This window comes from Streptomyces sp. CB01580, assembly GCF_001905795.1.
Classification (GTDB): Bacteria; Actinomycetota; Actinomycetes; order Streptomycetales; family Streptomycetaceae; genus Streptomyces.
Genome location: NZ_LIXJ01000017.1, coordinates 57,672 through 115,342, shown reverse-complemented (window position 1 = coordinate 115,342; position 57,671 = coordinate 57,672). Strand labels below are relative to the sequence as shown.

Genomic DNA, 57,671 nt, shown 5'->3' with positions numbered 1-57,671 from the left:
AGGTCGGTCTCGCCTCACCCGCCGACATGATCAAATCCAACGGCCGCAAGTTCTACCCAAACCTCGCCCTGGCAGCCGAACAGTGAACGACATCCGTACCCACCACCATCCTGCCCATCGGGCGCGCAGCCGACCCCTGCACCCGCCCCGCGACCCCATCTACCATGGAGACGCGCCCCATCGGGCGCACGTCCCCCGACCGGGGGCGACATCCCGGACACCTCAGCGGAACAGCGGTACACAATTCAGGCACCACCCGGACCGGTGCACGCGGACGAAGGAGAGGTCGTGGCCATGAGCTCGCTACTGACCGACGGCGACCTCACCCACGAAGCCCACGTGGTGTGGCTGGAAGAAACCGAGCACCTCGACTACGTCCGCCAGGCCCTGGACAAAACCCCCCGCAGGCGCAGCAGACCCCGCTACGCCCGCGACGGGCGGATGATCGGCTACGTCGAACTCGACGCCACCGCCGAAGCCGACCCGGACAGCGGCCTCTACCGGCGTCGTGTGTTCTTCCTTCTGCCCCACGACCGCGACTCCGACCCCGACGGCGTCTACCGTCAGGGCGCCCCGGGCGAGGCCGTCGACCCGAGGACCATCCAGCCCAACAAGGCCGGTGAGAAGACCCCGCGTTCCCAGCGGGGCACCGTGACAGCGACGGCGACGCCCCAGCCGCAGCCGTAGCCGACGGACCGGGGGTGGTGAATCGGAACCCGCTTCACCACCCCCCGGTCCGCACCCGGTCTGGCGCGATCCCCCGGAGGCCGGGATCAGTCCAGCAGGTTCTCGATGAGATCGGCGGCCCGCATGGTGCCGCCCTCGGCCCGTGCGTCGGCGCGCAGCTGCGCCGAGCGGCGGGCGACCTCCGCGTCGGCGACGAGCCCGTCCAAGGCGTTCCGCAGGGTCTCGGCGGTGGCATCCTCGGTGTCGATCCGGCGGGCCACGCCCAGTTCCACGAGGCGGTCGGCGTTGGTGAACTGATCGGCGGCCTGGGGGACGGCGATCATCGGAACACCGGCCATCAGCCCTTCGCCGCAGCCGCCCATACCGGCGTGGGTGACGAAGGCGTCCGCCTGCTCCAGGATCGCCCGCTGCGGGACCCAGGAGTGCACCTCGACGTTGGACGGGATGGTGCCGAGTTCTCGTGGATCGGTGTACTTCCCGATCTGGAGGACGACGTGCCAGCCGGGCCGGCCACCGAAGGCCGCCAGGCACTGGCGGTAGAACTCCGGCCGACGGGTGAACGCCGATCCCAGGGAGACCAGCAGCACGTTCTCCGCCGCGGCCGGGCGGGTCCAGCTTCCCTCACTCTCACGGGCGTCGAAGCAGGGTCCGACGAAGGTCACCGTGCCGGTGTCGACCCGGTCGGCGTGCGGCTGCATCGCCCGGGTGATCAGCGCGAGGGTCCGTGCGGGGCGGCCGGAGAAGGCGTCCACGTCGGTGGTGGACGCCCCGCACTCGGCGAGCCACCGCGCGAACCTCGTCCGGTACGCGTCGGCGCCCGGCAGCCGCCACAGGTGTGCCGCGACGTCCTGGTCGTAGCCGTCCCAGGCCACGTAGGTCGGGGACAGCTGCATCAGGGGCCGGCCCTGAGCCTCGGCGAGGGCGCGTGCGGCGTAGGCGCCGATGTCGTACAGGTAGAGGTCAGCCGGGTCGTGGTCGTAGGCGGCCCGCAGCTGGGGGAGTGCCTGAACGGCGTTGCCGAGGAAGAGGTCCATCACGGCGACGGGGTCGTCGGGCCAGTTGTTGTCGGCGACCGGCAACGTGGAGGCGCACGGGACCAGTTCGGCGCCGGCGGCCGTGATCCGGTCGGCCACCGCTGAGCCGTTGGCGTAGGTCACCCGATGGCCCCGGGCCACCAACTCGCGGATGACCTCGAGACTGGGCAGGACGTGACTGACGACGGGAATGCCGACCATCGCGATGTGGGCACGGCGACGAGTCATGGAAGATCACTCATTTCAGGTCCATGGCGAAAAGGGGCAACACGAACCCGTGCGCTCACTGCCGCGAGAAGAAAACCCGTCGCGGGAGCGGCACATGGGGGTGCGATACGAGAGCGGGGTCTGCCCCGCCCGCGTCAGCCGTAGATCTGGAACAAGTGCATGCTCGGCACCCTAGCCCGCCGCCGGGACGTCGGTCACCACGTTTTTTCGGCGACTTCGGTGACGACCGCCCCATTCTGATGGGGCGTCAGCTCGCTGGGCGCCTCCCGGTGGGGCGAGCGGACGGCGGGATCACGCGCACGGCACCCCATTGAGTTGACGCAACGCCTCGTCTAATCTCCGAGCTAGACGCAACGGTGTGTCTATTCTTCCTGCTCTGCTGATCCAGTCACAACCGCACTCCCGAGAGGTCACTCCAGTGGAAAAATCGACCATCCCCGCTGATCGGACCGGCGCGACGACAAGGGCCCGCGGCAACGGCCCGGCCGTGTTCGGCGTGGCCTTCGCCTTCTGGATCACCATGGCGGGCACGACGGCGCCCACGCCTCTCTATCCGCTGTACGGAGAAGCTTTTGGCTTCACACCGTTCACCGTCACGGTGGTCTTCGCCGTCTACGCCATCGGCGTCGTGGTCGGACTGCTGGCCCTCGGGCGGCTCTCCGACCAGGTGGGGCGCCGCCCCGTCCTGATCGCCTCGACCTTGCTGTCCGTGTGCGCCGCCCTGGTGTTCGTACTCGCCCAGAACGTCACGGCGATGCTCGTCGCACGGGTCGTCTCCGGCTTCTCCGCAGCGCTCGTCACCGGTGCCGCCACCGCCTCGCTCACCGAACGGCTCGGACAGCACAGCCGCGTCAAGCCGGCCACGCTCGCACTGTTCGCGAACATGGGCGGCCTCGCGTGCGGCACGCTGCTGGCGGGCGTCCTGGCGGACGTCGCGCGGTCTCCGCTCCGTACGCCCTGGGTGGTCATGCTGGTCCTCGCCGCCATCGGCATGCTCGGGGTCGTGATGAGCGGCGAGAGCTCCGACCACCGGACCGGCTTCTCCCTCCGGTTCCAGCCCCTGCACATTCCGAGCGAGATCCGGTCGGACTTCCTGCGCTCGGCCATGGCGGCAGGCGCCGGTTTCGCCGTTCTCGGTGTCCTCACCGCCGTGACGGGCCTGTTCCTGGGGACCGTGCTGAACCAGTCCAGCCATACGCTGACCGGCCTCGTGGTCTTCATCGCCTTCGCGTGCACCGCCTTCGGTCAGCTTCTGGTCCGCCTCCTCCGGCCCGGCACGGCGTTGCCCGTGGCATGCGTCGGACTGATCGTCGCCGCCGCCCTGATCGCGGTGGCCATGGCAACCGGTACCCTCGCGCCTCTGCTCATCGGCGCCGCGGTGAACGGACTGGCGACGGGAATCGCCGTCGGTCACGGAATCGGCGGCATCACCACGCGCAGTGCCCCGCAGCACCGCGGCGCCGCGGTCTCCACCTTCTTCGCCGTCCTGTACTCCATGCTCGCCGTGCCCGCCATCGGCGTAGGGGTCCTGATCCGGAAGACCGGCCTGCGCCCGGCCGGAGAGACGTTCAGCGCGGTGGTGGCCGCACTCGCGCTCTGCGTACTGATCAGCCTGATCCGCGGTACCAGGAAGACCGCCTGACCCGTCCGCACCATCCACGCCCCGGCGGACTCGGCTGTGTCAGAATCACGGAAACGTACGACTCGAGAGGTTGAAGGAACCATCAGCGCCACGCGGAAAGCCCAGCCGGTCCGTCAGCAGAGTCCTGTCGTCAGCCGAACCGGCCCCCGACGCAGTGAGAGCGTCCGGCTCGCGGTGCTCCGGGCCGCGGACGACCTCCTGGTCGAGCGCGGGTTCGCCGCCTTGACCATGGAAGGCATCGCCCAGCGTGCGGGCGTGGCCAAGCAGACGATCTACCGCTGGTGGAAATCGAAGGTCGAGATCCTGCTGGACACGCTCAGCGACGACGCTCGCGAGGCACTGGAATGGCGTGCGGGGGAGGACGACCCGCAAGGCGATCTCAAGAACCATCTCCAGCGCGTGGCCGACTTCTTCGAGGAGCCGGCCGGCCAGGTGATGCAGGCCCTTCTCGGCCATGCCCAATTGGACGAGGACACCGCCGCCTCACTGCGCGACGGTTTCCTTCGCGAACAGCGCGAACGGGACGTCGCCGGGCTGCGCGCACTCCTCGCGCGCGGCCACGATCTGAACGTCGACGACCAAACCGTCGATCGTCTTGTGGATCTGCTGCTCGGCCCCCTCTACTACCGGGTTCTGGTGCTCGGCAAGCCGATCGACGAGGAACTCGTGGACACCACCGCCCGGCTCGTGGTGACGCTGGCGAGAGACTCGACGCGCTGAGGTCACGTGAGGCCGCGCCCGCATCAGCGGGGGCGCGCCTCCGACGGCTCCGGCAGCGTTTCGCGTCCCGCGAGGCAGAGCCTGACGCGGCACAGGTCTTCGGCTTCGACGAACACCTGTTGTCCCCAGTAGGCGGTGAGGCGCTGCGCGACAGTGACCGGCCGACGGCGGCCTTCGGGCGTGTACGCCGGGAAACGTACCCGGCCCCGGTCGGCGATCCTGTCTCCGAGTTCGCTGAACAACACGGCCCGGAAACGTGACGACAGGGCCGGGCGGGACGGGACGCCCCACCGGATTCGTGAGGTGGTCCCCTGCGGGCATGCGGAATTTACCGTGCTGATATGGATTTCGGTCATCCCGAATTATTGGGGATTTCCGTGAGCCGCTTTCCTTCCCGAGACATGGCGGAGTTTCATGGCGTGGCCCCGGAAAACAGGGCTTCTGATCCGTGAAGGGAAGACGATGAAACTCCGTACCTTTCCGTTCCTCGCCGTCGCGACCGCGGTCCTCGCGGTCGGTGGTACGTCGGCGGGTGCCGCCCAGGCCTCCGTGTCCGCGCCGGACGCGGCACGTTCCTCCCGGGCCGCCGAGGCGCGCCCCGCATCCGACACGCTGATCCATCCGAGGGCGACGCTGCGGAAGAACCAGGCCTGGACCTCGGGCAACGGCCGGGCCATCCTGCGTTTGCAGCAGGACGGGAACCTCGTTCTCTACAAGGACAATCGCCCGGCGTGGCAGGCGCCCGGTGCGTACCCCAATGGTGACCACGCCGTCATGCAGGAGGACGGCAACTTCGTCCTGTACGACCGCGGTGGGCGCCCGCTGTGGGCCTCCGACACCTGGCGCAAGGGCGCGTACCTCGCCGTCCAGGACGACGGCAACGTCGTCGTCTACAACAAGGACAGGCGTCCGGTCTGGGCCACCAACACCGGGGACTGAATCCTCTCGGTGATATCGGTCCGGGATTCCTTCCGGTAACTCCTGTATCCCCATCACGGCATCGGACCTGTCGTCTTCACGCCTCAGGTCCGATGTCTTTTTGCTGCCGTTCGATTTCGCCGCCGCTTGATTTCGCTGCGCGGTCCGGACTCCGGCGACGGCGAGGGCGAGGGCGGCCCGGACCGCTCAGTCGGTGTCCGGCCGGGGCGCCGGTCGGACGGCCACCGCGACGGGACGACCGGAACCTCGGTCCAGCTTGGTCGGAGCATGTCAAAAATCATGGCGATGTGCCTTGTTGTCTCAAGGGGGCCGTGCCTCAATAAGGGAGTCATCTCCCTGACGGGTTGTCAGGGGAGTGCGACGTTCCGGCGTGGTACCGCGAACTCGCGCCGGTGATCCCCCCACACGAAGGGCCAAACCATCATGAGGCATGGCATACGGCGGACAGCTGTCTGTTCCGCTCTCGCCGCGGGCATGCTCGCGCTGACTTCCACGGCCGGTGCGGTCACCCCCACCACCGCCACGATCTCCTTCAACTGCGGCATCTACGGTTCGGGCACCGCGACCCTGACCGCCACCCAGAGCGGCACGGCCGCGACCATCAACCTCTCGACCTCCGCCATCACCGCCCCCATCGACGTCGGGGCGAACTCGGTGAAATCGACTCTCACGCTCACCAACAAGGGTACGAGCACGGTGACGTTCACCGGAAACTCCAACCCTGCCATCCCGGCGGGCAGCCCCGTTTCCACGGGCCCGCTCAGTGGAACCGTCGCCTCGGGGGACAGCCTGGAGGCCAAGTCCCTCAAGGTCGTGGTCATGGGCATCACCGCGACCTGCAACGCGTCGTCCACCCAGTCGCCCGGACCGTTCGTGTTCTGACCCGCTCGGGGAGCGGCTGAACGGAGCGACGGGCAGGAGCACGTACGCGGCCGGGTGGCGTCGTTGGTCCGGAAACGGAACGGGCGGATGCCACCCGGCCGCTCACCCATGACGGGGCTGGGCCGGCCGCCCCCGGAGCGCCGCCTCCGCCTCCGTCAGGACGACGGCCCGGGGGCTCGGGGAGAGGGCACGGCGCGCAGCAGTTCCCACAGGGGGCGGTGTCCGTCGGCCCACGTGGCCAGCGTCGCCCGGTCCACCAGGTGCAGGCGCTGCGATCTGGCGAAGTCCAGGGCCGGTCCGGAGAAGCGGCCGTTGGTGACCAGGACGATGACATCGCCCTTGTGCACGGGCCGGCCCGTACCGTTGAGGACCTGCAGAGCAGGTGTTCCGACAGCGGCCCCGGCCAGTCCGGCGCGGCGGTGCTTGCACTGGATGACCCAGCGCCGCCCGTAGGGGTCGGTGGCCTTGACGTCGGCGCCGTTGTCCCCGGCGCCACCGACCTGTACCGCGTCGGTGCAGCCGTCGCGGTACATCAGATCGCGTATCGCGAACTCGAAGTCGCGGTGGTGCAGTTGGTCGATGTGCGCCATCGAGTAGCGCAGGGCGCGGGCGTCCGCCAGGCGTTGTCCGGCGCGTTGGTTCCGTCGGCGCCACCACAGGACGGCCCCTGCGGCGGCGAGTCCGAGCGCGACGGCGACGACCCAGAGGTGTCCGGCGAGCCAGCGCACCAGCTCACCGAGGACCCACAGTGCGACGACGGCCAGCACCAGGACCTCACCGGTGCGCGGACGCCGACGCCCACGGAACCGGGCCGGGCGGCGTCGTACGCGAGACCGGGGCGAGGGGCGGCGTACGCGAGGCCGGGCCGGTCGGCGGCTACCCATCGGCCACCCTTCCTGTGCGTCGGCGGCCCAGGGCACCGCCGTACCCGATGACCCACGACATCGCGTCCCCCTCTCCACCGGCCGAGCGGCCGGCGGCGCCGACAACCGGTCCATGAAACCAACCGCCGAGGGTGACACGTGGAGGGAAAGCCACTATCGGTCATGAATGGCCGAGTGTCGGTATCACGTGCATCAGGGGCATCGCGGGCGTTGTCAGGTGTGGCGGTTCCACATCGTTCTACGCCGATCAACGCCGATCAACGCCGTCCGATGCTGTTCGACGCTGTCCGGCCCGAGGGCGATCAGGCGTCGGCCGCGCCCTGCGGGTAGCCGATGGCCGCGGCGCTGTCCCGCAGATGGGCCGACGTCACGTCCGGATTCAGCGCGGACGCCACCTCGGGCGTCAGGGGCCGCAGGGCGTAGACGGCGACGACCGGGAGCCTTCGGGCGACATCAAGAGCGGTCATGTCGAGCATTGCACCAAACGCCTCGGACAACGTGACCCGTCAGACCGCGGTCGGCAGCCCGCCGCGCCCCCGGCAGCCCGCAGCCAGTGGTCGGTCGGGGCCGGGAAGCAGGGGGGTGGGGTGGGGACGGGGCGGGCCGGGTGGTGTCGGCGGGCCACCGCGACCTCGACCGTGACCGCACGACAGTGCGCGGTCGCGGTGGCCCGGGCAGGTGTCAGGCCAGTCGCGTGGCCCTCAGCCCGTCGAGCGGGTACTCGGACGGCAGCTCGGCAGGGTCGCCCGGCACGGTGATCTGTACGGCGATCGGCCGGGAATTCCCCGCTGACAGCAACTGGTCGGCCTGGGAGCTGAGGTAGGCCTTGCCGTCCTCATGCGTGACGTCGACGCCGGATGCCTCGACCTTCGCTCCGTGTGCCGACCGCAGGTCGAACGAGATCCGGAACCTGGACGTCTCCTTGCCCTTGCCGTCGTTCTTGTCGACGGCCGTGATGGTCAGCTCGAAGCTGTACACACGTCCCTGCGGGTCGTAGCTCGGCCAACCGCCGTTGGACTTCTTCGTCACGACGATCTCGTCGTAGCTGGGAGCGACCGGCATCGGTGTGATGCGCCCGGCTCCGTTCACGACCTCCAGGCCGTCGACGGGGATCTTCCCGTTCCCGATCCGCTCGGCGCGGCCGGGTATGGAACCACCGGTCAGGTCGAGATGGTTGACGTTGCCCGCCGAGTCGACGGCGTAGAAGTGACCCGCCGAGTCGAAGAACGTGGCCGAGTAGGACCTCCGGGAACCGCTGGAGCCGCTGGCCTCGGCGGGCGGGAAGACCTTCCGCTTGAGCACGGTCTTCATGGGGTCGTTCCGAGGATCCACGTGCAGGAGGTCGCCGTTGTCGCCCTCGACCGAGATGAGTCGGCCGTCCTTCGGGTGGTGGGCGAAGTCGTCCCAGCGCCCCGGACCCGGGCGGGGGCCGGGGACCGCCGTTCGGGCCGCCACGTCGATCGTGTAGCTGGGCATGTCGGGGCCGCTCGCGACGAGCAGCTTCTTCCCGTCGCCGTCCATGTCCCCGTCGTACCAGGTCAGTCCACTGGGTAAGCCCTCGACGACCGCGTCCGAGACCTTTCCGGTCTCCACGTCGATGACGACCAGTCGGTTGTCGCTGACGGCGAAGAGCAGGGGTTCCTTGCCGTCGCCCCGGTACTGCGCGCCCATGGCGCTGTAACCGGCCTCGTACGCCGGCACCTTCCCGACGACGCGGGTGTCCCCGTCGATCGGGTCGAAGCGGTAGATCCGTGTGTTCGTCCTGCCGACCGCCAGATAGACCTTACGGTGCGCCATGGCGCGGATCCTTTCGGTAGTGAGATGGATGCCGCACCAGAATTGGGGCGCTTCGCATTTCGCCGCAAGGCCGTGAAGTGGTCACCCGATGACAAAAGGTCAATCATGGTTGTTGCGTGCTTTTCCGGCGCGCCGGGTTGACGGAGGGGCGCTCCTCGGGAAGCGGCGGCCGGGTGATCAGGATTTCTTGCGCGGATCGCGGAACCTCCGGATTGCGGAATCTCTGGGGTGCCGCCCCCGGAGGTTCCGCAATCACCGGTGAATGCGCCTCACACCCAGTCGCTCTCCGGAGTGGCCGCCCGAAGTACCGCGCCGCCGTTCTCCAGCAACGGCAGGCCATGGGGTACGCACACCTTCTCCACGTCCAGCGCGGCCATCCGCCGGAACGAGGCGATGGCCTGTTGCCGGTCGAGGTTGAACGGACCGAGGATCGCCCGTCCGCCCTCGGTGGCGATGGTGTCACCCGAGAACAGCACGCTGCTTTCCGTGAAATGGAGCGCGATGCTTCCCGAAGTGTGGCCCGGCACGTGCAGAACGCGAACGGGCTCCGCCCAGCCGTCGAGTGTGTCGCCGTCCCGCAGTTCGACGTCCAGCGGCACATGCTTCAGAGGCGGCACTTCCGCGTCGGCGAATCCCGCCATGATCTGCTCGTGGAGCGCGTGTTCCGAGGCGGTGTGCACGGCCTCGGGCTCGGGGGCGGTGCCGCGGATGAACGGGGCGTCCAGCGCTCCGGCCAGCACACGGGCACCCGTGGCGGCGACGAGGTCCGCGGCCGAGCCCATGTGGTCCACGTGCGAGTGGGTCAGAACGATCTGCCGGACGTCCTGGGGGCATCCACCGAGCTGTTCGAGGGCGGCGAGTACCGCCGGGGCGGACCCCGGCACGCCGGTATCGATCAGGGCGTATCCGTCCAGCAGGCGCACGAAGTGAACATGCCCAACGGGAAGTGGCAATTGCCAAATAGCGGGAGTGATCTTGATCAGTTCCATGGCGTCACGCTAATCCGTGATAGAGGAACGTTCTGTCCTTTTGCGCTGCGGGTGAATTATGCGCAGCGTGAACGACCCGGACTTGAAAAACCCTGGAAAAGGGTGACCCATGGATGAACGGCATGGCCCGGCCATGAGTGGGGCGGACCAGTTCTGGCGGACCATTTTCAAACGGTGCGAACCGGACGCGATCAACCGGGACCGAGGGCCCTTAGTCGTGCAGAGGCCGTACGGGCACCCAGCCCTGCCCCATGGCCCTGAAGACGTCGAGGGCGACGGCGTGCGCGAGTTGATCCACGGCGTACCGGGTGAGCGGCGGCTCGGACTGCGGCCGCAGCTGGCCCAGCGCCTCGCCCACGACGGCCGCGCTCCGGGCCGCGGCGAGCGCAACGCACTTTTCCGTGACTGGGGAACCTCATGGTGACCGAGGAGTTCAGCTCGCCGGAGACGCCGGGCGCGAGGTCCAGGATGCCGGCCCGACACGCGCGGCTGGGCCCGCCGGTACCTCGGGCACACCGAGGCGTCCCGTCGCCGCTTCGACGACCGAGGGCGCGGAGCGGGCCCGCCGCGTCGGACGGACGGTGGACCATCGGCCTGCGCGACCGCTTCCGCGCCGCCTTCGGCTGAGCGCGAGCCCGGCCGGGCACCGTGCGGGACCGCGGGCGGGGGAGGCCGTGGGCAGGGGTAGGGGGCCGTAGGGGCTGAAGGCGCCGGGGCACGTCCGTAGGCTTCCCACCGCCTTCCTCCCCCCACTCGCACGGGGACAACCGGACCCTCTACACCTCGGAAAGCGGTCGGTACGGCCATGACATCCGTCCTCATCACTGGTTGCAGCAGCGGTATCGGCCTGGAGACCGCGCTGGCGTTCGCCCGCAGGCGAGACCGCGTCCACGCCTGCGTACGCGATCCGGCCACCGCCGACGAACTGTTCCGGCGCGCCCGGGCCGAGGACCTCGTCCTCGACGTGCCCCGGCTGGACGTCACCGACGACGCCTCCGTCATCGCCACGGTCACCGAGGTGCAGGAACGGCACGGTCCTGTCGACGTGCTCGTCAACAACGCGGGCGTCGACCGCACCGGCCCCGTCGAGAACATGCCGCTCGACGAGGCACGCATGCTGATGGAGACCAACCTCTGGGGCCCACTGCGCACCGTGCGCGCGGTGCTGCCCGCCATGCGTGCCCGCCGCAGCGGCGTCATCGTCAACGTCTCCTCCCTCGCGGGTCGGACGTTCGCCGTGCCGCACGGCGGGTTCTACGCCGCCGGCAAGGCCGCCCTCGGTGCCCTCAGCGAGGCCCTGTCGGCGGAGGTACGCCCCTTCGGCATTCGCGTGGTGTGCCTCGAACCCGGCAGCTTCGCCTCCCGCATCCATCGCGACACCGTGGGCCGGGCCGCCCTGCCGGAGCCGTCCGAGGCCGGCCCGTACACCGCGGACCAGGAATGGATCGCGCGGTTCCTCACCCGTGTTCAGGAGGGCGCCGGGGACTGCGGCGAGGTGGCCGAGGCGATCCTCGCGGCCGTCGACGACCCCGACACACCGCTGCACACCCCTGTCGGCAAGGACGCGGAGACGGCCCTGCGGTACGTGGCGAACACCACGTACGAACAGTGGCTTCCGCTCTTCCTCGAACAGGCCGAGTCCCTCGCCGGACCGCGCCCTGTCGAGCGAGACCAGCCAGGCGGGTGACCGGCCGTCGGCTTCGGTCAGGCGAATGACGGCGGGATCCGTCCGGGCCCGCCGTCCTCTCGCGGAAGCGTGCCGGCGGTCAGGAGGAAGGACACGGCGTAGGTGAAGCGCCCGGTACGTACGGCCTCGTCGTACCGGGCCACGAAACGGTCCGCATCCGAGGGACCGAGGAAGCCCTGGTCCGCCGCGGCGTGCGCCGGGAGGCGGTCCAGGGGCCCTGGCTGCGGCTCGGTCAGTCGTGGATCCGGATGGAGCGCGACGGGCACAGGTCCGCCGTGCGGCGGACGCTGTCGTGCAGCGCTGCCACCGGCTTCTCCTGGAGGACGAGGACGAGGCCGTCGTCGTCCTGGTCGAAGACCTCGGGGCTGAGCAACGCGCACTGGCCGGAGCCGACGCACCGGTCGTAGTCGGTGGTCACACGCATGGCAGGGAATCCGATCGGATCGGCCGTCACCAGGTGACGGGCAGCTCGTAGACGCCGTAGACCATGGCGTCGTCCTTGAAACGCAGTTCCTCCGGAGCCACGGCCAGCCGGAGACCGGGGACACGGCGCAGCAGGGTGCCGTACACGATCTCCAGCTCCGCGCGGGCCAGGTTCGCCCCCATGCACTGGTGGATCCCGTATCCGAAGGCCAGGTGGCTGCGCGCCTCCTGGCGGCGGAGGTCGAGGGTGCCGGGGTCGGGGAAGACGGTCTCGTCGTGGTCGGCGGCGTTGTTCAGCGCGAGGATGCCCTCACCGGCGCGGATGGTGACCCCGCCCACCTCGATGTCCTCGACGGCGACCCGAGCGGTGCCGGAGTCGGAGATGGAGAACACCCGCAGCAGCTCCTCGACCGCGTTGGGCAGCAGCGCGGGGTCCGACCGCAGCTCGGCCAGGAGGTCCGGGTGCTCCAGCAGCGCCAGCACACCAAGGGCGATCATGTTGGCCGTCGTCTCGTGACCGCCCACCAGCATCATGCGCGCCATGGTCACCACGTCGACGTGATCGGCGACCTGCTCGGTGCGGTTCTTGTCCAGGAACCTGCTGATCAGGTCGTCGCCGGGCTCGGTCTCCTTGAGGGTGACGAGCTTGTCGAGGTACGCGTCCAGGGCCTGCACCGAGGCCCCGTACTCCTCCGGGCTGAGATCGTGGTTCATCATCGCCGCGGACCACGCCTCGAACTGGGCATGGTCCGCGTAGGGGACGCCCAGCAATTCGCAGATGGTCAGGGACGGCACCGGCAGGGCCAGGGCCGTGACCAGGTCCACCGGCCCGTCGGAGGCCAGCATGGCGTCGATGCGTTCGTCGACGATCTCCTGGATGCGCGGGCGCATCTCCTTCACCCGGCGCGCGGTGAACTCCGGTATCAGCATACGTCGTTGGGCGGTGTGGTCCGGCGGGTCCATGGACAACAGCATCAGCCGGACGTGCGCCAGCATCTCCTCGGAGATGTGGAACTGGTGCGGGTAGCCGGGCCGTTTCAAGTTGGAACTCACCCGCGGGTCACCGAGTACCTGACGGACGTGTTCATGCCGAGTGACCAGCCAGGTCGGCTTGCCGTTCACCTTCAGCTCGGCGCGCGACACCGGCTCGTCCGCGCGCAGTCCGGCGTACTCGGGCGGCTCGCTGAACGGACAGGTGCGCCGCATCGGGAAACGGGGATACGGCGACGCGGTCTCGGGCGCCGGGTCGGCGGACTGGGTCATGGTTGCCTCTCGGACGGGCGGGCTGACGGACTGCTGGGCTGAGGGACGGCTGGGCGGTCGGACGGCTGGGCGGTCGGGCTACGGGTGCACGGGCCGACGGGCCCACGAGCCGAGGGGCTGACGGACGGCGGTTCGGTTGGTGGGGGAGAGGTGCGTGTGGCGGTGCGGTCCGCCGCCGTCACCAGGTGACGGGCAGCTCGTACAGGCCGTAGACCATGGCGTCGTCCTTGAACCGCAGCTCCTCGGCCGGCGCGGCCAGCCGCAGTGTCGGTATCCGTCGCAGCAGCGTGGAGTAGACGACGTCGAGTTCCATCCGGGCCAGGTTCTGGCCGACGCACTGGTGGACGCCGTAACCGAAGGCCACGTGGCTGCGCGCCTCGCGGCGGACGTCCAGCCGGTCCGGGGCGGGGAAGACCCGCTCGTCGTGGTTGGCGGCGTTGTTCAGCGGCAGGATGCCGTCGCCTGTGCGGATGGTGACTCCGCCCAGTTCGATGTCCTCCATGGCCACGCGCGCCGTGCCCGCGTCGGAGATGGAGAAGAAGCGCAGCAGCTCCTCCACGGCGCGCGGCATCAGCTCCGGCTCCTCGCGCACGGCGGCCAGCTGTTCCGGGTGCTCCAGGAGGGCCAGGACGCCCAGCGCGATCATGTTGGCGGTGGTCTCGTGACCGGTCACCAGCATCAGCTTGGACATGCTGACGATGTCGGAGTGCTCCACCGCCGGAGTCTGCCGGTTGAACGCGATCAGCCGGCTGATCATGTCGTCGCCGGGCTCGCTCTCCTTCGCGGTGACCAGACCGTCGACGTAGTGGTCCAGCTCGTAGTGGGCGAGGCCCCGGTCCTCGTCGCTGACCTCGTGGTTCATGATGGCCCAGGCCCACCTCTCGAACCGGGCGTGGTCCTCGTACGGCACGCCGAGCAGTTCGCATATCACCAGGGACGGAACCGGCAGCGCGAGGGCGGTGACGAGGTCCACCGGACCGCCAGTGCCCTTGGCGAGCATCTCGTCGATCTGCTGGTCCACGATCTGCTGCACCCGGGCGCGCAGCTCGCGCATCCGGCGGACGCTGAACTCCGGTGCCAGCATGCGGCGTTGGACCGTGTGATCCGGAGGGTCCATGGAGAGGAAGGTGAGCGGGACCGACTGGAGCGTCTCCTCCGGCACCGGCACCTGGAGCGGATAGCCCGGCAGTTTCAGGTTGGCGCTCACCCGCGAGTCGCCGAGCAGGCTCTTGTACAGGTCGTGCCGCGTGACCAGCCAGGTCCGCTTGCCGTTGACCTTCAGCCGTGCCCGGGAGACCGGCTCGGTCTCGCGCAGCTCGGCGTAGGCGGGGGGAGGGCTGAAGGGGCAGCCCCGCCGCATCGGAAACTCCGGGATGGCGTCCTCGTCGGCCGCTTCGGCAGGTGCAGTCATGATGTCCTCTTCACGCGGGAGGGAGCGGGGCACGCCGACACCGCGGGAAGGGCTCCGGGCTCGGCGCCGGTGCGGCGCGGTCGGCCGTCTCCCGCACGCTAGGCAGCGTGGCCGGGGGTGGCCCACCCCTAGGCGCCCCTAACGACCTCGCCCACGATGGTCAGCGGCGTCGCGGCGTCCGGGATCTGCGCCTCCGGCGTTGTCGTCGGTTGCCGACGCTCCTTCCCCGAGCTCTCAGCTGCTTTCGAGCAGGGGAGACCCCATCCGAATCCCTCCTCCGCCTTGGATTCGAAGGCCCCGGACGCCGCTCCTTCTCCCACTGCCCATCGTGGGCGAGGTCGTAAGGGCTGTCCCGCAATCCGTGGCGGATCGGCGCACGGCGTCGGATGCGATGCGTCGCAAGACGGAGGGGCGCCCGCATCGTCGGGCGCCTGTCAGGGATGACGGGACAGCCCGTAGGGGCGGTTAGGGGTCCGTCGGACGCCGGGGCGGCGGCTAGCGTCGGCAGCGGACCACGGCGGAAGCACGGTCGTCCGGCGCCCGCGCCCGGCGCTCCGCACTCCGCGCTCCATGGTCCGGCCCGACCCCCGTGAGCGGACGGCCGCCGCGCCCCGTAGCCGAGCAGAGGTGATCAGCGTGTCCCCGGAACCCAGCGCGAAGGGGCTCGTCCCCAGCGCCAAGGGCACCATTCCCTTCGGGGAGTACCGGACCTGGTACCGGGTGACCGGCGACATCGGCGCGGGCCGTCCGGCGGTCGTCGTCGTGCACGGCGGGCCCGGCAGCACGCACGACTACCTGCTGCCGCTGGCCCGCCTCGCCGAGGACGGCTGGCCGGTCGTCCACTACGACCAGCTGGGCAACGGCGGATCGACCCATCTGCCCGGCAAGGGGGCCGAGTTCTGGACCGTCGACCTGTTCCTCGACGAGCTCGCCAACCTCGTACGGGAGTTGGGCGTCGCCGATGACTATGTGTTGTTCGGGCAGTCCTGGGGCGGCCCGCTGTGCGCCCGGCACGCCATGGGACGGCCGCCCGGACTGCGGGGCCTGGTCGTCGCCGACGCGCCCGCCTCGTACCCCGTCTGGCTGAAGGAGATGGCGCGGCTGCGCGCCGATCTGCCGCCGGACGTGCAACAGGCGTTGCTGCGGCACGAGGCGGACGGCACGTACGACAGCGAGGAGTACCTGGCGGCCATGCGGGTCTTCTACGAGCGCCACGTGTGCCGCCTCACCCCGTGGCCCCGCGACTTCCTCTCCTCCTTCATGGAGATCTACAACGACCCGACCGTCTACTACGCGATGAACGGGCCCAACGAGTTCCACGTCATCGGCTCCCTGAAGGACTGGTCGATCGTCGAGGACCTGCACACCATCCGCACGCCCACACTGCTCATCAGCGGCCGTCACGACGAGGCCACCCCGGACGTCGTCCGGCCTTACCACGAGCGCGTGCCCGGCGCCCGCTGGGAGATCTTCGAGGAGTCCAGCCATCTGCCGCACCTGGAAGAACCGGAACGGTTCTTCGAGGTCGTGACCGGGTTCCTCGACGGCCTGTGACAGCTCGACCCGTGACAGCGGCTCGGGACAGACGGCCTGCGACAGACGGCCTGCGACAGACGGCCTGCGACAGACGGCCTGCGACAGACGGCCTGCGACAGAAGGTTTGTGACAGCACATCGGAACAACGGGTACTTCACGACACCGGCCGCCGCACGCTGCCGGCACCTGCGAAAGGGGGCGGGGACACCGCCATGGCGTACGACACCGCTCTGGTCTTCCCCGGCATGGGACCCGTCCCGTTCTCCGAGGTGGGCCGGTTCATGGTCGCCAGCCCCTATGCCCGGGAACTCGTCGCCGTCGCGGACGAGGCGCTCGGCTACTCGCTCGTGGACGCCTTCCGGTGCGCCGACGGCGACTACTCGGAGGCGGCCCAGGTCGCCTTCTTCGTGAACAGCCTGGCCTGTGCCCACTGGGCCCGCGACCACCTGGGCGTCGAACCGGACATCGTCGCCGGCCCCAGCTTCGGCGAGAAGGCCGCCCTCGCCTACACCGGGGCCCTGGAGCTGCCCGACGCCGTCCGGCTGACCGCCGGGATCGCGCGCTGCCTCGACGACTACTTCGCCGACCACCACCAGGACGTCGTCACCCTCTCCTTCGCCCGCGCCCCGCGCGAGGGACTGGACGCGATCCTCGCCGAACTCGACGACGCGGGGGAGTGGCACGAGATCTCCTGCCGCGTCGACGAGGACTTCTGGATGGTCTCCCTGGCCGAGCGGCGCGTGGAGTGGATGCGGGAACGGCTCCGCGCCATCGGCAGCCTCCCCCTGTACACCATGCGGCCCCCCATGCACGCCTCAGCGTTCGCCCCGCTGCGCGCCAGGGCGGAACGCGAGGTGGTCTCCCGCCACACCTTCACCGACCCGGCGCTGCCGGTCGTCGCCGACCAGGACGGCAGGCTGCTGCACACCGGTGCGGAGCTGCGCACCATGCTGCTCGACGGCTTCGACCACCCGATGGACTGGCCGAGTGTCGTCACGGCACTGCGGGACGCGGGCGTGCGACGGCTGTGCGTCGCCGGGCCCGACAGCCTCTTCGGCCGGGTTCCCCTCACCACCCGCACCTTCGACGTCGTCGCAGCACATCCCCGCCTCGCGATGACGCCCCGGCGCCGCTCGCGCGCCGCCTGAACCCGCCCGCGCGCTGCCTGAACCCGCCCGGGCCCGAACGAACTTGAACGCACCTGGACGAACCCGTCCGGGCACGGCCTGTACCCGACCGAACGATCAGCAGGAGGCACACCCGATGTGGGACGACCGGTTCGAAGAGATACTCCGCACCTTCCTGCCGTTCCTGCCCCCGCAGGAACCGCTGACCGCCGACACCGAGCTCAAGGACCTCGGCCTGGACTCCCTCGGCACGGTCCAGTTGCTGGGCACCCTGGAGGAGACGTACCAGGTGCGCTTCCTCGACAGCGCGCTGACCATGGACACCTTCCGTACCGCGGGCGTGCTGTGGGAGACCGTCGAAGGCATGCTCCAGCGCACCACGAGCTGACGGGGCGGCCACCGTGGATCCCACCGATCCCACCATGGACGGGACGCTGTCCGGACGGTTCCTGCGCGGCCTGGCCCTGGCGCCCGAGCGGCCCGCGCTGCGGATCGACGGCGCCGCTGTCGCCTACCGCGAACTGCACGAACGGGCCCTGCTGCTCGCCGGATCGCTGCTCGCCGGCTTCCCCGGCCGGCCGCCCGCCGTCGGCGTGCTGGCGGGCAAGGGGCCGACGGCGTACGCGGCTCTCCTGGCCGGTCTCCACAGCGGTGCCGTCGTCGTACCCCTGCAACCGGCCTTCCCGGTCGCCCGCACCCGGCAGATGATCGAGGCGGCCGGGGTGGGAGCCCTGATCGCCGACGACGACGCCCTGCCCGCGCTGACCGCGCTGCACGAGAACGGTGTCCGGCTGCCCACTCTGTTCGCCCCGGGCGGACAGCCGATGCCGGTGATTCCCGTCGACCCCGACAGCACGCTCAAGGCGCCGATGCCCGCCCGCCCGGCGGACGTCGCCCATGTGCTGTTCACCTCCGGATCCACCGGCCGGCCCAAGGGCGTACCGGTCACCCACGCCAACACCGCGCACTACTTCGCGCTGCTAGACGAGCGCTACGACTTCGGTCCGCGGGACGTCTTCTCGCAGACCTTCGACCTCAACTTCGACTGCGCGATCTTCGACCTGTTCTGCGCCTGGGGCGCCGGGGCCACCGTCGTCCCCGTCCCCGCGCGCGCCTACGCGCACCTGCCGGAGTTCGTGGCCGAGCAGGGGCTGACCGTGTGGTTTTCCACGCCCAGCGCGATCACGCTGGTGCGGCGCACCGGCGGGCTCGCGCCCGGTGCCCTGCCGTCGCTGCGCCGGAGCTTCTTCGCGGGGGAGGCGCTCAGCCGCCGCGACGCCGAGGACTGGATGGCCGCCGCCCCCGGCACCGTGCTGGAGAACCTCTACGGGCCGACCGAACTCACCATCACCGTCAGCGCGCACCGGTGGCGGCCCGGCCGGGAGCACCCGCACGACATGGTTCCGATCGGTGATGTGCACCGGGGGCACCGCGTACTGCTGCTGGCCGACGACGGCTCGCCGAGCGGCGGCGACTCGCCGAGCACCGATGAGCGCTCGCCGAACGTCGGCGAAGAGGGCGAACTGTGCATTGCAGGGCCGCAGTTGACGCCCGGATACCTCGATCCGGCCGATGATGCCGGGCGCTTCCTGGAACGGGACGGGCAGCGTTTCTACCGCACCGGCGACCGGGTCCGCCGCACCGAGCGCGACGGCTGGCTCTACCTCGGCCGTCAGGACGCCCAGGCGCAGGTGCACGGCGTACGGGTGGAACTGGCCGAGGTCGACGCCGCCGTGCGCGCCTGTCCGGGCGTCGAGGACGCGGTGACCGTCGCGGTCCCCGTCGACGGCACGGCCGAACTCGCCGTCTTCCACACCGGTGCCCCCGTACCGCCCGCCCGGCTCGCCCGTCACCTGCGGGAGCTGCTGCCCGCCGCGGTCGTCCCCCGGGCCTACCACCATCTGGACGCGCTCCCGCTCAACACGAACCGCAAGACGGACCGCAGGGAGCTCACCTCCCGAGCCGAAGCCCTGCGGCGGCGGCCCGCCGGGTCCGCGAGCAGGGGCGAAGGACGGCAGGAGGCGCAGTGACAGGAACGAAAGCAGCGACAGAAAAAGCCACAGCCACCGTCGCAGGAGCAACAGGAGCAACAGGAGCAACAGGAGCAACAAGGGCTACGGGAGCGACAGAAGCGATGGGGGCGACAGGAAGGACGGCAGGAACCGCCGTGAACGGTCGAACGACAACGCGGGCTCGCATCGACGCCCTGGTGCACGACCTGCTCGACGAGGCCACCGCCGAACACCCCGATGCGACGGCGGTCGCCGACAGCGCCGGGCAGTGGACCTACCGGGAGCTCACCGCCCGGAGCCACGCCGTCGACGCCTGGCTGGGGGCACAGGGTGTGGGGCACGGCGACCGGGTCCTGGTGCAGCTGCCCAGCACCCGCGAACTCGTCGCCCTGCTGTACGGCACGGCGCGCCGGGGCGCCGTCCTCGTCCCCGTCAACACCGGCATGAAGGGCTACCACCTGCGCGCGGTCGTCGAGAACGCGGAACCCTCGCTGGTGATCGTCACCGACCCCGCCGTCGACCGCGTCGCCGCGCTCGCGGACGGGATCCCCGTGCACGGCCTGGAAAGGACCTGGCAGGAGATCACCGAACTGCGCGAGATGGAGGCGCGCGGGGACGGCGGTCCCGTCGGCCACGAGGACATCGCCGTCCTCGTCTACACCTCGGGGTCCACCGCAGCCCCCAAGGCCGTCGTCTGCCCGCACGGTCGGATGGTCTTCGCGACCGAGGCCATCAACCTCGAACTCGGCTACCGGCCCGACGACGTGGTCTTCTGCCGCTTCCCCATCTCCTGGGACTATGGCCTCTACAAGGTGCTGCTCACCGCCGCCGGACACAGCAGCCTCGTGCTCGCCGACGGCGAGTCCGACCTGGCGCTGCTGCGCCGCATCCGGGAGACCGGGGCCACGGTCGTCCCCATCGTGCCGTCCCTGGCCACCATGATCTGCGCGCTCGCCGAACGCGAACCGCGCCGGGAATCCTCCGTCCGCATGTTCACCAACACCGGTGCCGCGCTGCCGAAGACCACCGCCGACGGGCTGCGTACGGCGTTCCCCGGCGCCGAGGTGATCACCCAGTTCGGGCAGACGGAGTGCAAACGCGTCTCCGTGCTGCCCCCCGAACACCAGGACGCCAAGCCCGAATCGGTCGGCCGGCCGCTCCCCGGCACCCGTGCCTTCGTCGTCGACGACGAAGGCACTCCGCTGCCGCCCTGGCGGACGGGGGAGATCGTCGTCGAGGGACCGCACGTCATGCCGGGCTACTGGCGCGCGCCGGAGCAGACCGGGCGTGCCTTCCGGCGTGCTCCCGACGGCGGACTACGCCTGCACACCGGCGACTTCGGGCACGTCGACGAGGACGGATTCCTGTTCTACGAGGGCCGTCGGGACGACATGTTCAAGCACAAGGGCGTCCGCATGAGCACCACCGAGATCGAGGCCGCCGCCACGGACATCCCCGGCGTCCGCGCCGCCGCCGTCCTGCCGCCCGCCCCCGGCCGGGACCTCGCGGTCTTCGCCGAGGGCGACATCGACCCGCACGTCCTGCTCAGGGAGCTGTCCCTGCGACTGGAGCCCGCCAAGGTGCCCGGGGTCAGCCGCGTCGTCGACGAACTGCCGCTGACCCCGCACGGCAAGCACGACCGCAAGCGGCTCGTCCACATCCTGGAGAACCCGGAAGGAACGTCCACGCCGTGACCGGCCCCACCGAACTCGCCCGGCGCTTCGGCACCCCCGCCTACGTCTACGACCTGGACCGGGTCGCGGCGGCGCGCGACGACCTGTTCGCCGCACTGCCCGACGAGGTCGCCGTGTTCTACGCGGCCAAGGCCAACCCGCACCCGGAGATCCTGCGCGAACTGCGCACCGGCGCCGCCCACGGGACCGACGGCTCCCACAACGCCCGCGACACTCGCAACACCCGCGCCTGTCGAGCGGAGATCAGCTCCGTCGGCGAACTCGACGCCGTGCTGCGGGCCGGGTACGACGGCAGCGAGGTGCTGTACACCGGTCCGGGCAAGACCACCGGGGAACTGGCCGAGGCGATGACCCGGGGCGTGCGGATGTTCTCCGTCGAATCCCTCGGCGATCTGCGGCGCGTCGGCGAGACGGCCGTACGGCTCGGCGTCACCGCCGACTGCCTGATCCGGGTCAACAACGCGACCGGGGCGGCGGCCACCAGCATCCGCATGACCGGTGTGCCCTCGCAGTTCGGCTTCGACAGCGAGACCCTGCCCGGGCTCGCCGCCGAACTGCGCGAGGTGCCCGGCACCACCCTGGCCGGACTCCACTTCTTCCCGCTCAGCAACGCCAAGGACGAGGCGAGCCTCGTCGCCGAGTTCCGGCACACCATCGCCACCGCCGCCGCGCTCCGGGACGCCCTCGGCGTGCCGTTCCGCTTCGTCGACATCGGCGGCGGCTTCGCCGCCCCGTACGCGGTCCAGGGACACCGCCCCGCCTACGGCGGACTGCGCGACGCCCTGACCGCCTCGCTCGACGAGCACTTCCCCGGCTGGCGGGACGGCGCCCCGCGCATCGCCTGCGAGTCGGGCCGCTACCTGGTCGCCGACAGCGGCTCCCTGCTCACCACCGTTGTCAACGTCAAGGACAGCCGGGGCACCCGCTACGCCGTCCTCGACGCCGGCATCAACACCTTCGGCGGGATGTCCGGCCTCGGCCGCATCCTGCCGGTCTCCGTCGAACCGCACGAGTCCGTCGGCACCGACGGCACCCCGGCCCACCTCGCCGGACCGCTGTGCACCCCCGGCGATCTGCTCGGCCGGGCCGTCCCGCTGCCCGACCCGGCCCCCGGGGACCTGCTGACCGTCCCCAACGCCGGTTCCTACGGACCCACCGCCAGCCTGCTGATGTTCCTCGGCAGGCCCGCTCCCGCCGAGATCGTCGTCCGCGGCGACGACCTCGTCTCCGTCTCCCGTATCCAGCACATCCGAACCTATGAACACGGACAGGCCCTGTGATGAGTGACGTCCCCACCCCCGCCCCCGGCGACCGGCCCGTGCTCGTGGCCGGCGGCATCTCCGACTCGCACACCTGGAACCTGGTCTACCTCCAGCTCCTGATCGAGGAGCACGGCCACCGTGTGGTCAACCTCGGCCCCTGCGTGCCCGAGGACCTACTGATCCGCGAGGCCGTGTCCCACGACCCCGCCCTCGTCGTGATCAGCAGCGTCAACGGGCACGGCTACCACGACGGCATGCGCACGGTCACCCGGCTGCGCGAGCACCCCGCGCTCGCCGCCGTACCCGTCGTCATCGGCGGCAAGCTCGGCATCGCCGGACCCTGCGACGAGTCGGAGACGACCGCGCTGCGCGCCGCCGGTTACGACGCGGTCTTCGACGACAGCGCCGAAGGCGTCACCGTCTTCCGGGGAATGCTCGACGCGCTGCCCCAGCGAGCCCTGGTGTGACCGCTGCCCCGGCGGGCCCCGATGCGTCCGGCGCCGGGTTCGGCGCGTTCGTGCGCCGGGCCCACGACGCCGGACGGCTGGTGGTACAGCCCCGGATGGGCATGAGCGACCCGGACCGGATGCGGACCGGGCTGCTCGCCACCCGGGACGCCGCCGCGACGACCGTCGGCACGCTCACCCTGGACAGCTACACCCGGGTCGGCGACCTGGAGTCGGCGCAGCTCGCCGTCCTCGAAGGCGCCGACCTCAACGGCTATCCGCTGGCCAGCCACGAGACCACCACCACCGGCCGGGTCCTCGACGGGATCCACGGCCCCGCCTTCCCGGTGCAGGTACGGCACGGCTCGGCGGCACCCCAGCACATCTTCCGGGCACTGATGGCCGTGGGACTCGACGCGTCGGAGGGCGGGCCGGTCTCCTACTGCCTGCCGTACGGCAGGGTCCCCTTGCGCGAGTCCGTCGCCCACTGGTCCGAGTCCTGCGAACTGCTCGCCACCCTGCGCACGACGAGCGGCGCGGAACCGCATCTGGAGACCTTCGGCGGCTGCATGCTGGGTCAGCTCTGCCCGTCCGGGCTCCTCGTGGCGATCAGCGTGCTGGAGGCGCTGTTCTTCCGGCGACACGGAATCCGGAGCATTTCCGTGAGCTACGCCCAGCAGACGCATCCGCGTCAGGACGCCGAGGCGGTGGCCGCATTGCGCAGCCTGTGCGCGAGGTTCCTCCCGGACACCGAATGGCACGTCGTCGTCTACGCCTACATGGGACTGTTCCCGGAGACGGAGCACGGGGCCCGCCGACTGCTCGCCGAAGCCGCCGCACTGACCGTCGCGAGCGGCTCGGAACGCCTCATCGTGAAGACCGTCGCGGAATCCCGGCGCATCCCGACGGTGGCGGAGAACGTCGCCGCCCTGGAACACGCGGCCGACGCCGCCGCGCGCACCGCCCGCGCCCCGCTGGACGGCACCGCGACGGAGACGTACGCCGAGGCGTACGCGCTGGTCGACGCGGTGCTCAACCTGGACGACGACCCCGGCGCCGCACTGCTGAAGGCGTTCGCCGAAGGCCGGTTGGACGTCCCCTACTGCCTGCACCCGGACAACGCCGGACGCAGCAGGAGCTACATCGCGGCGGACGGCCGGCTGCGCTGGGCGGATGTCGGGAGGATGCCGCTGACCGGTGTCGCCGACGTGCGTCCGGCACATGCCGTCACCGCCGCGGAACTCCTCGATTCCCTGTCCTACGTGAGGCGTTCATTCGACCTCCAAGTCCCCTTGGAAACAGCTGGGTCGAACGACTCCCTGCTTAGGGGTGCTTAAGGGTACGGCCCCTTCGGGGGCGTCATTACGGTGAGGAAAAAGGCGGAGAACGGTGACGACGGTGACGGCCGGAAGTGGAGACACGTGGATGAACGGGCCCGGTTCCGAATCAGCCCTGGCACGACTGCTCGCCACGTCCGTACCGTCACGCCACCGCACCCTGGTCACGGAGCTGGTACGCACCGCCGTGGCGGAGGCGATCCAGGCGGCCCGGCCGGGCACCCCGCACCCCCTGGACGCGTCCGTCCCGCTGGCGGAACAGGGGCTCGACTCGCTCGCGGCGATCGACCTGCACCGGCGACTGACCGAACGGACCGGTCTCGACCTGCCGGTCGGTCTCGCCTATGACTGCCCCACCCTGCCCGACCTGGCCGACCGACTGCTCGCCGGCGCCAGGGGCGCGGGGGCTCAGGGCGTCGCGGACGGCCTCCCGGGCGGCTGGTCGGAGGCGCCGGGCGGTGCCGGTCCCGCCGACGAACCCGTGGCCGTCGTCGGCATCGGCTGCCGTTTCCCCGGCGGCATCGACACCCCGGCCGGACTGTGGCGGCTGCTGAGCGCGGGCGGCGAGGTCCTGTCCGGCTTCCCGCACGACCGGGGCTGGGACCTGGAACGCCTCTTCCACGACGACCCCGAGGTGCCCGGCAGCTCCTACGCCCGCGCCGGTGGATTCCTCGACACGGCCACCGACTTCGACGCCGAGTTCTTCGGCATCAGCCCGCGCGAGGCCCTCGCCATGGACCCGCAGCAGCGCCTGGTCCTGGAGACGTCCTGGCGCGCCCTGGAGGACGCGGGCATCGACCCCGCCGCGCTGCGCCGCACCCCGGCCGGCATGTTCTTCGGCGCCGAGGTCCAGGAGTACGGGCCGCGCCTGCACGACGCCCCGGACGGCCTCGACGCCCATCTGCTGGCCGGCAACGCCTCCAGCGTCATCTCCGGCCGGGTCGCCTACGTGCTGGGCACCGAGGGACCGGCGGTCACCGTCGACACCGCGTGCTCCGCGTCCCTGGTCGCCGTCCACCTGGCCTGCCGCTCGCTGCGGCAGGGCGAATCCTCGCTGGCGCTGGCCGGGGGCGTGGCCGTGATGGGTGGGCCCGGCGTCTTCACCGCGTTCAGCAGACAGCGCGGCCTGTCCGCCGACGGCCGCTGCAAGGCGTTCGCCGCCGCCGCGGACGGCACCGGTTTCGGCGAGGGCGTCGGCGTCCTCGTCCTGGAACGGCTCTCCGACGCCCGCCGCAACGGACACCACGTCCTCGCCGTCGTCCGGGCCTCCGCCGTCAACCAGGACGGCGCGTCCAACGGCCTCACCGCCCCCAACGGCCTCTCCCAGCAACGGCTGATCCGCCGGGCACTGGCCGAGGCGGGGCTCACCGCCGCCGACATCGACCTGGTCGAGGCGCACGGTACGGGCACCCGGCTCGGGGACCCCATCGAGGCGACCGCGCTGCTCGCCACCTACGGGCAGGGCCGCCCGGCCGGGGCGCCCCTGCTGCTCGGCTCGGTCAAGTCCAACCTGGGCCACACCCAGGCCGCCGCCGGCGTGGCCGGAATGATCAAGGCGATCCTCGCCATGCGGCACGGACAGGTACCCGCGACTTTGCACGTCGACGCCCCCAGCCCGCACATCGACTGGTCCTCCGGCGACATGGAACTCGTCACCGAGGCGCGGACCTGGCCGGACACCGGCCACCCGCGCCGGGCCGGGGTCTCCTCCTTCGGCGTCAGCGGAACCAACGCGCATGTCATCCTGGAGCAGCCGGAGCCCGAGCCCGAGGACCGTTCCGAGGGGGCGGTACCCTCGCCCCGGCCCCCGGCCGTTCCCGTTCCGCTGCCCTTCCCCCTGTCCGCGCGCGGCACGGCCGCCCTGCGCGCCCGCGCCGCCGACCTGCTGCCGCTCGTCGACAGCGCGGAACCCGCCGACCTCGCGCGCGCCCTCGCCACCACCCGCGCCGCCCTCCCCGACCGGGCCGTCCTCGTCGCCTCCGACCGCGCCGAACTGCGCGAGGCGCTCACCGGCCTCGCCTCCGGCACCGTCCCGCCCACCGGACGGGTGCCCGGCGAGCTCGGCCTCCTGTTCACCGGGCAGGGCAGCCAGCGCCCCGGCATGGGCCGCGAACTCGCCGCCGCGTACCCCGAGTTCGCCGACGCCCTCGACGACGTCTGCGCCCACTTCGACCTCCAGCTCCCGCATCCCCTGAAGGACGTGCTGTTCGCCGGTCCGGGCACACCCGAGGCGGAACTCCTGCACCGCACCGAGTACGCGCAACCGGCCCTGTTCGCCGTCGAAGTCGCCCTGTTCCGGCTGCTGGAGAGCTGGGGGCTGCGCCCGGACCACCTCGCCGGGCACTCCGTCGGCGAGATCGCCGCAGCCCACGCGGCCGGGGTCCTCACCCTTCAGGACGCCACCATCCTGGTCGCCGCGCGGGGCCGCCTCATGCAGGCACTGCCCGAGGGCGGCGCCATGGTCGCCGTACGCGCCGCCGAGGACGAGGTCGCGCCGCTCCTCACCCCGCGCACCGGCATCGCCGCCGTGAACGGGCCCGCATCCGTCGTCGTCTCCGGCGACACGGACGACGTGGAGCGCATCGCGGGCGAACTCGCCGCGCGCGGGCACGACACCAAGCGCCTGCGCGTCGGCCGCGCCTTCCACTCGCCGCTGATGGAACCGATGCTGGACGAGTTCCGCCGGGTCGTACGGGTGCTGGACTACGCCGAACCCACCGTGCCGGTGGTGTCCACCGTGACCGGCGGCCCCGTCGGCGGCGAACTGCGCGACCCGGAGTACTGGGTGGAGCACGTCCGGGCCCGGGTCCGCTTCCACGACGCCGTGCGGTGGCTCGCCGACGCCGGGGTACGGACGTTCCTGGAGGTCGGGCCGGACGCGGTGCTGTCCGCGATGGGCCCGGACTGTCTCGATGCGACCGACGCGCCCGGCACCGCCTTCCTGCCGGTGCTGCGGCGCGAGCGGCCCGAGGCGCGCGAGGCCGTCTCCGCGCTCGCCGCCGCGCACGCCCGTGGTGTCCCCGTCGACTGGGCGCGGCACTTCGCGGGGGCGCCCGCCCACCGCGTCGAACTGCCCGGCTACCCCTTCCAGCGGCGCCGCTTCTGGCTGGAGCCGGGCGCTCCCGTCGACGCGGCCGGACTCGGCCAGGTCGCCGCCGGTCACCCGCTGCTGGCGGCGGCAGTGGCGGTCGGGGCGGAGGGCGTCGTGCTGACCGGGCGGCTCTCCACCCGTACCCATCCCTGGCTCGCGGACCACGTCATCGCCGGGCGCGTGCTGATGCCCGGTACCGCCTTCGTCGAACTCGCCCTGCGGGCCGGCGACCACGTCGGCGCCACCGTCCTGGAGGAACTGACCCTCGGCGCACCGCTGGTCCTGGCCCCCGACGAGGACGTCGCCGTCCAGGTGGCCGTCGGCGAACCCGACGACACCGGGCGGCGTACCGTCACCGTCCACTCGCGCGCCGCCGACGGCGCCCCTTGGACCCGGCACGCGGCGGGCACGCTCACCGACACCGCCGTACCGGGTGCCGCCGCGCCGCACGGCGGCGGATCGGACGGCGGCGCGTCGGCGCAATGGCCGCCGTCCGGGGCCGAAACCCTCGACGTCAGCGGGGCCTACGCCGATCTGGCCGAACAGGGTTACACCTACGGACCCGCGTTCCAGGCCCTGCGCGCCGCCTGGCGGCACGGCGAGCACGTCTACGCCGAGGTCGCCCTGTCCGGGGACGCCGCCGCCGACGCCACGCACTTCGGGATCCACCCCGCGCTGCTGGACGCCGCGCTGCACGCCGCCGACCTCGACACCCCGCCGCGCGCCGAGGTGCTGCTGCCGTTCGCCTGGACCGGCGTCCGCCTGCACGCCACCGGCGCCACCGCGCTGCGGGTACGGATCACCCGCACCGGCGACGACACCCTCGCCCTGCGCCTCGCCGACGCCACCGGCGCCCCGGTGGCCGACATCGACGGCATGACCTCCCTGCCCGTACCGGACGACGACGTCCTCCACGCCGTGCGGTGGTCCCCGTATCCCCGGCCGACGACCGCCGCTCCCCTGCGCATCGCCGTTCTCGGCGCCGCCCCGGCCACGAGCGACGTGCCGCGCGACGGCGAGGGCCGCGGCACGGCCGATGCCCCCGGCGCGGACGGCGCACCGCGCGAGGACGCCGTCGCGGACACCCTCGCCCGCGCCCTGGACGCGCTGCTCGACGGCCCCGTACCGGACGCCGTGGTGCACCGCCCGGCCGGTCCGCCCGAGGCCGATGTCGACGACGCGCGCGCCCACGTCCTGCGGGTGCTGCGCCTGCTGCGCGTCTGGCAGTCCGACGAACGGCTGGCCGGCACCCGCCTCGTGGTCGTCACCCCGCCCGACAGCCCCGCCCACGCCGCGGTGCGCGGACTGGTCCGCTCCGCCCAGGCGGAGAACCCCGGCCGTTACGTCCTCGTCGAGCACGACTCCCTGCCCTCCGAGTCCGAACTCCGCCGGGTGCTCGCCACCGGCGAGCCCGAACTCTCCCTCGTCGACGGGCGGTTCGCCGTGCCCCGGCTGGCCGCCGAACCGGCCGCCCGGCCCCGGCACGACGCAGACTGGGGCACGGTCCTCATCACCGGTGGCACCGGCGGTCTCGGCGCACTGCTCGCACACCACCTGGTGCGTGCCCACGGCGTGCGCCGACTGGTGCTCGTCGGCCGTCACGGCCACGCGTCCGCACTGCGCGCCGAACTGGCCGCGCTCGGTGCCGAGGCGACCGTCGCGGCCTGCGACGTCGGCGACCGGGAGGCGCTGCGCGCGCTGCTGGACCGCCACCCCGTCGACTCCGTGATCCACGCCGCGGGCACCGTGCGCGACGGCATCGTGGAGAGCCTCACCGACGCCATGGTCGACGAGGTCTTCCACGCCAAGGCGGCGGGCGCCTGGCACCTGCACGAACTCACCCTCGGCCGGGAACTCTCCCACTTCGTGCTGTTCTCCTCGCTCGCCGCCGTCCTCGACGGGCCGGGCCAGGGCAACTACGCCGCCGCCAACGCCTACGTGGACGCGCTCGCCGCCCATCGCGCGGCCCGGGGGCTGCCGGCCACGGCCCTCGCCTGGGGCCTGTGGGACACCGGCACCGGTATGGGCGCCGCCCTGGACACCGCCGCCCTGGAACGCGTGGCCGCCACCGGCGTACCGGGACTGTCCGCCGAGGAATCGTTGCGCCTCTTCGACGCGGCCGTACGCTCCGACCGGCCCCACCTCGTCCCCGTACGGATCGACGCCCCCGTCGTGCGCCGCCGCCCCGACGGCGTTCCGCCGCTGCTCAGTGCCCTCGTCCGGCCCGTCGCCCGCCGGGCCGCCGCCTCCGAGCCCCACCGGGAGAAGGAAGGACTGGGGGCACTGCCCGCCGCCGAGCGCGAACGCGCCCTGCTGGACCTGGTGCGCACCGAGGTCGCGGCGGTGCTGCGGTACGACGCGCCCTCCGCCATCGACCCCGGGCGGGCCTTCACCGAACTCGGCTTCGACTCGCTGGCCGCCGTCGAACTGCGCAACCGGCTCAACACCGTGACCGGGCTGCGCCTGCCCGCCACCCTCGTCTTCGACCACCCCACCTCGCGCGCCCTCGCCGATCACATGCACGACACCCTTTTCGGCTCCGGCGGGCGGTCGTCGGCGGAGCCCGCGCCCGCCGTCACCGGGCGGCGCCCCGCCGACGGCGACGGTGACGACCCGATCGTCATCGTCGGCATGAGCTGCCGGTACCCCGGCGGAGTGCGCTCCCCGGAGGACCTGTGGCGGCTCGTCGCCGACGGCGTCGACACGGTCGGTCCCTTCCCGGCCGACCGCGGCTGGGACACCGAGGCGCTGTACGACCCCGAGCCCGGCACCCCCGGCCGCACCTACACCCGGGAAGGCGCCTTCCTTTACGACGCGGCCGACTTCGACGCCGACTTCTTCGGCATCAGCCCGCGCGAGGCGGTCGCCATGGACCCGCAGCAGCGGCTGCTGCTGGAGGTGTCCTGGGAGGCGCTGGAGCGTTCCGCCATCGATCCGGCGGCGCTGCGCGGCTCGCGCACCGGTGTGTTCGCGGGCGTCATGTACCACGACTACGGCACCTGGCTGACCGAGGTGCCGGACGACCTCGCCGCCTACCTCGGCAACGGCAGCCTGGGCAGCGTCGTCTCCGGCCGGGTCGCGTACGCCCTGGGGCTGGAGGGCCCGGCCGTCACCGTCGACACCGCCTGCTCCTCCTCGCTGGTCACCCTGCACCTGGCCGCGCAGGCGCTCCGGCAGGGCGAGTGCGACCTGGCGCTGGTCGGCGGTGTCACCGTCATGTCCACCCCGGACACCTTCGTCGACTTCTCCCGGCAACGCGGCCTGGCAGCCGACGGCCGCTGCAAGTCGTTCGCCGCGGCGGCCGACGGCACCGGCTGGGGCGAGGGCGTCGGCATGCTCGTCGTCGAACGGCTCTCCGACGCCCGCCGCAACGGCCACCGGATCCTGGCCGCGGTCCGCGGTTCCGCCGTCAACTCCGACGGCGCGTCCAACGGGCTGACCGCCCCCAACGGCCCCTCCCAGCAACGCGTCATCCGCGCCGCGCTCGCCGCCGCCCGCCTCGCCCCGGCCGATGTCGACGCGGTCGAGGCGCACGGCACCGGCACCACCCTCGGCGACCCGATCGAGGCACAGGCGTTGCTGGCCACGTACGGCCAGGACCGGCCGGACGACGCACCCCTCTGGCTCGGCTCCGTCAAGTCGAACATGGGCCACACCCAGGCCGCCGCCGGAGTCGCCGGAATCATCAAGATGGTCATGGCGATGCGGCACGGCACCCTGCCCCGCACCCTGCACGTCGACACACCCTCCCACCAGGTCGACTGGACGGCGGGCGCGGTACGCCTGCTCACGGAGGAGCGGCCCTGGCCGGGGGCGGCGGACCGTCCGCGCCGGGCGGGGGTGTCCTCGTTCGGGATCAGCGGCACCAACGCCCATGTCATTCTTGAGGAGTTCGCGGGGGAGCCCGCCGGGACGGGGCCGCGGACCGCCGGTCCGGACGCAGACGGGCACGACGGTGCGGGAGCGCACCCTCTCGCCACGCCGCCCGTACTCGCCCTTCCGGTCTCCGCCCGCTCGCCCGAGGCCCTGCGCGGCCAGGCGGCCCGTCTGCGGGAACTGAACGGCACCCCGGTCGCCGAACTCGGCCTCGCCCTGACCACCACCCGCACCACCCACCCGTACCGCGCCGTCGTTCTCGCCCCCGGTGAGGAGTGGGCCGCCGAGGCCCTGGACGCCCTCGCCCACGGGCACGAGGCACCCGGCCTGCTCGTCAGCGGTTCTGCCACCGACGGCACCCTGGCCTGTCTGTTCTCCGGGCAGGGCGCCCAGCGGCCCGGCATGGGCCGGGACTGGTACGACACCTTCCCGGTCTACGCCGAGCACTTCGACCGCACGGCCGAACTCTTCGCCAAGCACCTGGAACGGCCGCTCGCCGAAGTGGTCCTCGGCGACCACCCCGACGTACTGGAACGGACCGCCTACACCCAGGCCGCCCTCTTCACCACCCAGGTCGCCCTCTACCGGCTGCTGGAGTCCTTCGGGCTGCGGCCCGACTGGCTGGCCGGCCACTCCGTCGGCGAGTTCGCCGCCGCGCACGTCGCCGGTGTGTGGTCGCTCCAGGACGCCGTCACCGCCGTCGCGGCGCGCGGCAGGCTCATGCAGGCGCTGCCCGAGGGCGGTGCGATGACCGCCGTACAGGCCGCCGAGGACGAGGTGCGGCCGCTGCTGGACGAACGGTGCGACATCGCCGCGGTCAACGGCCCGCGCGCCGTGGTCGTCTCCGGGGACGAGGACGCCGTCGCCGCCGTCGCCGCGCACTTCGCCACCACCCGGCGACTGCGCGTCTCGCACGCCTTCCACTCGCCGCGCATGGAACCCGTGCTGGACGAGTTCCGCCGGATCATGGCCGCCCTGCCGGCCGGGGAACCCACCCTGCCGATCGTCTCCACCCTCACCGGCGCCCGGGCCACCGCCGCCGAACTCGGCTCCGCCGACTACTGGGTACGGCACGTACGGGAGACCGTCCGCTTCGCCGACGCCGTGGGGACGCTGGCCGCGCAGGGCGCCGACACCTTCCTCGAACTCGGCGCCGCCCCCGTCCTGACGGCCCTCGGCCCGGACTGCCTCCCGGACGCGGAGGAGGCCGCGTTCGTCCCCACCGCCCGCAAGGACACCGCCGAGGTGCCCGGTCTGCTGGCCGCCCTGGCCGCCGTGCACACCCGCGGCTCGGACGTCGACTGGGCGGTCCTCTACGACGGCCTCCCCGGGGACCGCGTCGAACCGGGGCGCCGCGACGAACCCGTGCGTCACGTCGAAGCGGGGCGCCGCGTCGAACCCGGACGTTGTGTCGAGCTGCCCACCTACGCCTTCCAGCACCGTCATTACTGGCTGCCGACATCCACCGCCACCGCCAAGGGCGACGCCACCGGTCACGGCCTCGCGGCCGTCGACCACCCCTTCGTGAGCGCCCGCCTCGACCTGCCGGGCGACGGCGGAACCCTGCTCACCGGCCGGATCTCCACCGCCGCCCACCCGGTGCTCGCCCAGCACGCCGTGCTCGGCTCGGTGCTGGTGCCCGGCGCCGCCCTCGTCGATCTCGCCCTGTACGCGGGAGAGTTGACGGGACGCCCGGTGCTGGAGGAACTCACCCTCCAGGCCCCGCTGGCCCTGCCCGGGAACGGTGCCGTGCGGATCCAGGTCGCGCTCCGGCCCGACGGCGGTGTGGAGATCCACTCCCGGCCCGCCGACGCGCCCGAGGACGAGAGCTGGACCCGGCACGCCACCGGTACCCTCACCGACCCCGCCTCCGGACTTCCCGCGTCGTCCGTCCCGTCCGCCGCCTGGCCGCCGCCGGGTGCCGTGCCGCTCGACACCGACGGCCTCTACGAGCGGCTGCGCGGCGAGGGCTACGACTACGGCCCCGTCTTCCAGGGCGTACGGGCCGCCTGGCGGCACGGCGACACGGTCCTCGCCGAACTCGAACTGCCCGACGGCACCCGGCAGGACGCCGCGCGGCACGTCCTGCACCCCGCGCTGCTGGACTCCGCCCTGCACACCACCGCCCTCGCCGACGCGGACGCCCGCGACGCGGTACCGGACGGCACGATCGCCCTGCCCTTCGCCTGGACCGGCGTCACCGTGCACGGACGGCCGTCGTCCCGTACCGCCCCGTCCCGCACGGCCGGCCCCTCCCGCGCAGCCGCCCGGGCCCACACCGCCGCCCGGGTCCGCGTCACCCGGGGAGAGGAGGGCATCCGGCTCGATCTGACGGACACCGAGGGCGCGCCGCTGGCCACCGTCGCGTCCTACGTCACCCGCCCCGTCACCGCCGACCGGCTCACCGGGCGGCAGCGTTCCCTGTACGTCGTCGAGGACGCACCGCTCCCCGAGTCCGCCGGGCGCCCCGAGCGCCGCACCTGGGCCGTGCTGGGCCCGGACGACCTCGGACTCGGCGTCCCGCACCACCCCGAACCGGCCGCGATCGACGTCCCGGCACCCGACGTCGTCGTCCTTCCGGTGCACGTCCCGGACGTCGCCGACGGGGACGCGGTGCCCGGGGCCGTGCGTGCCGCGCTGAACACGACGCTCACGACCCTCCGGGCCTGGCTGGACGACGAACGCCGGGCCGGTTCCACGCTGCTGGTGCTCACCGCGGGAAGCCTCGCCGACGCCGCCGTGCACGGACTGGTGCGGGCCGCGCAGGCCGAACACCCGGGCCGGATCGTCCTCGTCGGCCGGACCGGGCCCGGCAGCCCCGTCCCGGACCGCGCCGCGCTCGCCGCCGTCCTCGACTCCGGTGAACCGGAGGTGCGGTGGCGGGACGGCCGGGCCCACGCCCCGCGCCTGGTGCGTGCCGGGGAACCGGACACGCCGCGCACCGGGCGCCCCTGGGGCACCGTCCTGATCACCGGCGGCACCGGCGGGCTCGGCGCCCTGGTGGCCCGGCACCTGGTGACCCGGCACGGCGTCACCCGCCTGGTCCTGGCGGGCCGTCGCGGACCCGACGCCCCCGGCGCCGACGAACTGCGCGCGGACCTGGCCGACCTGGGCGCCCGTGCCGATGTCGTCGCCTGCGACGTCGCCGACCGCACGGCGCTCGCCGCGCTGCTGGCCGCCCACCCCGTCGACAGCGTCGTGCACACCGCGGGCGTCCTGGACGACGGACTGGTCACCTCGCTCGGCCCCGAACGCCTGGACACGGTCCTGCGGCCCAAGGCGGACGCCGCCTGGCACCTGCACGAACTGACCCTCGACCGGCCGCTGTCCCACTTCGTGCTGTTCTCCTCGGCCGCGGGCACCATCGACGCCTCGGGCCAGGGCAACTACGCCGCCGCCAACGTCTTCCTCGACGCCCTGGCAGCCCACCGTGCCGCCCGGGACCTGCCGGCGCTCTCCCTCGCCTGGGGCCTGTGGGCTGGTGGCGGCATGGGAGCCGGCCTCGACGAGAGCGGCGCCCGGCGCATCGAACGGTCCGGCCTCGGCGCCCTCGACCCGGACGAGGGTCTCGAACTCTTCGACGCGGCCGTGGTGTCCGGCCGACCGGCCCTGGTGCCGGTCCGGCTGGACGCCGCCGCGCTGCGCCGCCGGGGCGACGACGTACCCCCGGTGCTGCGCACCCTGGCCGGTGTCACCGCCCCCGCCGCACGGGACGACCGGGCCCGCGGCCTCGGTGAGCGCCTGGCCGCCCTGCCGGCCGCCGACCACGAGCACACCGTGCTGGAAGCCGTCCGTACCGAGGTCGCCGCCGTCCTCGGCCACGACGGACCCGCCGCCGTCGGACCTCGGCGCGCCTTCACCGAGCTGGGATTCGACTCGCTCGCGGCGGTCGAACTGCGCAACCGGCTCAACGCGATCAGCGGACTGCGCCTGCCGTCGACGCTCGTCTTCGACTACGCCACTCCTGTGGCACTGGCGGGCCATCTGCTCGAACGGCTCGCCCCCGACGACGCCACCGGCACCGGTCCGGCACCCACCGACCCGAGGGGCGACGACGAGGTGCGGGCCCTCATCGGCCGCATCCCGATCGCGCGCATCCGTGATGCCGGACTGCTCGACGGGCTGCTGGGACTGTCCGAACCGGCCCCGCCCGTACCGCCCGCCGCCGACCGGGTCGTGGACATCAGGTCCATGGGCGTGGCCGATCTGGTGCGCGCCGCGCTGAACCGCACCAGCCCCGAGTGAGACCGCCCCGGTGCCGGACCGCGCGGACCACGCGCCGCGTCCGGCACCGGCCGCACATCCGGACCGTACGACCCACCCCCGTACGGCCGGAGCACCTCAGCCGTACCTCCGCAGCACCTCCAGCGCGTCACCCGCAATTCCGGACCGCGTCACCCGCACCGCGTCACCAGCGCCGCCGAGTCAGCTAGGAGCGACACCGACCGTGGACACATCCGTCGAGCAGATCGTCGAGGCGCTGCGCGAGGCCATGCTCGAGAACGAGCGGCTGCGCCGACAGAACGACCGGATCGCCGAAGCGGCGCACGAGCCCGTCGCCGTCGTCGCCATGAGCTGCCGCTACCCCGGCGGCGTCGGCACGCCCGAACAGCTGTGGCAGCTGGTCGACGCCGGAGTGGACGCCGTGGGCGACTTCCCGGACGACCGGGACTGGGACGTCGACGCCATCTACGATCCCGACCCCGACGCCCCCGGCAGGACCCATGTGCGCGAGGGCGGATTCCTCCACGACGCACCGCGGTTCGACCCGGGCTTCTTCGGTATCAGCCCGCGCGAGGCCCTCGCCATGGACCCGCAGCAGAGGCTGCTGCTGGAGACCGCCTGGGAGGCGTTCGAGCGCGGCGGCATCGACCCGCACACCCTGCGCGGCAGCCGCACCGGCATCTACGCCGGGGTCATGTACCACGACTACGGCAGCTGGCTCACCGACGTACCGGAGGGCGTCGAGGGCTACCTCGGCAACGGCAACCTCGGCAGCGTCGCCTCCGGCCGCGTCTCCTACACGCTCGGCCTGGAGGGCCCCGCCGTCACCGTCGACACCGCCTGCTCCTCCTCGCTGGTCGCCCTCCACCTGGCCGTGCAGGCCCTGCGCACCGGCGAGTGCGCCCTCGCCCTGGCCGGGGGCGTGACCGTGATGTCCACCCCGGACACCTTCATCGACTTCTCCCGCCAGCGCGGGCTCGCCCTGGACGGCCGCTGCAAGTCCTTCGCGGAGGGCGCCGACGGCACCGGCTGGGGCGAGGGCGTCGGCATGCTCCTGCTGGAACGGCTCTCCGACGCCCGCCGCAACGGCCACCGCGTCCTCGCCGTCGTCCGCGGCACCGCCGTCAACCAGGACGGCGCCTCGAACGGGCTGACCGCGCCCAACGGCCCCTCCCAGCAACGCGTCATCCGCGCCGCGCTCGCCGACGCCCGCCTGGAACCCCACCAGGTGCACGCCGTGGAGGCGCACGGCACCGGCACCCCGCTCGGCGACCCCATCGAGGCCCAGGCGCTGCTCGCCACCTACGGACAGGACCGGCCGGCCGGCGAACCCCTGTGGCTGGGCTCGGTCAAGTCCAACATCGGGCACACCCAGGCCGCCGCCGGGGTCGCGGGCGTCATCAAGATGGTGATGGCCATGCGCCACGGCAGACTGCCGAGGACGCTGCACGCCGAGCACCCCACCACCCGGGTCGACTGGGAGTCCGGCGCCGTCGAACTGCTCGGCGAGGCCCGCGACTGGCCGGACGCGGCGGAGCCCCGCCGCGCCGCAGTGTCCTCCTTCGGTATCTCCGGCACCAACGCCCATGTCATCGTCGAGGCGGCCCCCGAACCCGAGCCGTGCACCGGGGAACCCGTCTGGGACCGGCCGCTGCCGCTGGTGCTCTCCGCCCGGGACGAACCGGCCCTGGCCGCCCAGGCACGCCGCCTCCTCGACCACCTGGAGACCGGCGCCGACCTCGTCCCCGACATCGCCTACGCCCTGGCCACCACCCGCGCCGCCCTGGACCGGCGGGCCGTCGTCATCGGCGCCGACCCGGCCACGATCACCGCGCGGCTCGCCGCCCTGGCCGAGGACGATCCGGCGTCCGACGTGGTGCGCGGCGCACCGGCGGGGGAGTCCCGCATCGCGTTCGTCTTCCCCGGGCAGGGCTCCCAGTGGGCCGGCATGGCCGCCGAACTGCTCGACGGCTCACCGGTGTTCGCGGCGGCCATGGCCGACTGCGCCGAGGCGCTCGCCCCCTTCACCGACTGGGACCTCGTCGAGACCGTCCGGGAGCGCCGCCCCATGGAGCGGGTGGACGTGGTCCAGCCCGCGCTGTGGGCGATCATGGTGTCGCTGGCCGAGGTGTGGCGCGCGCACGGGGTGCGGCCCGCCGCCGTCATCGGGCACTCCCAGGGCGAGATCGCCGCCGCGTGCGTGGCGGGCGCGCTGAGCCTGTCCGACGGGGCCCGCGTGGTGGCCCTGCGCAGCCGGGCCATCGCGGAGGTGCTCTCCGGGCCCGCCGATTCCGGGGCCGCTCCCGGGAACGGTGCCTCCGGGCCCACCGGTTCGGGGCCCACCGGTTCGGGTCGTGGCGCCTGTGGCCGCGGCGGCATGATGTCGGTGGCGCTGCCCGAGTCCCGGGCGCGCGAACTCGTCGCCGCCCATGACGGGCGGGTCGCCGTGGCCGCGGTCAACGGCGCCTCGTCGGTGGTGCTCTCCGGGGACGCCGACGTGCTCGACGCGCTGCGCGGGACGATCGTCGCGGACGGCGGCCGGGCCAAGCGGCTGCCGGTGGACTACGCCTCGCACTGCGCCCACGTCGAGTCGATCCGCGAACGGCTGCTCACCGACCTCGCGGGCGTACGGGCCCGGGCGGCAGACGTACCGTTCTACTCCACCGTCACCGGTGCCGTGCTGGACACCACCGCGCTGACCGCCGACTACTGGTACACGAACCTGCGCCGGAGCGTGCTGTTCGAGCCGACCACCCGGGCCCTGCTCGATTCCGGATACGGGATCTTCGTCGAGTGCAGCCCGCACCCGGTGCTGCTGAACAGCATCGAGGAGACCGCCGACGCCGTGGGCGCGACCGTCACCGGGCTGGGCTCGCTGCGCCGCGACGACGGCGGGGCCGAGCGCCTGCTCACCTCGCTCGGCGAGGCGTTCGTGGCGGGTGTCCCGGTCGACTGGTCGGAGGTGTTCACGGGCATGCCGGTGCGCGCCGCCGATCTGCCCACGTATCCCTTCCAGCGCGAGCGCTACTGGCTGGGCCGGTCCGCGGCCTCCGGCGACGTCACCGCCGCCGGGCTGCGGGCCACCACCCATCCGCTGCTGGGCGCGGCCGTCCAGGTCGCCGGGGGCGGCACCCTGTTCACCGGCCGGCTCTCCGTGTCCACCACGCCCTGGCTGGCCGACCACGCGGTCTCGGGCACCCCCCTGCTGCCCGGCACCGCGCTGGTGGAGCTGGCGCTGAGCGCGGGCCACGAACTCGGGTACGGGCACGTCGCCGAACTCACCCTCCAGGCACCGCTGGTGCTGCCCGGCCGGGCGGCGGTCCAGTTCCAGGTGCACGTGGCCGCCGCCGACGAGGACGGTCACCGCGCGCTGAGCGTCCACTCCCGCCCCGAGGGTGCCGACGACACCGACTGGACCGCGCACGCCACCGGGCTGCTCGCCCCGCGGACCGCCCCGCCCGGCTTCGACCTCGCGCAGTGGCCGCCCCGGGGCGCGGAACCGGTGCCGGTGGACGACGCCTACGACACACTGGCCGCGCTCGGCTACGACTACGGGCCCGCCTTCCAGGGCCTGCGCGCGGTCTGGCGGCGTGGCGACGAGACCTTCGCCGAGGTCGAACTTCCCGATGAGGCAGGTGCGTTCGGCCTGCACCCGGCCCTGTTCGACGCGGCCCTGCACGCCGACGGCCTGCGCACGGCCCCGCCGGACACCGACGCCCCCGGCGCGCGGGGGCAGGGAGCGGCGCGGCTGCCCTTCGTCTGGACCGGCGTGTCGTTGTACGCGTCCGGGGCCACCGCCCTGCGGGTCCGCATCCGGGGCGGCGACACGCTCTCCCTGGACCTGGCCGACCCGACCGGCGCACCGGTCGCCGCCGTGGAGGCCCTGGTCTCCAGGCCGGTCGACCCGGCGGCGCTGACCTCCCCGGTCCGGGACGACGACCTGTACCGGCTGGACTGGCAGGCGCTGCCCGTACCGGTGGCGGACGCGCCCGCGTACGCCGTTCTGGACGAGCGGGGCACGGCCGCGGCGGACGCCGCGGCGGACTGGGTGGTCCTGCCGGTGAGCGGTGACGGCGGCGACCCGGTGGGAGGGGTGCGCGCGGTGACCGGGCGGGTCCTCGCCGCCGTGCGCGACTGGCTGGCGGACGAGCGTACGGCCGGGGCCCGGCTGGTGGTCCTGACCGCCGGCGCGGTCGCCACCGGCGCGGAGGACGTCACCGACCTGGCGGGCGCCGCCGTATGGGGCCTGGTCCGGGCGGCCCAGGGCGAACACCCCGACCGCTTCGTCCTGGTGGACGCCGTCGCCCACGACGACGGCGGCGAAAGTGCCTCCGGCCCCGGTGTCTCCGCCACCGACCGGGTCACCGAGGCCGTGCGCGCCGCCGCGGCGAGCGGGGAACCGCAACTGGCCCTGCGCGAGGGCACCGTACGGGTACCCCGGCTGGCCCGTGCCGCCGTAACGGGAACGGCCGCCGTACCCGCTTTTGACCGCCCCGCGCCGGATCCTCACGGCACCGTGCTCATCACCGGGGGCACGGGAGTGCTCGGTGCCGTGGTCGCCCGGCACCTGGCCACCGAGCACGGCGTGCGCCGCCTCGTCCTGGCCGGCCGCAGCGGCACCGCCTCCGACGACTTCGGTGATCTCGCCGAACGCGGCACCGAGGTCGTCGTCGCCCGCTGCGACGCCGCCGAACGCGACCAACTGGCCGCGCTGCTGGCCGACATGCCCGCGGAGCGCCCGCTGACCGCGGTGATCCACCTCGCCGGGGTCCTGGACGACGGACTGGTGACCGATCAGACCCCCGAGCGACTGGACGCCGTCCTGCGGCCCAAGGCGGACGCCGCCTGGAACCTGCACGAGCTGACCCGTGACCTGGACCTGTCGGCGTTCGTCCTCTTCTCCTCGGCCGCGGGCACGATCGACGGCGCGGGCCAGTCCGGGTACGCCGCCGCCAACGCCTTCCTCGACGGCCTGGCCGCCCACCGCGCCGCCCAGGGCCTGCCCGCGCTCTCCCTCGCCTGGGGCTTCTGGGAGCAGCGCACCGGGATGACCGCCCACCTCACCGACGCCGACGTGGAGCGCATGGCACGTGCGGGGGTCCGGCCCCTGCCCACCGAGCAGGGGCTGAGGCTGCTGGACGCCGCGCTCGCCGCCGACGTACCGCTGCTGCTGCCCGTCGGCCTGGACCCGCGCGCCCTGCGCGGTGCCGACGACGTCCCGGCGGTGCTGCGCGCTCTGGTGCCCGCACCCGCCCGTCGTACGGCGGCCTCCCGCGCCACCGCCGTCTCCGCCGCCGAACGGCTGGCCGCCCTCGGCGCCGCCGAACGCCACGCGGCGCTCACGGAACTGGTCCGCACCCAGGTCGCGGCCGTCCTCGGGCACGGCGCGGACATGGTGCTCGACCCGCGCCGCTCCTTCCGCGAGGCCGGTTTCGACTCGCTGACCGCGGTCGAGCTGCGCAACCGCCTCGGCAACGCCGTCGGCCTCCGGTTGCCCGCCACCCTCGTCTTCGACCACCCCGACGCCGAGGCCCTGGTCAGGTACCTGAAGACGGAACTCTTCGGCGCGGACCCCGAGGACGCCGAGGTCTCCACCGGGATCAAGGCCGTCGTCCCCGGAGCGGCGTACGAACCGGACGAGCCGGTGGCGATCGTCGGGATGGCGTGCCGCTACCCCGGCGGCGTCACCACGCCCGAGGAACTGTGGCGGCTCGTCGCGGACGGCGTGGACGGCATCGGCGCGTTCCCCGACGACCGCGGCTGGAACCTCGACACCCTGTACGACCCGGAGCCCGGCAAGCCCGGCCACTGCTCCACCCGCGCGGGCGGATTCCTCTACGACGCCGCCGACTTCGACCACGACTTCTTCGGCATCGGCCCCCGCGAGGCCCTCGCCATGGACCCGCAGCAGCGGCTGCTGCTGGAGACCTCCTGGGAGGCGCTGGAACGGGCCGGCATCGACCCGCACTCCGTGCGCGGCAGCCGCACCGGCGTGTTCGCCGGGGTCATGTACCACGACTACGGCAGCAGGCTGCGCGACGTCCCCGAGGCCGTGCGCGACTACCTCGGCAACGGAAGCCTCGGCAGTATCGCCTCCGGCCGTATCGCCTACACCCTGGGTCTGGAGGGTCCGGCGCTCACCGTGGACACGGCGTGCTCCTCGTCGCTGGTGGCGCTGCACCTGGCGGCGCAGGCGCTGCGGCGGGGGGAATGCGGCCTGGCCCTGGCCGGTGGCGTGTCCGTGATGTCGACCGTCGACACGTTCGTGGACTTCAGCAGGCAGCGCAACCTCGCCGCCGACGGCCGCGCCAAGTCCTTCGCCGAGGGGGCGGACGGCACGGCGCTGTCCGAGGGCGTCGGTGTGCTGGTGTTGGAGCGGTTGTCGGATGCGCGGCGGTCGGGGCGTCGGGTGTGGGGGGTGGTGCGGGGTTCGGCGGTGAATCAGGATGGTGCGTCGAATGGGTTGACGGCGCCGAATGGTCCGGCGCAGCAGCGGGTGATTCGTGAGGCGTGGGTGGCTGCGGGTGTGTCGGGGGGTGGGGTGGATGTGGTGGAGGCGCATGGGACGGGGACGGTGTTGGGTGATCCGATCGAGGCGCAGGCGTTGTTGGCGACGTATGGGCGGGGTCGTGGGGGTGGGGATCCGTTGTGGTTGGGGTCGGTGAAGTCGAATGTGGGGCATGCGCAGGCGGCTGCGGGTGTGGCGGGTGTGATGAAGATGGTGCTGGCGATGGGGGCGGGGTGGTTGCCGGCGACGTTGCATGTGGACGAGCCGTCGCGGAAGGTCGACTGGGGTTCGGGGCGGGTGCGGTTGTTGACGGAGGGGCGGGAGTGGGTGCGGGGGGATCGTCCCAGGCGTGCGGGGGTGTCGTCGTTCGGGATCAGTGGTACGAACGCGCACGTGATCCTGGAGGAGGCCCCCGACGAGGACACCCCCGCGCACGACGGGACCGAACCCCACGCCCCGCTGCTGCCCGTGGTCGTCTCCGGTGCCACCCCCGAGGCCCTGGCCGCACAGGCCGCCCGGCTGCGCACCGCCGCCGACGAACGGATCACCGACCTCGCCCACACCCTGGCCACCGGACGCGCCGCCCTCACCCACCGTGCCGCCGTCGTCGCCCGAGACAAGGACGAACTCCTCGCCGCGCTGGACGCGTTGGCCGGGGCCCGTACCCCTGGGACAGCCGTACGCGCCGACGCCGCCGCGAGCGTCGGCACCACCGACACCGTCGTACGCGGCCGTCCCGTCGCGGGCCGGACCGCGTTCCTGTTCACCGGACAGGGTGCCCAGCGCCTCGGCATGGGGCGTGGCCTGTACGACGCCCACCCCCTCTTCCGGCGCGCCCTCGACGAGGCGTGCGAGGCCCTGGACGCCCATCTGGACCGCCCGCTGCGCGAGGTGATGTGGGCCGGATCCGGCACCGAGGAGGCCGAGTCGCTCGACCACACCCTCTACACGCAGAGCGCCCTGTTCGCCGTGGAGACCGCCCTCTACCGGCTGCTGGAGGCGTACGGCGTACGGCCGGACCGGCTGGCCGGCCATTCCATCGGGGAACTGGCCGCGGCGCACGCCGCCGGTGTCTGGGACCTCGCGGACGCCGCCCGGCTGGTCACCGCGCGCGGCCGGCTCATGCAGGCCCTGCCCGACGGCGGCGCGATGCTCGCCCTGGACGCGACCGAGGACGAAGTGCTGGCGCACCTGGGCCCCGAGGTGTCCGTGGCCGCCGTCAACGGTCCCCGGGCGGTCGTGGTCTCCGGCACCCGGGCGGCCGTGGACGCCGTCGCCGCCGCCTTCACCGGCCGCCGCGTCAAGCGGCTGCGGGTCAGCCACGCCTTCCACTCGCCGCTGATGGACCCGATGCTCGCCGAGTTCGAGAAGACCGCCCGCGAACTGCGCTACGCCGCGCCCGCGATCCCGCTCGTCTCGAACGTCACCGGCACGCACGCCACCGAGGACGAGCTGTGCACGCCCGAGTACTGGGTGCGCCACGCCCGCGAGGCCGTCCGGTTCGGCGACGCGGTCCGCGCCCTGGAGGCCGACGGCGTACGCACCTTCCTCGAACTCGGCCCCGACGCCGTCCTGTCGGCCATGGGCGCGCACGCCGTCACCGACCCGGAACGGTCGGCTTTCGTCCCGGCCCTGCGCCGCGACCGCGACGAGGAGGCCACGTTCGCCGCGCTCCTCGGCACCGCCCACGTCCGCGGCCTCGCCGTCGACTGGCCGCGGGCCTTCGCCGGCACCGGGGCGCGCCGCGTCGAACTGCCGACGTACGCCTTCCGGCGGCGGCGGCTGTGGCTGACCGACGGGCCCGGCGCCGCCCGCACCGACGGAACGGACGGAACGGCGACCGGGCACCCGATGCTCGGCACCGCCCTCACCCTGGCCGCCGCCGACACGGTCGCGCTGACCGGCCGTCTCTCCCCGGCAACCCACCCCTGGCTGGCCGATCACGCCGTCGCGGGCGTCGTCCTCGTTCCCGGCAGCGCCTTTGTCGAATTCGCCCTCCAGGCGGGCGACCGCACCGGCTGCCCGCAGGTGGAGGAACTCACCCTGGAACGGCCCCTGGCCCTGCCCGGTCACGGATCCGTCCAGCTCCAGGTGGCCGCCGAGGCCCCCGACGCCGACGGGCGCAGGCGGCTCACGGTGCACGCCCGCCCGGAGGAGACCGACGCACACTGGACCCGGCACGCCACCGGCGTCCTCGCCCCCCGGCCCGTGCCCGAACCGGACCCCGTGACGGCCTGGCCGCCGACGGGCGCCGTCCCCGTCGACGTCACCGGCACCTATGACCACCTCGCCGAACAGGGCTACGGCTACGGTCCCACGTTCCGCTGCCTGCGCGCCGCCTGGCGACTCGGCGACGAAGTATTCGCCGAACTCGCCCTGCCCGAAGTCGACTTCGGAATCGACCCCGGACCGGGCAGCGACCTCGACCCCGTCAGTTTCCCCGGTCCCGACCCGGCCGACGGATTCGGACTGCACCCCGCCCTGCTGGACTCCGCGCTGCACGCCATCGACCTGCTCGACGGCCAGGACCCGACCGTCATGACCCTGCCCTTCTCCTGGGAGGGCGTCACCCTGTACGCCACCGGCGCCAGGGTCCTGCGCCTGCGGCTCACCCCGCACGGCACCGACCGCATGACCCTGCGCCTGTACGACGGCACGGGCGCACCGGTCGCCGAGGCGGCGTCGCTGCGCATCCGCCGGGTGACGGCCGAGCAGCTGAACGCCGCGGCGCCCGCCCCCGGCGAACTGCTCACCCTGCGCTGGACCCGGCTGGAGGCGCCCGCCGACGCGACGGCGCCCGGCCCCCGCACCCTCACCATGACCGCGGACCCCGCCGCGGGCGTCGCCGACGACCTGCCGGCCCTCGCCCGCGAGACCGCCGTACGCACCCTGACCGCGCTCCGGAACCACCTTGCCGACGGTCCGGCGGACGAGCCGCTGGTCGTCGTCACCCGGCACGCGGTCGCCGTCGACGGGCCGCCGGACCCGGCCCAGGCCGTGATCTGGGGCCTGGTGCGGTCCGCCGCCGTCGAACATCCCGGACGATTCGTGCTGGCCGACACCGACGGCGACCCCGCCTCGGCCGCCGCACTGCCCGCCGCCGTCGCCACCGGCGTGCCCGAACTCGCCCTGCGCGGCGGCACGGTGTACGTACCGGAGCTGGCCCGGACCGACGCGCCGGGGACCGTGCCCGAGACGGCACCCGGGCCCGCGCCCACCGTCCCGCTGAACCCCGAAGGCACCGTCCTCATCACCGGCGGCACCGGCAGCCTCGGCCGCCTGCTCGCCCGCCACCTGGCCGAACGCCACGGCGCCCGCCACCTGCTGCTCGTCGGCCGCGGCGGCCGGACACCGGACGGGGACACGGGCACGGATCCGCAGACGCGCGAGGAACCCGTCGCCCCCGGAGCGCGGGTGACCGTCGCCGCCTGCGACGTCACCGACCGCGCCGCCGTGGCCGGACTCCTGGCCTCCGTACCGGACGCCCACCCGCTGACCGCCGTGGTGCACGCCGCGGGGGTCCTGGACGACGCACTGCTCACCGACCTCACCCCGGAGCGTATGGAGGCGGTGATGCGGCCCAAGACCGACGCCGCCTGGCACCTCCACGAGCTGACCCGCGGCCTCGACCTGGACTCCTTCGTCCTCTTCTCCTCCGCGGCGGGCACCCTCGGAGCCGCCGGGCAGGCCAACTACGCGGCGGGCAACGCCTTTCTGGACGCCCTCGCCGCCCACCGGCGCGCCCAGGGCCTCCCCGCCCTGTCCCTGGGCTGGGGGCTGTGGGACACCGGCGAGGGCATGGCGGCCGGACTCGGCGAGACCGAACTGCGCCGACTGGCCCGCGACGGCATCCTGCCGCTCCCCGCCGACCGGGCGCTGACCCTCTTCGACCGGGCCCTCACCACCGATGCCCCGCTGGTCCTGCCGGTACGCGTCCGGATCACCGAGGACGCCCCCGCCCTGGTCCGCGCCCTCGCCCCGACGCCGGCCGCATCCCGCCGCACGGTTCGGACGGCCACCGCCGCTCCGTCCGCCCCGCAGCCCGCGGAGTCGCTGCCGCGACGGCTCACCGGCCTCGGCGCCGAGGCCGCGATGCGCCTGCTCGTCGACACCGTGTGCGCACACGTCGCCGATGTCCTCGGACACGGCTCCGGCAGCGCCGTGGATCCCGAACGCCCCCTCGGCGACCTCGGCGTGGACTCCCTCGCCGCCCTGGAACTGCGCAACCGCCTCGGTGCCGAGACCGGACTGCGCCTGTCCACCACGCTCACCTTCGACCACCCGACCTCCGAGGCCCTCGCCCAGCACCTGTACGAGGAGCTGGGCTCCCCGGGGATCGAGCGCTCCGACGACGCGCCCGTCGACATCGAGGCCGAAGTGGCGCGCCTGGAAACCCTGCTGGGAACCGCCCTGGAGCCCACCGCCCTCGACGACGACCGGCGCGCCCGTGTGGCGACCCGTCTCCGAGCCCTCACCGCCCGCTGGGACGACCCGGATCCGACGACCGACGGCACGGACGCCGGCAAGGGCCTGGAATCGGCCACGGCTGACGAACTCTTCGGCATCCTCGACGAGGAGCTCGGCAGCTTCGACTGAAGCGCGCCCACCCCCACGGAAGCGGAGCGGCGGCCTCCCGCCGCACACACGGACAGCCGTGGGGCGCCGGTCGACGGCGGAGCGGGTCCGGCGCGCGTCTGTCCGGCTGTCCCGCAGGGGTCCTGGACACGCTCCCCCCGCCACCCGAGGGCCTGCACAGGTCACGGCCGGCGGGGCCGGGCCTCCTCCGTGTGATGGCGGTCCGGCCGGCCGGGGGCGGTCCCGCCCTGCCGTTCCAGTGGACGTGCCCCTGACATACTGGCGCGATGCCATCGTTGGATGCGACCCCTGAACCGATATCGGCCGATCCGCCGCATGCGGCACGCCGCGTGCTGCTCACCCAGTCCTGGCTCGATCTGGCCTTCATCCACTGGGCCGCCGACCCCGCGGTCGTCGCGCCGCTGCTGCCCCCCGGTACGCGGCCGGACACGCTGGACGGCCTCACCTACGTCGGGCTCGTCGCCTTCCGGATGCACCGCGTGGGATGGCTGGGCCTTCCCGGCATCCCCTATCTCGGATCCTTCCCGGAGACCAACGTCCGCCTGTACTCGGTGGACTCCCACGGCCGACGCGGCGTGGTCTTCCGCTCGCTGGACGCATCCCGCCTGATCCCCGTGGCCGTCGCCCGGGCAGCGTTCCGCCTTCCCTACGTCTGGTCCAAGATGGACGTGCGCACGGAAGGGGACACGGTCGCCTACACCAGCCACCGGCGCTGGCCCGGCCCGCGGGGCGCGCACAGCCGGATCGCCGTACGGGTCGGAGAGCTGGTCGATGAGCCCTCCGCGCTCGAACACTTTCTGACCGCCCGCTGGGGCATGCACAACATGTTCTTCGGGCGTTCGATGTACCTCCCGAACACCCACCCCCGCTGGCCCCTTCACCGTGCCGAACTCCTGCACTGCGACGAGGACCTCATCACCTCGGCAGGCTTGCCCGCACCGGCCGAGGAGCCCATGAGCGTGCTGTACTCCCCGGGAGTCCCGGTCCGGTTCGGGAGCCCGCCCCGCATACCAGGGGGCATCCCCACGCCGTGAGCCGGCTGCCCGGCCCGCCTGGGGGCCACCTCGCCGGCGAAGCCCGGCCCGTCATCCGTCGAAGCGGTGGCGGGATGCCTCGATGTGACGGAAGTACCGGTGGGTCCAGTCACACATTGCCCCGACGGTCGCCCGGAGAGCCCGGCCCGGCTCTGTGAGGGTGTACTCGACCCGCGGCGGCACGGTGGGGTGCACGGTCCGCTCGACCAGACCGTTGCGCTCCAGCATGCGCAGATTCTGGGTGAGCATCTTGTGGCTGATGCCCTCGATCTCTCCGCGCACCTCACTGAAGCGCAAGGTGCGCTCACCGAGGGACTCAATGATCAGAAACGCCCACTTGTTGGCGATGTCCGAGAAGATCTCCCGCGCCAGGGAGTCCGCGCGGGTCAGGTCCGCTTCGTCGGCCGGGTTCTTGAGCTGCTTGGTCACCATGAGGTTCCCCAGTCACCAAAAAGTGCGTTCTTCCATGTCAGCGGCCAGTCTCCTACGGTTCCTCAGTAACCACAAGAGACCAAGAGCGTCTTGGTCCGGTGAAACCGAGCCCACGGGCTTTCATGGCGAGGAGTCAGCATGGCCGTCACCCTGGTGAACCCCGAAGGACTGCCGAAAGTCGACCTCTACCGGCAGGTGTCGATCGCATCCGGAACGAGACTGGTCTTCATCGCAGGACAGGTCGCCTGTGACGCCGACGGGGTGACGATCGGCGAAGGGGATCTCGCCGCTCAGGTCGAGCAGTGCTATCTCAACGTCGGCACGGCACTGGCAGAAGCCGGAGCCTCCTTCGACGACGTGGTGAAGCTGACGGTGTACCTCGTCGACTGGACCCCCGACAAGATGCCCCTGCTCCTGGACGGAGCCGCCAGAGCGGCCGCGAAGCTGAAGACCACCTCGGCCCCGCCGCTCACGGGGGTGGGCGTCGCCGCCCTGGCAGGACCCGACCTCCTGGTCGAGGTCGAAGCCACCGCGATCGTCAGCTGAACAGGCACTCCTGTCACGCCCCGCAGCACGGAACCCAGGAACCCGATATGCGTCGGCCGTTCGGTGACCCCACCGAACGGCCGATGACGCTCACACGAGGGTCGGAGACCTGACGTCTCGTACGGAAGCCCAGGGCGCGCAAGGTCACGGGGCACCGGTCTCCTCGGCCACCCAGGACAGGTACGCCGCCGAGCCGCCGGTGACCGGAAGCGTGATCCACTCCGGTACGTCGTAGGTGTGCCCCCGGGCCACCCACGCTTCGAGCTCCGGGAGCCGGCCCGTGGTCGTCTTGTACGAGATCCGCCACTCCCGGGCCGTTTCGACGTCGCCGCTCCACCGGTAGACCGCGGTCAACGGCGGGTCGACGTGGGCGCAGGCCGCCAGCCGGTACTCGACGGCACCGCGCGCCAGCGCGTTCGCCCGGTCCTCGTCGTCGATGGTCGTCTGCGCGATCACGATCTCGCTCACCACGCCACTGCCTCTCCTGGTCGGTGCCCGCAACCGGTCGGTGTGTTCCGACCCTATCCAGCCGGTGACGGGCTCTCGCGAGGGAACGCGCAGTCCCGCCGTCGAGGCGACCGGGCGGGCCGGGAACCGCTGCCTGCCCGGTCGGCCGCTGGTCAGCCCGCGGGGGAGTGGGTGGCGGCCCAGCGGTCGGAGAGTTTCGGGATGCGGTGCTCCAGCATCTTCGACGGCAGTTCGGACCGGCTGGCCACGTTGAGCTTGCGGTAGACACGGGTGAGGTGCTGCTCCACCGTGCTGATCGTGACGTGCAGGCGGCCGCTTATCTCACGGTTGGTGTACCCGAGCGCGGCCAGCCCAGCGACCCGGCACTCCGCGTCGCTGAGCAGGGCGGGGCCGCCCTTCGCCCCGGACGCCTCGGACTGCGTGGCGGGGTCCTCCAGCAGATGCGCGTCGACCGGGGACTCCACGCTGCACGCCTTCGCCTCCCTGGCCGCCTGGCGGGCGACCAGCCGGGCGCGGGCGTACTCGCCCAACTCGTAGTGGGCCGCGGACAGATCGGCGTACGCCTGGGCGAGCGTGTGCTGGTCGCCGCACGCCTTCAGCAGGTCGATCGTCTCGCGCAGCAGCGTGGCCCGGCGGTGCGGCTTGCTGGTGGCCGCCAGCATGCGCAGGCCCATCGCCCGGGCCCGGGAACTGTGTCCGCCGGGCAGCCGCAATTGCTCCTCGGCCCACTTCCGGGCCGTCCCGGGCCTGCCGATCCGCAGGTTGGCCAGGGCAAGATCGGACCGCCACGGAATGCCCTTCTGCAGGCTCGAATTCCCCTGCCGCATCAGCCGGCTGCACGTCTCGAAGTCGTTCAGGGCGGCGAAGGGCCGGTCGGTGGCGAGGTAGTGGTGGCCCCGGGCCCGCAGGTACTGGATGCCGAAGACGGTGCGGAACATCGGTTCGGGAACGTCCCGCGCGAGCAGTTCCTCGGCATCGTCGTAGGCGCCCATCGCGGTGTGCGCGAAGATCGCAGTGGACAGCGGAAGACCGGCGAGCACTCCCCAGCTCTGCTCGTGCAGACTGTCCAGCGCCCGGCGCGCCCCCTGGGCCGCGGTCGTCATGTCCCCCCGCAGCAGGGCGATCTCCGCCCGGACGCTTCCCAGCAGCGCCTGCCAGGTGGTGGCCCGGCGCTCCGCGGCGCACTCCAGCAACGTGCCGCACGCGTCGGCGGCGAGCGCGGGCCGGTCGGCATGGGCGATCGCCAGAAGCGCCATCGCCACCAACTCCAAGTTGAGATGGTCGAGTTGGTGTCCCTGGAGGGCCTGGGCCACCGCCGCGGCGCAATCGTCCGTGGCGACCCCGCCGACCAGCATGGCCACCTGGGCGGTCAGTCCGCCGTTCCGGCAGGTGGGAACGTGCCTGCGCGGGTCGAGTCCGGTCGCCTGGGCGCTCCTGGTGGGCAGCGCGATCCCGTAGAACCACTGCCGTACGAACTCGACCTCGGCCAGGATCTGGGCATCCTCCGGGGACTGCCCGGACACGAGCGTGGCCACGGCCTCGGCGGCCAGTTCGGTGTCGCCCTGCCACAGCATGTGCCGCAGCACTCCGGCGGTGTCGCGCGTGCTGAGGGCGCCCTCCAGCGCGGCCCGGCGCAACGGTTCCAGATGAGTGCCCGCCGCGGCGGGATTGGTGCGCCACTCCGCCCGTGCGAGGGCGGCCGACAGGGCGTTGCGCTCCCGCTCGTCGGAGCAGTCGCGCAGCACCAGCCGCAGATATCCGCCGCACGACTCCACGTCGTCCGCCGCCAGGGCCTGATCGGCGGCGGCGCGCAGGACACTCGCGCCCCAGGGGCTCGGGACCCGGTCGGCGGCGCGCAGATGACGGGCCACCTCCCGGGCGGGCGCGCCGCTGCGGTACAGCAGTCCGGCGATCCGGCCGTGCAGTTCGCCGCGATCGGCGGGGGCCATGTCGTCGAGCACGGCGGTGGCCGCGGTCGGATGGCGCAGGACATGACCGTCCAGCAGCCCCACGGAGTCGAGGGCCTCGATGGCCTCCTCGGCACCGGCCGGCGGGGTGTCGGCGAGTTCGGCGACGACGGCGAGGGAGGCCGGTGCGAACGGCGCGGTGCCAAAAGCCGGTGCGGAGGCGGAAGCAAAAGCGGAGGTTGCGGAAGCCGGTGCGGAGCGCGCGGTGACGGAGACCGGGGCGGACAGCGCGGCGAGCGTCCGGATCACCCGTACGTGGCGTGGCTCGCCGCGGTGCACCAGGGACAGCACCGCTTGGCGGTAGGAGGTGCCGGCGACAGGTCGGTCCATCTCGCGGCCGAAGCGGGCGCTGTCGTCCAGCAGGGCGTGCACCAGCAGGGGGTTTCCGGCGGTCGCCCGGTGAAAGGCCCGGACCACCCCGGCCGACCGGGGGGAACCGGTCTGAGCGGCGATCAGTTCGCCGACGGCCCGCTCCGACAGGGGGCCGAGACGGGCCCGTCGGTGCGGCTGACGGATCAGTTCGGTGTACGCGGCCGAGCGTGCGGCGTCGGGCTGGCCGGACGTGGTGCACACCACCAGGATCCGGCGGAAACGGCTCCGGTGCAGCAGATGGACGACGGCGCGCAGCGAGGCCCGGTCCATGAGGTGGGCGTCGTCCACGGCGACCACCAGGGGGCGTTCGCCGTCGGCGAGCCGCAGCAGTGTCTCGGTCGTTCCCGGTTCCGGTTCTCCGGGTGCCGTTCCGTCCCGGTGCTCCTCGGACGGAGTGAATGCCCCCCGGGGTACCTCCGTCGGCGGTACGGTGACCGAAGGCGCGGTCTCCACCCCGTCGTTGCCCAGCAATTTCCGCAACAGGCTCATCGGCTGGTTTTGTTCGGTCGGGCATGCCGTGCCCTGGAGTATGCGGGCTCCTAATCGGTCCGGGGTGTCGAGGAATTCATGCAGGAGCTGAGTCTTTCCAGCGCCCGGACCGCCCACGATGATCACCAGTTGACCGTTTCCGCTCACGCTCTCGGTAAACGCCTCGTTAAGTATGTGTAAATCATTGGAGCGGTCGAAAAGACGCATGGTATTCCCCCCTGTGTCCAACTACGCCTGCGGGGTCGCTCGTGCCGGGACAACGGTGGTACGCCGGAACCGGGCCCGGCTCCGCTTCCTCGCTCGTCCCGTGGTGCGAAGGCTGCCGCCACCGTGGCAGCCCTTTGTGCTCCGGTCTGTTCGACGGTTCCGGGTTCGGGGCCGTCGGGGCTGTTTCAAGACGTTTTTGGCGTGAATCGATCCGGCTCGACAGGGCATTGCGAGCCGGATCGGAAAGGCTTCCTGGTCATGGAATGCAGAGACGCTATAGATCGGTGTCAACGTTGTCAACCACGCCTCTTCCGGCTTCATTTCTCTCATAGTGCCTGCTCGAAGCAGGTTTTGCTTGGTCGATGAATTTACGGGAAGGTGAAGAATGGAAACGGTGCGCGACGCGCGTGAACCACGTCACGTCCGGGCGCCTCCGCCCCGGTTCCGGTACATCCGACCGCCCGGCCCCGTGCCGCCGCCCGCGCCGTTCCGTCCCGGCCCCGTACGCCTCTCGGCCCGTTCCGTCCCGGTCCCGCCTCTGCCCCGCCTCCATCGCTCCCCGTACCGGCCCCGGACGGCCCCGCTCCCCGTACCGGCTCCGGACGGCCCCGCCTCCGCCCCGCCCCGTACCGGCCCCGGGGGCCCTGGGGGCCGTAGGGGTATCAGGCGCCATCGCGCCCTGCCTAGCCTCCGACAACGGAGAGAGAAGCGGACCGGGAGCCCGCCCCGGGACAGTCCGCAGGACCGAGGCCCACTTTCGATCTCGATCGGACGGCGCGCTGGTGAACAACGAAGAGCAACTGCTCGACTATCTCAGGCGGACGACCGCGGACCTGCGGGAGGCGCGGCGCCGGCTGCGCGAGAACGAGCAACGCGCCCGCGGTCCCGTCGCCGTCGTCGGCATCGGCTGCCGCTACCCGGGCGGTGTCACCTCGCCCGAGGACCTGTGGAACCTGGTGGCGACGGGCACCGACGCCGTGTCGGACTTCCCCGTCGACCGGGGCTGGGACATGGACGCCCTGTACGACCCCGAGCCGGGCCGGCCCGGCAGGACCTACGCCCGTACCGGCGGATTCCTGCACGACGCCGCCGACTTCGACTACGACTTCTTCGGCATCGGCCCCCGCGAGGCCCTCGCCATGGACCCGCAGCAGCGACTGCTGCTGGAGACCTCCTGGGAGGCGTTCGAACGGGCAGGCATCGTCCCGGCCTCACTGCGCGGCAGCCGTACCGGCGTGTTCGTCGGCGTGATGTACAACGACTACGCCACCCGCCTCACCACCGTCCCCGAGGACCTCGACGGCTACCTCGCCAACGGCAGCGCGGCGAGCATCGCCTCCGGGCGCGTGGCCTACGCCTTCGGCCTGGAAGGCCCGGCCGTCACCGTCGACACCGCCTGCTCCTCCTCCCTGGTCGCCCTGCACTGGGCGGTGCGCGCGCTCCAGTCGGGTGAATGCTCGCTCGCCCTGGCCGGCGGGGTCACCGTGATGTCCACACCGGAGACGTTCGTCGACTTCAGCCGTCAGCGCGGCCTCGCTCCAGACGGCCGCTGCAAGGCGTTCTCCGCCTCCGCGGACGGCACCGGCTGGGGGGAAGGCGTCGGCATGCTGGTCGTGGAACGCCTGGCCGACGCCCGGCGCAACGGTCACCCGGTGCTCGCCGTCGTGCGGGGCAGCGCCGTCAACTCCGACGGCGCCAGCAGCCGGCTGACCGCGCCCAACGGCCCCTCGCAGCAACGGGTCATCCGGCAGGCGCTGGCCGCCGCCGGGGTCACCGCCGACGGCGTGGACGTGGTCGAGGCGCACGGCACCGGAACCTCCCTCGGCGACCCGATCGAGGCGCAGGCACTGCTGGCCACCTACGGCCGCGAACACCCGGCAGACCGCCCGCTGTTGCTCGGTTCCGTGAAGTCCAACCTCGGGCACACCCAGGCCGCCGCGGGCGCGGCGGGCGTCATCAAGATGGTGATGGCCATGCGCCACGGCGAGGTGCCGCCCACTCTCCACGCCGACGCCCCCACGGACCGGGTCGACTGGGACGCGGGAGCCGTCGAACTGGCCCGGGGACGCGGTCCCTGGCCCGACACCGGCCGTCCGCGCCGCGCCGCCGTCTCCTCCTTCGGCATCAGCGGCACCAACGCGCACATCGTGCTGGAACAGGCCCCCGACGAATCGGCCCCTGCGGAACCGGCCGCCGTTGAACAGGGTCCCGCCGAACGGATCCTCGCCGATACGGAATCGGTGTCCGCCGACGGTGTGGATCCGGCCCCGGCGCAGGGCGCCCCCGTGCCCGTGTCCGCGGCTGAGCCCGCGCCCGGTCCCGCACTCGCGCCCGGTCCCGTGCCCTGGGTCGTCACGGGGCGCAGCCCCGAGGCCCTGGCCGCCCAGATCGACCGGCTGCGCGACCACCTCGCCCGGCACGGCGACGCCACCCCGGCGGACATCGGGCTGTCCCTGGCCACCACCCGCACCCGATTCCGGTACCGCGCCGTCGCGGTCGGCCGCGACACCGGCGAACTGCTGGCCGCGCTGGCCGCCGCGACCCCCCTCACCCCGGTCGGCGGCGGAACGGCGTTCCTGTTCACCGGCCAGGGTTCCCAGCGCGTCGGCATGGGCCGCGCCCTGCATCGCGCCCACCCGGTCTACGCCGAGGCGTTCGACGCGGTGTGCGCGCTCGCCGACCCCCACCTGGAACGTCCGCTCGGCGAGCTGATCGACGGCGATGCCGAGCTGCTGACCCGTACCGACCATGCGCAGATCGCCATCTTCGCCACCGAGGTGGCCCTCTACCGCCTGCTGGAGTCCTGGGGGCTGACCCCGGGTCACCTGGCCGGTCACTCCGTCGGTGAGCTGGCCGCCGCCCATGTCGCCGACGTGCTGTCCCTGCCGGACGCCGTGGACCTCGTCCTCGCCCGTGGCCGCCTGATGGCGGCACTGCCCCCGGGCGGTGCCATGGCCGCGCTGCGGGCGACCGAGGACGAGGTCGCTCCGTACCTGGACGGGCGGGTCGGTCTCGCCGCCGTCAACGGTCCCCGGTCGGTGGTGATCTCGGGAGAGGAGGAAGCCGTCGACGCGCTCGCCGCCCGCTTCGCGCACGGCAAGCGGCTGAAGGTGTCCCACGCCTTCCACTCGCCGCTGATGGAGCCGATGCTGGCCGGCTTCGCCGAGGCCGCGGCCCGGTGCGCGTACCGCGCGCCGCGCATTCCCATCGTCTCCGCCCTCACCGGCGCCCCCGCCGACCCCGGCCATCTGGCCACGCCCGACTACTGGGTGGAGCACGTACGCCGTCCGGTCCGGTTCGCCGACGCCCTCGCCACCCTGCACGACCTCGGTGTACGGGCCTTCCTCGAAGTCGGTCCGGACGCGGCGCTCACCGCCCTGGCCGGGGACTGCCTTCCCGAGGACAGCGTGTGCGTCCCCACCCTGCGTCGCGACGGCGACGAGCCCTACGACCTCGTCACCGGCGTGGCCCGGCTGAACGCCCTCGGCGCCACTGGTTCCTCCGGGACCGCCAAGTCCCCCGGAGCTTCGAGGACTTCCCGTTCGTCCGGGTCCTCCGGCCCGTCCGGCGCCCGCGTCCCCCTCGGCTCCCTCGTCGACTGGCAGGCCTTCTACGCCCCTCACCGGGCCCGGCACATCGATCTGCCCACCTACGCCTTCCAGCGGACCCGCCTGTGGCTGGAGGCCGCGGCCGACGGCAGCGGTGACGCCGACGGCCTCGGACAGAGCGCCACCGGCCACCCGCTGCTGACCGCCGCCACCGAACTGCCCGACACGCAAGGGGCGCTCCTCACCGGACGGCTGTCCCTGTCCTCGCACCCCTGGCTCGGCGACCACTCCGTCCACGGCACCGTCCTGCTGCCCGGCACCGCCTTCGTCGACATGGCCCTGCGGGCCGCGGAGTTCACCGGCTGCGGCACGGTCGCGGAGCTCACCCTTCACGCGCCGCTGACCCTGCCCGAGCAGGGGGCCGTGGCCGTACAGGTCGTTGTCGACGGCGCACGCGACGGACACCGGGAACTGACCGTCTGGTCCCGTCGCACCGACACCCCCGACGCCCCGTGGACGCGCAACGCGGGCGGTGTCCTGGCCAACGCGGCGACCGACGAGGCGCCACCGACCGCCTCGTCCGCCCCGGCCGCCTCGTCGTCCGCCCCCGCCGTCTGGCCGCCCGCCGACGCCGAACCCGTCGACCTGGACGGGCTCTACCCCGAACTGGCCCGCAGCGGCTACGGATACGGCGAGGTCTTCCAGGGTCTGCGTGCCATGTGGCGCAGGGGCGACGAACTGTACGCCGAGGCCGCCCTGCCCGACGGGGCGCGTACCACCGCGGGCGCCTTCGGCGTCCACCCGGCGCTCCTGGACGCGGCCCTGCACGTCAACCTGCTGGACCTGCCCGGCGGACAGGCCGTGCTGCCGTTCGCCTGGAGCGGCATCACCCTGCACCGAGCGGGCGCCGACCGCCTGCGCCTGCGCCTGTCCCCGGCCGGTGCGGACTCCGTACGTCTCGACCTCACCGACGGCCACGGCGCGCCCGTCGCCACCGTTCGCGGCCTGGTGGCCCGGCCCGTCACCGCCGACCAGCTCGCCGGGGACGCCGACGACCCGCTGTACCGGGTCGAGTTCGTCCTCGCGCCCGGGGCCGGGTCCGCAGCGAACCCGCCCCGGCCGGACCTCGCCGTGTGCGGCGTCGACCTCGGGCTCGACGCCCCACGCCACCCCGACCTGGCCGCACTCGCGGACGCGTACACGTGCGACGACGGGGACACGATGCCCGGCACCGTCGTGCTCGCCGTACCGCCCGCCCCCGACCCCGGTACCGGCGGCGATCTGCCCTCGCGGGTACGGGATCTGGTCGGCGCCACCCTGGACACCCTGCGCGACTGGCTCGCCGACGAGCGTTTCACCGGCCGCAGGCTCGCCGTGCTGCTGCGCGGCGACCACCTCGCGCACGCCCCGCTGTTCGGCCTGGTACGCGCCGCCGCCGCGGAGAACCCCGGCCGCTTCCTGCTGGTCGGCATCCACGGCGGCGACGAGGCCCACGGCGGCGACGAAGCCCATCGCACCGATGACATCCATGGCACCGAGGGCGCCGCGTCCGGCGTCGCCCTCACCACCGCGCTCGCCGCCGCCCTCGCCTCGGACGAGCCGGAGATCGCCGTACGCGACGGCGAGGTGCGAGTGCCGCGCCTGGCCCGCGCCAAACCCGGCGTCCCGCCCGCCTGGGACCCGGACGGCACCGTCCTCGTCACCGGCGGCACCGGCGGCCTGGGTGCTCTGATCGCCCGTCACCTGGTCACCGAGCACGGTGTGCGCCGTCTGCTGCTGGCCGGAAGACGCGGCGCGGACGCGCCCGGCGCCACCGCGCTGCGCGACGAACTCGCCGCGCTCGGGGCCGAGGCCGTCCTCGCCCGCTGCGACGTCGCCGATCGCGACGCCCTCGCCGCGCTGCTCGGCCGGCACCCGGTGCGGGCCGTGGTGCACGCCGCGGGAGTCGTCGACAACGGCGTCCTGACCGGCCTCGACGCGGGCCGGGTGGAGCGGGTGCTGCGCCCCAAGGTGGACGCCGCCTGGCATCTGCACGAACTGACCGCGGACCTCGACCTGTCGGCGTTCGTACTGCTGTCCTCCACCGCCGGTCTGCTCGTCGGCGGCGGCCAGGCCAACTATGCCGCCGCCAACACCTTCCTCGACGGTCTCGCCGCCCACCGCCGCGCCCTCGGCCTGCCCGCCGTCTCCCTGGCCTACGGACTGTGGGCCCCGGGCGACGGCACGAGCGACGGGACGAGCGGTGGCACGGGTGGCAGCACGGGCAGAGGCATGAGCGCCGGAATCGACGCGGCCGATCTGGAACGCCTGCGC

33 protein-coding genes (2 of these 33 cut by a window edge) are annotated in these 57,671 nt (G+C 72.9%); 20 read left to right on the top strand and 13 right to left on the bottom strand.

Going from position 1 to position 57,671, the window contains the following annotated elements:
• Both AMK22_RS23715 and AMK22_RS23710 read left to right on the top strand, forming a co-directional pair.
• Positions 1-86 carry the 3' portion of a DNA primase family protein gene (locus tag AMK22_RS23715; protein ID WP_073788064.1) on the top strand. The gene continues 1,474 nt to the left of window position 1, outside the view, so the window shows 86 of its 1,560 coding nt (coding positions 1,475-1,560); its start codon lies off the left edge, out of view; it ends in the stop codon at positions 84-86.
• Positions 87-294: 208 nt separating this feature from the next.
• Positions 295-687 (top strand): DUF6009 family protein, encoded by a 393-nt coding sequence (locus tag AMK22_RS23710; RefSeq protein ID WP_073788062.1) that lies wholly within the window; start codon positions 295-297, stop codon positions 685-687.
• 86 nt (positions 688-773) lie between these two features.
• Here the strand turns inward: AMK22_RS23710 and AMK22_RS23705 are convergent, their stop codons facing one another.
• Entirely contained in the window at positions 774-1,949 is a 1,176-nt protein-coding gene (locus AMK22_RS23705) for a macrolide family glycosyltransferase (protein WP_073788061.1), read from the bottom strand.
• Positions 1,950-2,367: 418 nt separating this feature from the next.
• On the opposite strand from AMK22_RS23705, the gene AMK22_RS23700 reads away from it, so the two are divergent.
• Positions 2,368-3,591, top strand: a complete 1,224-nt coding sequence (locus AMK22_RS23700; RefSeq protein WP_242434104.1) for an MFS transporter — start codon at positions 2,368-2,370, stop codon at positions 3,589-3,591.
• A 174-nt stretch (positions 3,592-3,765) separates the two neighbouring features.
• Positions 3,766-4,311 (top strand): TetR/AcrR family transcriptional regulator, encoded by a 546-nt coding sequence (locus AMK22_RS23695; RefSeq protein ID WP_079186346.1) that lies wholly within the window; start codon positions 3,766-3,768, stop codon positions 4,309-4,311.
• Between the two features lie 23 nt (positions 4,312-4,334).
• Here AMK22_RS23695 and AMK22_RS23690 read toward each other — a convergent pair whose 3' ends face one another.
• Positions 4,335-4,556 (bottom strand): hypothetical protein, encoded by a 222-nt coding sequence (locus tag AMK22_RS23690; protein ID WP_073788059.1) that lies wholly within the window; start codon positions 4,554-4,556, stop codon positions 4,335-4,337.
• A 217-nt stretch (positions 4,557-4,773) separates the two neighbouring features.
• Between AMK22_RS23690 and AMK22_RS23685 the strand changes: the two genes are divergently transcribed.
• Together AMK22_RS23685 and AMK22_RS23680 are read left to right on the top strand one after the other, a co-directional pair.
• Positions 4,774-5,250, top strand: a complete 477-nt coding sequence (locus tag AMK22_RS23685; RefSeq protein ID WP_073788058.1) for a hypothetical protein — start codon at positions 4,774-4,776, stop codon at positions 5,248-5,250.
• 423 nt (positions 5,251-5,673) lie between these two features.
• Complete coding sequence (locus tag AMK22_RS23680; RefSeq protein ID WP_073788057.1) at positions 5,674-6,132, top strand: hypothetical protein; 459 nt, start codon at positions 5,674-5,676, stop codon at positions 6,130-6,132.
• A 155-nt stretch (positions 6,133-6,287) separates the two neighbouring features.
• Here the strand turns inward: AMK22_RS23680 and AMK22_RS23675 are convergent, their stop codons facing one another.
• The 5 genes from AMK22_RS23675 to AMK22_RS39595 form a co-directional block, all read right to left on the bottom strand.
• Entirely contained in the window at positions 6,288-7,016 is a 729-nt protein-coding gene (locus AMK22_RS23675) for a restriction endonuclease (RefSeq protein WP_073788056.1), read from the bottom strand.
• A gap of 302 nt (positions 7,017-7,318) precedes the next feature.
• A complete protein-coding gene (locus tag AMK22_RS39600; RefSeq protein ID WP_158072075.1) occupies positions 7,319-7,483 on the bottom strand; it encodes a hypothetical protein in 165 nt (54 codons plus the stop codon).
• Between the two features lie 214 nt (positions 7,484-7,697).
• Positions 7,698-8,813: a hypothetical protein gene (locus AMK22_RS23670; RefSeq protein WP_073788055.1), complete on the bottom strand. Its 1,116-nt coding sequence runs from the start codon at positions 8,811-8,813 to the stop codon at positions 7,698-7,700.
• A gap of 269 nt (positions 8,814-9,082) precedes the next feature.
• On the bottom strand, positions 9,083-9,802 hold the full coding sequence (locus tag AMK22_RS23665) for an MBL fold metallo-hydrolase (protein ID WP_073788054.1): 720 nt from the start codon (positions 9,800-9,802) through the stop codon (positions 9,083-9,085).
• A 211-nt stretch (positions 9,803-10,013) separates the two neighbouring features.
• Positions 10,014-10,160, bottom strand: a complete 147-nt coding sequence (locus AMK22_RS39595; protein ID WP_158072074.1) for a hypothetical protein — start codon at positions 10,158-10,160, stop codon at positions 10,014-10,016.
• Between the two features lie 447 nt (positions 10,161-10,607).
• On the opposite strand from AMK22_RS39595, the gene AMK22_RS23660 reads away from it, so the two are divergent.
• Positions 10,608-11,489, top strand: coding sequence for an SDR family oxidoreductase (locus AMK22_RS23660; protein WP_073788053.1), 882 nt, complete (start codon positions 10,608-10,610; stop codon positions 11,487-11,489).
• Positions 11,490-11,721: 232 nt separating this feature from the next.
• Here AMK22_RS23660 and AMK22_RS23650 read toward each other — a convergent pair whose 3' ends face one another.
• The 3 genes from AMK22_RS23650 to AMK22_RS23640 all read right to left on the bottom strand — a co-directional run bounded on the left by AMK22_RS23650 (position 11,722) and on the right by AMK22_RS23640 (position 14,586).
• Positions 11,722-11,913, bottom strand: a complete 192-nt coding sequence (locus AMK22_RS23650; RefSeq protein ID WP_073788155.1) for a ferredoxin — start codon at positions 11,911-11,913, stop codon at positions 11,722-11,724.
• A gap of 26 nt (positions 11,914-11,939) precedes the next feature.
• The gene (locus tag AMK22_RS23645; protein WP_073788052.1) at positions 11,940-13,175 is read right to left on the bottom strand and encodes a cytochrome P450; all 1,236 of its coding nucleotides are present in this window, start codon (positions 13,173-13,175) and stop codon (positions 11,940-11,942) included.
• A 178-nt stretch (positions 13,176-13,353) separates the two neighbouring features.
• Positions 13,354-14,586 carry a cytochrome P450 gene (locus AMK22_RS23640; protein ID WP_073788120.1) on the bottom strand — a complete coding sequence of 411 codons (1,233 nt, stop codon included), beginning with the start codon at positions 14,584-14,586 and terminating at the stop codon, positions 13,354-13,356.
• Between the two features lie 636 nt (positions 14,587-15,222).
• Here AMK22_RS23640 and AMK22_RS23635 point away from each other — a divergent pair.
• The 11 genes from AMK22_RS23635 (at position 15,223) to AMK22_RS23585 (ending at position 47,329) form a co-directional block, all read left to right on the top strand.
• Positions 15,223-16,140: a proline iminopeptidase-family hydrolase gene (locus tag AMK22_RS23635; protein WP_073788118.1), complete on the top strand. Its 918-nt coding sequence runs from the start codon at positions 15,223-15,225 to the stop codon at positions 16,138-16,140.
• A gap of 194 nt (positions 16,141-16,334) precedes the next feature.
• Positions 16,335-17,270 (top strand): ACP S-malonyltransferase, encoded by a 936-nt coding sequence (locus AMK22_RS23630; protein WP_073788051.1) that lies wholly within the window; start codon positions 16,335-16,337, stop codon positions 17,268-17,270.
• Positions 17,271-17,385: 115 nt separating this feature from the next.
• Positions 17,386-17,637: a phosphopantetheine-binding protein gene (locus tag AMK22_RS23625; protein ID WP_073788050.1), complete on the top strand. Its 252-nt coding sequence runs from the start codon at positions 17,386-17,388 to the stop codon at positions 17,635-17,637.
• Positions 17,638-17,671: 34 nt separating this feature from the next.
• A complete protein-coding gene (locus AMK22_RS23620) occupies positions 17,672-19,279 on the top strand; it encodes an AMP-binding protein (RefSeq protein ID WP_073788116.1) in 1,608 nt (535 codons plus the stop codon).
• Between the two features lie 137 nt (positions 19,280-19,416).
• The gene (locus AMK22_RS23615) at positions 19,417-20,955 is read left to right on the top strand and encodes an AMP-binding protein (RefSeq protein ID WP_073788049.1); all 1,539 of its coding nucleotides are present in this window, start codon (positions 19,417-19,419) and stop codon (positions 20,953-20,955) included.
• A complete protein-coding gene (locus tag AMK22_RS23610) occupies positions 20,952-22,235 on the top strand; it encodes a decarboxylase (protein ID WP_073788048.1) in 1,284 nt (427 codons plus the stop codon). Before AMK22_RS23615 ends, AMK22_RS23610 begins: the two co-directional genes overlap by 4 nt.
• Positions 22,235-22,684, top strand: a complete 450-nt coding sequence (locus tag AMK22_RS23605; protein WP_073788047.1) for a cobalamin B12-binding domain-containing protein — start codon at positions 22,235-22,237, stop codon at positions 22,682-22,684. Before AMK22_RS23610 ends, AMK22_RS23605 begins: the two co-directional genes overlap by 1 nt.
• On the top strand, positions 22,681-24,000 hold the full coding sequence (locus tag AMK22_RS23600; protein ID WP_073788046.1) for a methylaspartate mutase: 1,320 nt from the start codon (positions 22,681-22,683) through the stop codon (positions 23,998-24,000). The genes AMK22_RS23605 and AMK22_RS23600 overlap by 4 nt, the downstream gene beginning before the upstream one ends.
• Before the next feature lie 88 nt (positions 24,001-24,088).
• Entirely contained in the window at positions 24,089-35,212 is an 11,124-nt protein-coding gene (locus AMK22_RS23595; protein WP_073788044.1) for a type I polyketide synthase, read from the top strand.
• Between the two features lie 202 nt (positions 35,213-35,414).
• Positions 35,415-46,295: a type I polyketide synthase gene (locus AMK22_RS23590; protein ID WP_073788043.1), complete on the top strand. Its 10,881-nt coding sequence runs from the start codon at positions 35,415-35,417 to the stop codon at positions 46,293-46,295.
• A 266-nt stretch (positions 46,296-46,561) separates the two neighbouring features.
• Positions 46,562-47,329 carry a YqjF family protein gene (locus tag AMK22_RS23585; protein WP_073788041.1) on the top strand — a complete coding sequence of 256 codons (768 nt, stop codon included), beginning with the start codon at positions 46,562-46,564 and terminating at the stop codon, positions 47,327-47,329.
• Between the two features lie 51 nt (positions 47,330-47,380).
• On the opposite strand, the gene AMK22_RS23580 is transcribed toward AMK22_RS23585, so the two are convergent.
• Positions 47,381-47,761: a winged helix-turn-helix transcriptional regulator gene (locus AMK22_RS23580; protein WP_073788039.1), complete on the bottom strand. Its 381-nt coding sequence runs from the start codon at positions 47,759-47,761 to the stop codon at positions 47,381-47,383.
• 138 nt (positions 47,762-47,899) lie between these two features.
• Between AMK22_RS23580 and AMK22_RS23575 the strand changes: the two genes are divergently transcribed.
• Positions 47,900-48,307 (top strand): RidA family protein, encoded by a 408-nt coding sequence (locus tag AMK22_RS23575; RefSeq protein WP_073788037.1) that lies wholly within the window; start codon positions 47,900-47,902, stop codon positions 48,305-48,307.
• A gap of 144 nt (positions 48,308-48,451) precedes the next feature.
• Here the strand turns inward: AMK22_RS23575 and cutA are convergent, their stop codons facing one another.
• Together cutA and AMK22_RS23565 are read right to left on the bottom strand one after the other, a co-directional pair.
• Complete coding sequence (cutA, locus tag AMK22_RS23570) at positions 48,452-48,778, bottom strand: divalent-cation tolerance protein CutA (protein ID WP_107430621.1); 327 nt, start codon at positions 48,776-48,778, stop codon at positions 48,452-48,454.
• 149 nt (positions 48,779-48,927) lie between these two features.
• Positions 48,928-51,810, bottom strand: coding sequence for a helix-turn-helix transcriptional regulator (locus AMK22_RS23565; protein ID WP_073788035.1), 2,883 nt, complete (start codon positions 51,808-51,810; stop codon positions 48,928-48,930).
• A gap of 782 nt (positions 51,811-52,592) precedes the next feature.
• Here AMK22_RS23565 and AMK22_RS23560 point away from each other — a divergent pair.
• Positions 52,593-57,671: the 5' portion of a type I polyketide synthase gene (locus tag AMK22_RS23560; RefSeq protein WP_073788033.1), read on the top strand. Its footprint extends 750 nt past the window's final position; only the first 5,079 of its 5,829 coding nucleotides appear in the window; it begins with the start codon at positions 52,593-52,595; its stop codon lies beyond the right edge, outside the window.

Bases quoted from the DNA above. Each gene is read 5' to 3' on its own strand.
- AMK22_RS23595 (WP_073788044.1), top strand. From the start codon at position 24,089: ATGAACGGGCCCGGTTCCGAATCAGCCCTGGCACGACTGCTCGCCACG.
- AMK22_RS23710 (WP_073788062.1), top strand. From the start codon at position 295: ATGAGCTCGCTACTGACCGACGGCGACCTCACCCACGAAGCCCACGTG.
- AMK22_RS23620 (WP_073788116.1), top strand. From the start codon at position 17,672: ATGGACGGGACGCTGTCCGGACGGTTCCTGCGCGGCCTGGCCCTGGCG.
- AMK22_RS23675 (WP_073788056.1), bottom strand. From the start codon at position 7,016: ATGGGTAGCCGCCGACCGGCCCGGCCTCGCGTACGCCGCCCCTCGCCC.
- AMK22_RS23665 (WP_073788054.1), bottom strand. From the start codon at position 9,802: ATGGAACTGATCAAGATCACTCCCGCTATTTGGCAATTGCCACTTCCC.
- AMK22_RS39600 (WP_158072075.1), bottom strand. From the start codon at position 7,483: ATGACCGCTCTTGATGTCGCCCGAAGGCTCCCGGTCGTCGCCGTCTAC.
- AMK22_RS23585 (WP_073788041.1), top strand. From the start codon at position 46,562: ATGCCATCGTTGGATGCGACCCCTGAACCGATATCGGCCGATCCGCCG.
- AMK22_RS23660 (WP_073788053.1), top strand. From the start codon at position 10,608: ATGACATCCGTCCTCATCACTGGTTGCAGCAGCGGTATCGGCCTGGAG.
- AMK22_RS23705 (WP_073788061.1), bottom strand. From the start codon at position 1,949: ATGACTCGTCGCCGTGCCCACATCGCGATGGTCGGCATTCCCGTCGTC.
- AMK22_RS23580 (WP_073788039.1), bottom strand. From the start codon at position 47,761: ATGGTGACCAAGCAGCTCAAGAACCCGGCCGACGAAGCGGACCTGACC.
- AMK22_RS23625 (WP_073788050.1), top strand. From the start codon at position 17,386: ATGTGGGACGACCGGTTCGAAGAGATACTCCGCACCTTCCTGCCGTTC.
- AMK22_RS23650 (WP_073788155.1), bottom strand. From the start codon at position 11,913: ATGCGTGTGACCACCGACTACGACCGGTGCGTCGGCTCCGGCCAGTGC.
- AMK22_RS23680 (WP_073788057.1), top strand. From the start codon at position 5,674: ATGAGGCATGGCATACGGCGGACAGCTGTCTGTTCCGCTCTCGCCGCG.
- AMK22_RS23605 (WP_073788047.1), top strand. From the start codon at position 22,235: ATGAGTGACGTCCCCACCCCCGCCCCCGGCGACCGGCCCGTGCTCGTG.
- AMK22_RS23575 (WP_073788037.1), top strand. From the start codon at position 47,900: ATGGCCGTCACCCTGGTGAACCCCGAAGGACTGCCGAAAGTCGACCTC.
- AMK22_RS23670 (WP_073788055.1), bottom strand. From the start codon at position 8,813: ATGGCGCACCGTAAGGTCTATCTGGCGGTCGGCAGGACGAACACACGG.
- AMK22_RS23565 (WP_073788035.1), bottom strand. From the start codon at position 51,810: ATGCGTCTTTTCGACCGCTCCAATGATTTACACATACTTAACGAGGCG.
- AMK22_RS23640 (WP_073788120.1), bottom strand. From the start codon at position 14,586: ATGACTGCACCTGCCGAAGCGGCCGACGAGGACGCCATCCCGGAGTTT.
- AMK22_RS23645 (WP_073788052.1), bottom strand. From the start codon at position 13,175: ATGACCCAGTCCGCCGACCCGGCGCCCGAGACCGCGTCGCCGTATCCC.
- AMK22_RS23685 (WP_073788058.1), top strand. From the start codon at position 4,774: ATGAAACTCCGTACCTTTCCGTTCCTCGCCGTCGCGACCGCGGTCCTC.
- AMK22_RS23630 (WP_073788051.1), top strand. From the start codon at position 16,335: ATGGCGTACGACACCGCTCTGGTCTTCCCCGGCATGGGACCCGTCCCG.